Here is a 57,671-nt window from a genome sequence, read left to right as displayed (position 1 = left end):
GTGCGCGCGCATCCATTCGATGCCGATCGAGCCGCTGCCCGCGCCCACGTCCCATAGCAATTCGCCGGGCGTCGGCGCGAGGCGTGCCAGCGTGATCGCGCGGACGTCGCGCTTGGTCAACTGACCGTCGTGGCGAAAGGCGTCGTCGGGCAAGCCGACGGTCAGCGGCAAACGCGGGGCGCCTTCCGTTGCACGGCATTCAAGCGCGATCAGGTTCAACGCTGCCACTTCGCCCGCAGACCACTGGTCCGCACGGCCATCGATACACCGCTCCAGATCGCCGCCCAAATGTTCCAGCACGGTCATCCGGGTCGCGCCGAAACCGCGCGCATTCAGCAGTTCGGCCAGCGCGGCGGGCGTGCGCCCATCGGCACTCAGCACGAAGACGCGCGCGCCGTCGTGCAGATGAGCATTCAGCGTCGGCAATGGCCTTCCCACCAGCGAAACCGTGGCGACGTCCTGCAACGGCCAGCCAAGCCGCGCGGCCGCCAGCGACAACGACGACGGCGCCGGCAATACCCGCAACTCGCCTGCCGGCAACTGCCGCGCGAGGGTCGCGCCGACGCCGAACAGCATCGGATCCCCACTCGCCAGCACACACACCGACCCCGTACGCTCGGCCAGCAAAGGCGCGAGATCGAACGGCCTGGGCCATGCCTCACGGCGCGCGGCGAGGCGTGCGGGCAGCATCGCCAGATGACGTTCGCCGCCATAAACCACCGACGCTTCCAGCAAAGCACGCCGCGCGGGCCTCCCCAAGCCGGCGAAGCCGTCATCGCCTATGCCCACCACGGTCAGCCACGCCGGCATGCATCCATCCTCATTCTGTATCTTCAAATAATGCGCTGTGCCACGCCGATCAAAGCGTCCAGCCTCGTTGTGCTGTTCGAAAAAAGGCATAATACAGCCGCCGGTGCCCTTCGGGGCCGAAGAGGGAACACAGTGTTGCTGTGGCTGCCCCCGCAACTGTATGCAGCGAGTCCGCCTGCGCTCCGCGCCACTGGTTCGACCGGGAAGGCCGCGGCGGACCATGACCTGCCAGCCAGGAGACCTGCCGGCCAGACTGTTCGTGCCAGCCTACATCGGGCGGGGTGTACCGATGCCGCAGCAATCGCCGCTTTGCGGCTTGCTCGGGCCGTCGCGCGACGCTAAACCCGGTGTCCGTCTTGAATCAAGCTTCGCCCTCCACTGCTTTGCCCGATGCGGCCCTCGCGCTGCGGCCCTCGGCGTGCCCGGGGCTGCTGCGCATCGTCGCGGCGCGCGATGGGGGGATTTGCCGGATCAAATTGCCCGGCGGTGAGTTGAGCGCGGCGCAGGCCGCGGTGATCGCCGACGTCAGCGAGCGGCATGCGGCCGGTGTGGTCGAGCTGACCAATCGCGCGAATCTGCAGGTGCGTGGCGTGCGAAGCGGGCATGAAGCGGCGTTGATCGCGGCGCTGGTCGATGCGGGGCTTGGGCCGATTCGGGCGACCGGTGCGGTGGATGCTGACAGCTTGCTGCTAAAGACCTTGGCAAATACTTCAACCGCATCTCGGTTCGGCGCAGCGGATGCTTCGAATACGCGACCGACGACCGCACGACAAGCTCCTACCGCAATTTCGGCGTCCGCTGCGGACGATGTGCGCAATGTGATGGTGAGCCCAACTGCCGGGCGCGATCCATTTGCGCTGTTCGATACGAGGCCGCTTTGCGTCGAACTGCTCACGTTGCTGCAATCCGAAGCGCGTTTCGCGGCGCTATCGCCCAAATTCGCGCTACTGCTCGATGGTGGTGAGCGTCTTGCCAGACTCGATCATCCACATGATGTCTGGCTCGCGGCGACGCAAGCTGAAGACGGTGTGCGATTTGTGCTTGGATTGGCAGGTTGTCCGCCTGCTGTGGCGAACGCGGACGTTGACGTCAATGCCGATGCCGATGCCGATGCCGATGCCGATGCCTTCCAGCATATCGCGCGTACCGGCTCGCATAGCGCCGTTGACCATCCTCATCCGAATTACGCAGGCGCTCTCGCCGCAGTGCTGCCCGCGCAAGTCACAGACCTCGTCCGCGCGCTGCTGCATACGTTCCTCGATCTGGCCGCCCCAGATGCCACGCGCATGCGTCACCTGCTCGCCACGCATCCCGTCGACGCGCTATTGCAGCACACTCAAACGTACGTCGATTTCCCGCTGTCACGCGACACATCGCTTGCAAACTGGCTACGCCCCACGCCCGCCGATACCACGCTGCGACTCGGCGCGCACGCACAGCGAGTCGTGGGAATGCTGCACGTAGGCGGCCAACCGCCGCTCGGACGCCTCGACGCCACGACCTTGCGCGGCCTCGCCACGCTCTCGCAACAGCAAGGCAACGGCACGCTGCGCATGACGCCCTGGCAAAGCGTGTTACTACCCGATATCGCAGCCGATGCCGCACCCACCGTGCTCGCTGAAATGAACGCGCTAGGCCTCGCATGCGATCCAGCGCAGCCTATGACACGTCTGATCGCCTGCGCCGGTTCCACAGGCTGTGCAAAAAGCCTCGCCGACACCAAAGCCGATGCGTTACGGCTAGCAGATCGCTTGCCCGATGGCATCGACGTCCATCTGAGCGGCTGTCCGCGCTCATGCGCTGCCGCACATTGCGCGCCGTACACGCTGCTGGCTGCGGCGCCCGGCATCTACGACCTTTATCGACGCGACGGCCAGGCGGGTTTCGGCTCGCGCGTCGCGCACCAACTTACGATCGAACAAGCCGCCGACATGCTCGCCCCATTGGCACACCCGGCCCGGAGCCCCTCAGATGCTTGATTACATTCGCGACGGTCAGGAGATCTATCGCCAATCCTTCGCGACGATACGTGCGGAGGCCGACCTGTCGCGCATCCCCGCCGACCTCGAGAAACTCGCGGTGCGCGTGATCCACGCCTGCGGCATGGTCGACGTCGTTGAAGATCTTCAGTTTTCCGAAGGCGCAGGCACCGCGGGCCGTACGGCACTGGCGCAAGGCGCGCCGATTCTGTGCGATGCCGGCATGGTGGCGCAAGGCATCACGCGCGCACGCCTGCCCGCGAACAACGACGTGATTTGCACGCTGACGCATCAGGACGTGCCCGCACTCGCACGCGAACTCGGCAATACGCGCTCGGCGGCTGCGCTCGAATTGTGGCGGGCCCGGCTGGCCGGCAGCGTCGTCGTGATCGGCAATGCGCCGACCGCCCTCTTTCACTTGCTCGACATGCTCGATGCCGGCGCAGCAAAACCCGCACTGATCCTCGGCTTTCCGGTCGGTTTTGTCGGCGCGGCCGAATCGAAAGCGATGCTTGCCGAAGACAGTCGCGGCGTGCCCTACGTCGTGGTTCACGGTCGACGCGGCGGCAGCGCGATGGCCGCCGCTGCCGTGAACGCACTGGCGACGGAGGTCGAGTAAATGACGGTGCAAGGACGTTTATTCGGACTGGGCGTGGGCCCCGGCGACCCTGAGCTCATCACACTGAAAGCGCTGCGTTTGCTGAAAGCGGCGCCCGTGGTCGCGTATTTCGTCGCAAAGGGTAAGAAGGGCAACGCCTTCAGCATCATCGAGGCGCATCTGCATGACGCTCAACAGCATCTGCCGCTCGTTTATCCCGTCACGACCGAAGCGCTCGAACCGCCGCTTTCGTATGAAGTGATCATCGCCGACTTCTATGACACCGCTGCGGAGGTCGTCGCCGGCCATCTCGACGCGGGCCGCGACGTAGCGGTGATTTGCGAGGGCGATCCGTTTTTCTACGGCTCGTACATGTATTTGCACGACCGCCTCGCGGCGCGTTTCGAAGCCGAAGTCGTGCCCGGCGTGTGCTCGATGCTCGGCGGTGCAGCGGTACTCGGCTCGCCGCTGGTGTATCGCAATCAGAGTTTGTCGGTGCTCTCCGGCGTGTTGCCTGAAGACGAACTGCGGCGGCGTCTCGCCGATGCCGACGCTGCCGTCATCATGAAACTCGGCCGCAATTTCGATAAGGTGCGGCGCGTGCTCGGCGAACTTGGACTCGCGCATCGTGCGCTTTATGTCGAACGCGCGACCATGGGCAATCAGCGCATCGTGCCGCTTGACGAAGTCGACCCGATGGCCTCGCCGTATTTTTCGCTGCTCGTGGTGCCGGGGGAAAAATGGCAAGGTTGACGCCGCCCGCGATCGTGATTCTCGGTGCGGGCGCGCTGGAGACCGCACGGCGTATCCAGATGTTGTATGCCGGTTGCCAGGTGCATGCCTTGCAGGGCCGAGTCGAGGCTGACGTCTCATACACGGAACTCCGCGCGCATCTGTGTGATCTGTATGCGCGCGGTACGCCGATCATCGCGTTGTGCGCCGCCGGGATCGTGATTCGTTGCGTCGCGCCCTTGTTGTCGAATAAGGGCGTCGAGCCGCCGGTGCTGGCCGTTGCAGAAGATGGGAGTGCGGTCGTGCCCTTGCTCGGTGGGCTTGCCGGCGTCAACGTGATGGCTCGCGAGATTGCGGCTGCGTTGAACGTGTCGCCTGCGATTACAACGAGTGGCGAACTGCGCTTTGGAACGTGTATGCTCAATCCGCCTGAGGGCTATGCGCTTGCCGATATAGCGCAAGGCAAGCGCTTCGTGTCTGATCTGCTGGCGGGTGAAAGCACGCGCATCGAGGGTGAAGCGCCGTGGCTCGATGACGCGCAATTGCCTCGCTCTGAATCCGGACGTCTCGCGATCCGCGTGACGCCACGTGCGTGGGATGGGCGGGATGATGAGTTGGTGATTCATCCGCGGAGTGTGGTGGCGGCAGTGACCGTGCCGAGTGCCGCTGCGCATTCCAATACGGATACGGACCTCGGCGCAAATTCCGGTGCTGATTCGCAGACGGCTTCCGGCGCTCGAATCGCCGCGCTGGTACAAGAGGCATTGGACGCGCACGGTCTTGCACCACTCTCGCTCGCGGCATTGCTGGTTCCTTCCGAACACATGGCAAACCCGGCGCTCGCCGATGCCGCGGCGAGCCTGAACGTGCCGCTGCGTTTTGCCCAGGCGGGCCCGGAGGACGGCGAGCCGCCGAGCAATTTGCTGCATGCCGCGCTGCGCCTGCCTTATCAAACCTTGCATGACGACGCGGACGCAGGGGTTGCACTCGCGTTGGCCGCGTTGGCAATCGACCCGAGCACGATTGGCCGTACGCGCGGCCGCTTGACCGTGATCGGCCTCGGCCCCGGCAGCGCCGATCTGATGGTGCCCGCCGCACGAACGGCGCTGAACGAAGCCACCGATATTCTCGGCTACGAAACATACGTGAAAATGGCCGGCCCCTTGCGTGCCGACCAACGCGTACACGGCACGGACAATCGCGAAGAGATGCAGCGGGCGCGCCATGCGTTCGAACTCGCGAGCACTGGACGGTCAGTGGTGATGGTGTCGTCGGGCGATCCCGGCGTGTTTGCGATGGCGGCAGCGGTGCTTGAAGCGCTCGAAGAAGGCGCTTCGACGAACGCTGACTGGCGCTCGGTCCAACTCGCCATCGTGCCGGGAGTGTCCGCTGCCATGGCAACTGCGGCGCAAGCCGGCGCGCCGTTAGGCCATGACTTCTGCATGCTGTCGTTATCCGACAATCTGAAACCGTGGACCATCATCGAAAAGCGCCTTCGGCATGCGGCCGAAGCGGATCTGGTGATGGCTTTCTACAATCCGATCTCCCGCGCACGGCCGTGGCAGTTGGATAAAGCGCTGGACATCGTGCGGGAATATCGCGCTGCCGCGACGAAAGTCGTGCTCGGCCGCGATATCGGCAGACCGGGCAGCACACTGCGCACGATCACGCTAGGTGAACTGCGTTCGTCCGATGTGGATATGCGCACGATGGTGATCGTGGGGTCGTCGACGACACGCGCGTTTGCTAACGGTGTCGATGGCGGGGAATGGGTTTACACGCCGCGGTGGTATGAGTGAGCACAGTGGGTTATTTTCGCCCCATCCCCCTCACCATTGCCTCCATTTGCACCCCATCCGCCCGCGCGATGCCCTATGCCGCCACCTTCAAATCCTCAATCGCCCGCTGCCTGACGCCCAGATCATCCCAGAGTTCCGGATGGCACGTGAACACCAGAATCTGATGCCGCGTCGCCGCGTCGATCAGCGCGCGCTTGATCGCATCGCGTCGCGTCGCGTCGGTATGCACGGCTGCGTCGTCGAGCATGAGCAAGGTGGGTCGGCCCGACGCCTTCAATAGATCCGCGTACGCCAGCCGCGTCAGAATACCGAGTTGCTCCCGTGTACCGAAGCTCAACGCATCGAGCGTATCCGCGCGACCATAGCGATCCAGCGTCGCCGGACTCAGATCGTCGCCGAGCGCAATCGTCGACTGCGGGAAAATGCGCTTCAGATAGTGCCCGAGCCGCTCGGTCAACGGCGCGCGCAGTTGCGCCACCGCCGCATCACGTTCGTCGACAAGCACTTCGTCGAGCAGACTCAAAGCTCTCGCCCGCAAGCTGAGTTCTTCCTTGCGGCGCATGGCCTGTTCGACTGAAGCATTTACTGTAGCGAGACGCTCCCCGAGCCCAGAAGCGCCAACCGTCTCGAGCTGACTGCGCAACTGCGCGATCCGCAGTTGCCGTTCGTGCTGCTCGTTGCGCGCAAGTTCTGCCGACGCCCGATAGCGCTTCGCTTCAGCCGCCGGATCGTCGAGACGCGCAGCTTCCAACTCACGCTCACGTCCTTCAAGCTGTTTCTTCAGCGCCTCGACCTGCACGCGCTGCTCGACGATTTTCGTCTGCCACAGCGCGCGGTTGCGGCAGAACGCCTCGTCGCCCAGTTGCGCCTCCTTACGCTGGAGTTGCGCGGCGAGCGATTCCGTCGTGGCCGTAGCGGTCGATCGCTTCTCCGCCGCTTGTGCCAACACTTTTCGGGCGGCGTCCAGCGCATCACGTGCGATGTCGGCGTTGCGGAGAGCCTCGTCGAGCGGTGGCGCGGCGGAGACATCGGGCAAGGCCGCAAGCCGTCCGTTGGCCGATTGCATTCGCGCATCCGCCGAAGCCAACGCAGCCCGCAGCGCGTCGATACCCTGCGGCGCATGTACCTCAAGAATCTTCGCCTGGCTTTTCTGCTGCGCGACCAGCGTCTTCCACTGCTCGTGCCTGGCCTCGGCCTCGCCCAGCGACGCCACGCCCAGCGTCTGCAACAATTGCGCATGCTGGGCTTCGAGCGACGCCAACTCGGATAACCGCGCAGACAGATCGGAGACGCCCGGAATCACGCGCAATTCGCCGAGTTCGCCAAGACCGATCAGTTTTTCCTCGTCGAGCCGCAGCACGCCCTCGCCGTGTACCTCTGCATCGCCGACGGTGATCGCGCCATTCAACCGGTATTCGATGCGCGTCATCGCCGCTTCGGTCCGCGCGCGCAGCACGGTCAATTCCGCATCGAGCGACTGGAGCCGCTTCAATTGCGCCCCGTCGATCTCGAGCGCGGCCGCTGCGCGGGTCGCCTCCAGCACGGCCTCGTTCGCCTTGCCGGCGGCCGCGATCGAGGCTTCGAGCCGCTCGCTCTCGGTGCGGTGCAGAGCGATCTGACTGCGCAAATCGCCCGCGGTTACCGCGGCGTTCGCCAGTTCGTACGCGCGGTTGGCATCGGTAGCCGCCTGTTCAAATTTCGCCACGCTCGCCTGAGCCTGCGCATGTTCGTTCTGAACTGCCGAGACATTGGCTCGTGCGGCGTCGAGTTGCTGCCGCTCGCGTGCAACGGCTGCTTCGAGTTCAGTGGCCGCCTGTTCCTGCTGCAACGAAAGCGCCAACTCTGCGTCCTTCAATTGCAGCGACTGGGAGAGCCCCTGAAGACTGCGTTCGAGTTCGGCCGCGGCGTCGGCGCGCTGTTGTGCCTGCACGGCCTTCTGCTCATGAAGCTCCCAGGGGCGCTTGCGTTGCGCGTCGTCGAAGGCTTCCTGCTGCGTGGCAAGCCGTACGATGTTCTCATCGAACTGCTGACGCTGCTGCTCCAGATCGTCGCGCTCTTCGATCAGCGCCGCCAACGCCTGTTCGGCCTCGGCCAATGGGCCGGTGGACTTCTGCGTACGCGCCGTGAGCAGTTGCCGGAGTTCGCGCTGCACCGCCGCGATCAGCGCATCCTCACCCGCCGATTCATGACCGCCCGACAGTTGCGACAACGCATCGCGCAGATACTGCGCCGCATGTCCCGTGGAATCGCGCACCTCCTGCGTACCGCCTTGTTGCACCCACAACAAACCGGGGACACCGGCGTTTTCCGCCTTCAGCGGCCCACGCGCGGCCCGCGAAAAACCGAGCAGCGCGGCGAGCTTGTCTTCGGCTTCGTCTTCGCCGAACACCGCTTGACCGATCTTCAATTCGCAGCGCTGCCGGGTGACGAACTGCTTCGACAGCCTGCAGGCCGTGCCGTCCATGTCGAATGTCACTTCAACCGACGGCTGCCCGCTCGCCTTGCCCCACGGCAGCAGGTCTTTCAGATGCGAAGCCTTGTAGCGCTCGAGGAACACCGCCCGCACGGCTTCGGCGATCGTGCTCTTGCCAGCCTCGTTCGGGCCGGTGAACAGATTGAGTCCAGGCTGCAGATCGTCGATGACGAGCCGTCCGGTGAACTGCTTGAACTCCTGAATCGCGATGCTTTCCAGCTTCATGCGGACCTCGCTTCGCGCGGCAGTTCACGTTGAAAACGCGCCAGAAGCAATAACGCCTCCGCCGCGCGCTTGACCTGTTGCGGGTCGGACTGCGGGTCCTCCTGCAAGCCTCGCAGACGCGCCACCACTTTCGCGAGGTAGCCGCTTTGCGCGCCGAGTTCGGCGAGATCGTCGGCGGTGGGCAGCACCTGCAGGCCACTCAGATCGACGCGCAGCGCACGCACCCGCGCACGGGTCTCTTCCACCGCAAGGTGAATGGCTTCGGCCTCGGCCAGTGCGGTCGATCCGCTTACGGTCACCCGCAGCACGTCATGACTGCCCAACGTGCTGAGTCGCAGCTTGAGCGAATCGACGTCGGTCGGCACGGAGATCCCCTCTTCCCAGCGATGCCATTGATATTTACCGACCCGCACCGCTTCAACGGACGGCACGGCGCCAGGCTCGGTCAGCGTGACGTCGAGCATGAAGCCCGGATCGTTGGCGCGGAAACGGTCCTGCTCGTGCGTGCCGGCATACCAGGTGCGTTCGTCGACACGCAAATAACCGTGCCAGTCGCCGAGCGCGAGATAGTCCAGACGCGCGCTCGCTGCACGCGTCGGCGCGATCGGGTTCGACGAATCGATGCCCTCCTGCAGAATCCCGCTGACGCTGCCATGCGCGAGTCCGATACGGTGATAGCCGGGCGGCGTCTCTGTCGTGTCGAAGAAACCCGTCGTGTCGTCGTAAGTGATGCGTTGCGTGAGCGGCGCGCAAAGCAACGCGCACTGGCACGCGTCGAGCGTCACCACGCCGGGTTCGAGCACCAGTCGTACGTTCGGTGCGACGCAGTTCAGCCGCTGCGCACGGGTCCACACGCTCTCGACCAATGCGGCATCGTGATTGCCCGGCAGCATGATCCACGGCCCGGAAAACGCTTGCAGCGCGCCGAACAACCGGCGGATCACCGTGTCCGAAACGGTCTGCAGGTCGAATACGTCGCCGGCGACCAGCACGGCGTCAACCTTGCGCGCCGCCGCTTCCTCCGCGATCCGGCGCACTGTCTCGAAGCGCGCTTCCGCGAGGTGCGCGGCTTCGTCCGGCTCGAACTGGCCGAATTGCGTACCTATCTGCCAGTCCGCGGTGTGCAGAAACCTGATCACTGTGCCTCCATTCCGTTCAATTGCATCGTCACTCAATACTCATTCGGCGCTCATGTTACCGCGCCTGCGGGTCAAAGAATGTCCCAAGCCGGCGCCACACGGCCCGAACAGCGGCGCTACACTCGCGTTTCTGGACCAGCACGCCAATCGCACCGCACCATTCCAATCAACTAGAACTCCGCTGCCCTGCTGCCGATGAACAAAGAAACCGAACTGAAGAAGGCCAAGCGCACCCCATTGCTGTTGCTGGCGGCCGCCGCCTGCGTTTTCCTCGTGACCGCCTTCATGCCGCGCGGCCTCTGGGTGGACGGCATCAAAGCGATAGCCGAGGCCGCCATGGTCGGCGCGCTCGCCGACTGGTTCGCCGTCGTCGCACTGTTTCGCCGCGTACCGATCCCGATCGTCTCCGCGCACACAGCGATCATTCCAAAGAACAAGCACAAGATCGCCGACAACCTCGCGGTGTTCGTGCAGGACAAATTTCTGGACGTGCCGTCGCTGGTCGGGCTGATCCAGAAACACGACCCGGCGCAAAGCATTACCGGCTGGCTGACGAAGCCGGCCAATACCGCCCGACTGGGCGACTACGTGGTCAAACTGATGAGCGGCATCCTCGAACTGACCGACGACGTGCGCATCCAGGTCTTCATCAAGGACGCCTTGCGCGACGTACTGGCAAAGGTCGATCTGTCGCAATCCATGGGCTCGATTCTCGATACGCTCACCAAGGACGGCCGTCATCAGGAACTGCTCGACGCGGGCATCGAACAGGTCGTGGCGCTGTTGCGCGAACCGCAGGCGCGCGAGTTTATCGCTGAGCGCATTGTCGAATGGGTGAAGAGCGAATATCCGACGATGGAGATGATCCTGCCGTCGGCATGGCTCGGCGAAAAAGGCGCCGAAACGATCGCCAATGTGGTGAACCGGATGCTCGAGCAGATCAGCGAGAACCCCACTCATCAGCTGCGCCAGAAATTCGACGACGCGGTGCAGAAGCTGATCGTCAAACTCAAGACCGATCCGGCATTCCTGCAGAAAGGCGAGGAACTGAAGCGTTATCTGGTGGAAGGCGAAGCACTCAGCACGTATGTGAAGGACATGTGGGGCGAATTGCGCGCATGGCTCAAACGCGATCTGCAAAGCAACGATTCGGCCCTGCACGCCCGGGTGATGGCAATGGGCCAGTGGGTGGGCCGCGAGCTGGCGCATGACCCCGCGCTGCGTCAGTCGCTGAACGACCACCTGGAAGAAGCGGCGCGCGCCATGGCGCCGGATTTTGCCCAGTTCCTCACGCGCCACATCAGCGATACAGTGAAGAACTGGGACGCACACGACATGTCACGGCAAATCGAGCTGAACATCGGCAAGGATTTGCAGTACATCCGCATCAACGGGACGATTGTGGGCGGCTTTATCGGCTTGCTGCTGTATGCGAGCTCACAGCTATTCGAGCTGTTGCGTTTGCACATGGGCTAAGGGATACGGCCGCCGCACGCCAAAGCGCCTACAATCCGGGCATATGAATTGCTCGGGCGCTTTAACTGACCGCCGCCGTTCCATCCGCGCGCACCCTCAGCAAAAGCGACAGCGCCACAACATCGAGAAGTGTGTCCATGAAAATATCGTTACCGCCACCTGGGCGGCCGAACCGCGTATACCCGCCGGGCACGCCCAGTCTGCATGGGTTGGCCTCGGTCATCACCGGCGTCGTGGTGGTCAGCGCACTGTACTTCGCCCGCGAGGTGTTGATTCCGATCACGCTCTCGGTGCTGCTCAGCTTTCTGCTCGCACCGCTCGTGCAGGCGCTGCGGCGTTTGCACATGGGCCAGTTGCCATCGATCTTTATCGCGGTGCTCTTCGCACTCGCCACCTTGCTGGCCGTCGGCGGGCTGATCGGCGCGCAACTGGTGCAACTGGCGGGCGATCTGCCGCAGTATCAGGCGGCGATCGAGCAAAAGATCGAGACGGTGCAGGAGAAAACCGTCGGCCGGGCCGATTCGCTGATGAGCCGCGCCGCCGCCACGCTGCAACGCGTCGCGCCGACCAAGCCGAGCCCGCCGCGCCTCACCGGACGCGCGGCGCGCAACGCACCCGCTGTGCCGACGCCCGTCGAAGTACACGAGCCGTCGCTCACGCCGATGCAACTCGCTCAACGCGCACTATCACCGGCAATTGCGCCGATCGAGACCACCTTTATCGTACTGGTCGTCACGATCTTCATCTTGTTGCAACGCGAAGACCTGCGCGACCGTTTGATCAGTCTATTCGGTTCGCGCGATCTGCACCGCACCACCACCGCGATCAACGACGCCGCCGGGCGGCTCAGCCGCTATTTCGTCGCGCAACTGGGCGTGAATCTCAGCGCGGGCGGGATCATCGCCATTGGGCTCGCGATCATCGGCGTGCCGGGCGCGCTGCTGTTCGGCGTGATTGCTGCGTTGCTGCGCTTCGTGCCGTACATCGGCATCTGGATCGCCGCGATTCTTGCCGTGTTTCTCGCGGCCGCCATCCAGCCTCAATGGACGATGGCGGTCTATACGCTGATCCTGTTCATCGTCGTCGATGTGGTGGCCGGGCAGATTGCCGAGCCGCTGCTATACGGTCATCGCTCCGGGCTATCGCCGCTGGCCGTGGTCGTGGCGGCGATTTTCTGGAGCTGGCTGTGGGGGCCGATCGGCCTCGTGCTGTCCACGCCGCTCACGCTGTGCGTCGTCACGCTGGGCCGCTACGCGGATCGTTTGAACTTTCTCACGGTGCTGCTAGGCGACCAGCCTGCTCTCACCCCCGCGCAGAACTTCTATCAGCGGCTTCTGGCGGACGATCCGCATGAAGCCATCGTGCAGGCCGAGCGGTTGCTGCGCGAGATGTCGCTGATCGATTACTACGACAACGTCGCGCTGGAAGGCCTCAAGCTTGCGCGCAACGATGCGATGCGCGGGGTGTTGATGCCTGAGCAACTGGCGCGGATCAATGACGCACTGGTCGATATCGTCGAAAACCTGGAAATTGCCGACGGACTGCCGGATCGTCTGTCGCGCACGGAACCGGCCGACTCCGCTGGCGCAATGTCGGCATCGGCGACGGCCGATCTTTCGGATCGGCACGACAGCCACATTTCGGCCCATCCGCCGATGCACCATGAAACCGACAGGGCGTCGGTCCTGTGCGTGCCTGGGCGCGGCGCATTCGATGAGGTCACCGCCGCGATCGCCGTGCAATTGCTCGGCCGCCAGGGTCTCGCGCCGATGATCGCCACGCACTCGGGCTATCGCAGCGCGCATGCCGACGAACCGAGCTTCAAGGACGCGCCGATCATCTGCATCATCTCGCTCGACGCGCCGGAGTCGCCGCCGTATCTGCGCAACTTGCTGCGGCGCACGCGGGAATGGCGGCCGCGGGCGACCTTGGTTGTGGGCGTGGGTGGCGCACCGGAAGCCGGTCCGGAGATGGGTGCGACCGGCGCTTCACACGCGGCGCCGACGTTCCGCGCGATGATCGAGGAATGCCGGATGGGAGCGAGCGTGCAGCACTCGCGCCAGGCTTCGCATCTGGCCGGGGCGGATTAGGCAAGTCTGCGCGGACTGCATTGCGTGAATCAGAAAGGCCGCAGGGTGCGTAAGCGCCCTGCGGCCTTTTCTATCGCCGGAACGCAGGGGCCTTGTACCCAAAATGAGGACAGCCACGCGCCACCCCTCCTTCATACTTCACCTATCGATTCGCACCGCCTCCAGAGAGCACTCAAGCCACGGCGGGCAATCCATCGGCAGCGAAGATCCAGGAGACACGTATGAGCCGCAGTTTCAAACCCTATCCGTTCACGCCGCGTCACTATGCGGGCGAGGTGCCGCCGCTGGTCGACGGGCGCGACCCTGTGCGGCGCGCCGTCGCGATTGTCGGGGGCGGTCCGGTAGGCATGACGCTGGCACTCGCGCTGGCTCGCCAGGGCGTACGCTCGGTGCTGATCGAAGCCGACGACGGCGTCTGCACCGGCAGTCGCGCGATCTGCATCTCACGCCGCAGCCTGGAGATTTTCAAACGCCTTGGCGCAGTGCACGGTTTTCTGCAAAAGGGCTTGCCATGGACCGGCGGCCGCAGCTTCTATCGCGATGCCGAAGTGTTCCGCTTCGCCATGCATCAGGACGACGAGCAATCGCTGCCGCCGATGATCAACATCGCGCAATATCAGATCGAACAGTTGCTGCTCGACGAAGTGGAACACCATGCCGATCTGATCGACATCCGCTGGCAAACCCGCGTGACTGGTATCGAACAACATACCGGCAACGGCGCCACGCTCGACCTCAGCACCGGCGACACCGCGTGGAAAATGCGTGCAGATTGGGTCGTCGCGTGCGACGGCGGCCGCAGCACGATTCGCGAGGCACTCGGCCTCAAGCTCACCGGCACCACGTACGAAGGCCGCTACGTGATCGTCGATATCGAACTGGAGAGCGAGCGCGCCACCGAGCGTCTCGCCTATTTCGATCCGCCTTCCAATCCCGGCTCGACGGTGCTGGTGCACAAGCAGCCCGACAACGTCTGGCGCATCGACTACCAGCTTCGCGACGATGAAGATCCCGAGGCCGCGATCAAGCCTGAAAACGTCATGCCACGCGTGCAGAGCGTGCTCGACTCGATGGGCGAAACGGGCGAATGGTCGCCGATCTGGATTACGGTCTACAAGGCCAACGCGCTGACGCTCGAACGCTACCGGCACGGCTCGGTGCTGTTCGCGGGCGATGCCGCGCATCTCGTGCCGATTTTCGGCGTGCGTGGCGCGAATTCCGGCATCGACGACGCCGACAATCTCGGCTGGAAACTCGGTTGCGTCGTCAACGGCATTGCATCGGACCGCCTGCTCGACAGCTACAGCGACGAGCGCCTGTTTGCGGCGCGTGAAAACCTGAGCTACGGGATGAAGAGCACGGAATTCATGGCGCCGCCCTCGTTCGCGTTCGACCTGATGCGCCAGGCAGTCCTGGGACTTGCCGCGCATCATCCGGCCGTGCGGCCACTGATCAATCCGCGGCAGACGCATGCGATTGCGTATGCCGAGTCGCCGCTCAATCGGGTCGCCGCCATTGCATCAGGCGCGTTCGCCAGGGGTCCAGCGCCGGGCACGGTCCTGCCGGAGTGCCGACTTCAACGCATGTGCGACGGCGTAGCAGTCGATCTCCATCTCACCGATCTGCTCGGGCCATGCTTCACCGCACTTCGCTTCGGCGCGGACATGGCGCAAGACGAAGCATGGCAGCAATTGCATCATGCACTCGGCGAACATAGCATTCCGTTCAAAGCGATCACGCTGGTCACAGGCGACGCACCGCGCGCCACCGTCCCGCACGTGGTCGATCCGGCGGGACACTTGCATGAGATGCTCGATGCCACGCCGGGCACCGTCTATCTGATCAGGCCGGACGGTCATGTGCTCGCCCGCTGGCGCAACGGCAACGCGACGAACGTGCAAAGCGCCGTGACGGCCAGTCTGACGAATTGACGCAAGAGGAACCCACACCATGACCGATAGCGAACTCGACCTCGTCTACACGACGCTCTGCAAGACACTGACCGCTGAAGGCGAAGCGCAAGCACCCTTATATCTGGCCCGTCTTGCGCTGCTGTGCGTGACGGAACTCGGCGATACGCAGCAAGCGCTGTCGTTGATCGAAGCAGCAAAGCTGCCAGCCTCTTCCGCAGTGGCTGCGTGATGCGGAAAGCCCTGTGCTTAAGACGCGAAACGTAAGACGAAAAAAAACCGCCCCATTGATCATGCGGGGCGACTTCTTTTCGGAAGTCGGAACAACATTCACTGGCGGGGATACAACCCCAACGTACTCGCATGCAGGCGTGCGAGCCCGAGCAACGCGTCCGTGTATGGCGTCGGCACGCCGGTAAGCTGCCCCAGTTCACGCACCGCAGCCACCAGTGCGTCGAGTTCGACCGCCTTGCAGGCTTGTACATCCTGCAGCATCGAGGTTTTCATCGCGCCGAGTTTGAGCGTGACCTCGTGACGATCCGCCGGCGCCTGTTCGATCGGAATACCGAAACGTGCGCCGATCTCCTTCGCTTCCAGCATGATGCTCGTGACGAAGTTGCGCACCAGTTCGTCGCTGAGAATCCGGTCGGTGGTCGCGCCGGTGATGGCGCTGATCGGATTCATGGTCATGTTGCCCCACAGCTTGTACCAGACGTCGCGCTGAATCTGCTCCGACATCGACGCGTTGAAGCCCGCCGCGGCCAGCGTGGCGGTGAGCGTTTTGACGCGTTCGCTCGTTCGCCCCGACGCCTCGCCGACGATCAGCCCATTGCCCTGGTGATGCCTGATGACGCCCGGCGACTCGATCAGACAGCTCGCATGCACCACACAGCCCACTGTCTGCGCGGTCGGAATCGCGGCGGCGATCGCGCCGTCAGGATCGATCGACTTCAGCCGCTTGCCGGCGAAATCACGGCCGAGCCCGTCGCAGAACCACCATGGCACACCGTTCATTGCCGTAAGCACAATCGTCTGCGGACTCAGCAGCGGCGCAATATGCGCGGCCACCGACGCCATCGCCGGCCCCTTGACCGCCACCACAACGAGGTCCTGCACGCCGAGATCCGCCGGTTGTTCACTCGCCGTCACCTTCACCGCGTGCGTCACGCCGCCTTCGATCAGACGCAGGCCGTGCTGCTGCAACTCACTGAGTGTCGCGCCGCGCGCCACCACGCTCACGTCGTGGCCGGCCTGTGCGAGCTTCACCCCCATCCAGCCACCGATCGCGCCGGCACCGTAGATACCTACTTTCATTGCTTCAATCCTTGCTTTAATCGTCGGAGCAATCTTCGCCTCAAGTCTCGCGTTAATCCTTGCGCCGATTCTTGTGTTAATCCTCGCGTTAATCCTTGTAGCTCGTGTCGATGCGATCCACGCGCCGCACCAGCGCATCGAACACGTCCTGTCCCGCACCGTGACGTGGATCGAATTGCAAAGAGTCGCGCGAGCAACGGATCGCCACTTCTTCCGGCACCAGCCGCGCGCGGCCCATCGAGAACGTGGCCATCTGGATTTCGCACGCGCGGTTGAGCGTCCACAGAATAGCGAAAGTCTGCGGCAACGTGTGGCCCCATGCCAGCAGGCCATGATTGCGCAAGATCACCGCTTGCCTGCTGCCGATATGTTCGAGCAGACGCGGCCCTTCCTCCGCATGCACCGTGATGCCTTCGAAGTCGTGATACGCAATGCGGTCATACAACTGCGCGCTATAGAAGTTGGTTTGCTCCAGGCCGTTTTCGAGGCAGGCCACCGCGACGCCGGCCGTGGTGTGCGTGTGCATCACGCAGTGCGCATCGGCCAGGCCTTCGTGAATCGCCGCATGCACGACGAAACCCGCAGGGTTCACCGGATACGGCGAGTTGTCGAGCACGCGTCCTTGTGCGTCGATCTTCACGAGATTGCTCGCCGTCACTTCGCTGTAGTGCAGGCCGAACGGATTGATCAGGAAATGCCGCTCGCCGCCGCTCACGCTCGCCGGCACGCGCAATGTGATGTGGTTATAGATCATCTCGCTCCAGCCGAGCATGTCGAAGATGCGATAGCACGCGGCCAGTTGCACGCGCGCCTGCCATTCGTCGGGGTGCATCCCGGCGGCCTTTTTAGGGCTCGCAGTCGGCATTTCAAGAGTCGTCATCAGGGTCTCCGTTTTTATCGTTCGTTATAGGCAAGCCGTTGCGAGTAATAGCCGTTATGCGCCTGCCACCACCGCCGCGATCGACGACGCCACATAGCCGGCATTGCGCGCATTCAATCCGGCGACGCACATGCGTCCCGAACGCAGTACGTACACGGCGTATTCGCTGCGCAAGCGCTCGACCTGGGCTTCGCTCAATCCCGTGTACGTGAACATGCCGCGCTGCGCGACGTAACGTGCGCGCATCACTTCATCGACGCGGCCTGCGAGGCCTTCGTGAATCGTGCCGCGCATGGCGAGAATCCGTTCGCGCATGGTGGCGAGTTCCGCTTCCCAAGAGGCACGCAAGGACGCGTCGGACAGTACGTTGGCGACGAGGCGCGCACCATGCGTCGGCGGATTGCTGTAGTTGGCGCGCACCGTCGACATCAATTGACCGAGCACGCGAGCCGCCTCTTCCTTGCTCTTGCACACCACGCTCAGCGCACCGCAGCGCTCGCCGTACAGCGAGAAGTTCTTCGAAAACGAATTCGCGGCGATCAAGGGCACGCCCGCATCGGCGAGCAGGCGTACGCAGGCGGCATCCTCCTCAAGGCCTGCGCCGAAACCCTGATACGCCATGTCGACAAACGCAATCAGTTTGCGGCGCTGCAATACCGGCACCAGTTCCGCCCATTGCGCCGGGCTCAGATCGACGCCGGTCGGGTTGTGGCAGCACGCATGCAGCAGCACGATGCTCTGTTCCGGCAAGCGGTCGATCGTGTCGAGCATGTCAGCGAAACGCAAGCCACCGGTGTGTTCGTCGTAATACGGATACGTGTTGACCGTGAGGCCCGCGCCTTCGAACACCACGCGATGGTTTTCCCAGCTCGGATCGCTGATCCAGATCTGCGAGGCCGGGAAATAACGCTTCAGAAAATCCGCGCCGACTTTCAGCGCACCCGAACCGCCGATGGTCTGCAAGGTCGCGATCCGACCCGCGGCACGTGCTTCGTGGTCCGCGCCGAACACCAGAGCCTGTGCTGCGTCGCGGTAGAGCGGCAGGCCCGCCATCGGCAGGTAGGAGCGTGGGCCGATCGATTCGAGCAGCGCGGTTTCGGCGCGCCGCACGGCGTCCATCACCGGCAGCTTGCCGGCGTCGTCGAAATAGATGCCGATGCTCAGGTTGACCTTGTTGGGCCGCGGATCGAGTTGAAAATCCTCGTTCAGGCTCAGAATCGGGTCGCCCGGATAGGCGGGAATGTGGTCGAACATGGCAATTCCTTGAGTGGAGCCCTGCATGTGGCTTGATTGCGGCCTGCGTATACCCTGAGTGTGGACTGTTGCAGGCTGGTCGTAGCAGCGTGGGCGAGACGGAAGTCTAAGCGGGTTTCCAGCTTCGCGTCGATTGGGACAAGTGTCGGCCAATGGCTCTCTCCACACAATCAATCGATTTTTCACGATTCGTAAGTTTTTCTTTAGAATCGCCTCATGCCACTCACACGCGTCACCATCCGTCAGTTCGAAGCGTTTCTCGCCATCGTCGATTTGCACAGCATCGGCGCGGCGGCGGAACGGCTCGGGCTGACCTCGTCGGCGGTCAGTCAGTTGCTGGCCGAACTGGAAACGGAACTGGGCTTTCGCCTCTTCGACCGTACGACGCGGCGCGTCAATCTGTCGAGCGCGGGGCAGGATTTCCTGTCGTCGGCCGAATCGGTTTTGCGCCATGTGCGCGCCGCCGCCCAGTCCGCCGACGACATCCGCAATCGCGCGGCCGGGATCGTGCGAGTCGGCGCGCCGCTGGTGCTCGCGGCGACCGCGCTGCCGGCGGCCATCGCCGAATATGCGCGCGACAAACCGAAAGTGGTCGTGCGCATATGCGACACCGTGGTCGAACAGTTGGTGGAGCGTGTGGAAAGCGGCGACGTGGATCTCGCGATCGGCCCGGATCGCCAGAGCGGCACGCGGGTGCGTTGCGATCCGGCCTTCGCGAGCCCGTGGGTGATGTGGTGCGCGCCGACGCATCCGTTAAATGCACGACGCAGGGTGCAGTGGCAGCACTTGCGCGGTGTGCCGATTGTTGCCACCGGCCGCGACCACGAGCGTGCAGTCGAACAGATGCTGGCTAATCTGCCGGCGGAGGCGCGCATCATTCCGGTGGACGTGGTGGACAACGTAACCACAGCGTTCGGTCTGGCGTCACAGGGGCTTGCCGTGACACTCGCGCCGGCCTATGTCGCGCCGCTCGCGCGAACCTTCGGGCTGGTGATGAAGCGGATCGTCGATCCTGAAACGATCCGTGAAGTGTGCGTATATCGTTCGACCGAACGTGCGCTGTCACCACCCGCGGACGGATTCGCGGAATTCATCATGCCGTGGCTGAAGCGCTGGGATCGCGAGACGCAGGTCGATGCGCGGGCAAAGCGCGGATGATTTTGTCGACGCGAGCTCAATGGTGCTTCGGCGGCTCTTCTTCGACCGTCTCGCAGCTAATCTACGGCTGCAACAAATTCGGCGCGCCGGTTCAAGACCGCTCAGGCAGCAGACATAACGCGAACAACTGGCGCTGGCTCGAGATCCCCAGCCGCGCGTAAGCGCGCTTCTGATACGTAATCACGCTGGTGACCTTGACGCCCATTTGCTCCGCGATCTCGGCGGCGCTGGCCCCTTCGAGCGTGCCGCGCAGCACGTCGATCTCACGCGGCGTCAGCGCCGGGCAGGCACGTCTGACCCGTGCCAGCATCGCGGCTGCCGTGCCTTGCTGATGCTGCCCATTGAGCGCGTAATGGCTTTTTGCAGCGTGCGCGAACAGATGCGCCATGCTTTCCACATGCTCCAGTTCGCCTGGCTGAAACACGCCGTATGCGCTGTCACGATACAGATTGATCGACAGCCAGACGCTTTCCATGGGTTGCAAAAGCAGCGACAGCCGGTCGGATACGTTGGGCTGCGCGTAGCAGGCGGCGCGGTAGGCTTCGTTTTCGATTTCTTCGCTTTGCTGCTGATGCAGCACTAACGCCTCGCGCGCCTGCTTCGCTTGCGAGCCGCCGACGATGGCGCGGTTTCCGTCGAGCGCATAAAAGTGCGTGGCGTAGCGATCGGCGACATCACGAAGGAAGCGGCCGCCGCGATGGTCGGCGGCGGAGACGGTGCGCGGTCTCGCGTCGAACTCGTACGCGAAAACCGTGCACTGCGACACGGGAAGCGTGTCGCCAACCGTTTTCAGAATGCTTGCAGCAAGCGCGTCCGGGTCGTCATGTGAGATCGACATGACGAGGTCGGTAACACGCGAGGTGTTGATGTGCCCGCTGCGGGCCGGTGTGGATATGCGCCAGGAACGCATGATGATGGCGAGGTCACGCTACGTGGAGTTTGGTCCGGCAAGCGTAGCACAATGAAGCATTGCACCTGATGCTGCTCTGCCTGCACGGCGAAAACCGCTCACGCTGCCGAGCCCTCGCAAACCCTTCGGCGGGGGATATAGCTACAACGTCCCCAACTTGACAGCAAGGAAATCGACCAGCAGCCGGGTCCTCTGTGGCAGCCGCCGCGTCCTCGTCCACATTGCATGCAACGGCAAAGGTGTCAACTGAAAATCCGTGAGCAAAACCTCAGCCTTGCCTGCCTCGACCCATTCCTGAATCTGCCAGAAGGCAGCGACCCCAACCCCCATACCACCCAGCACGCCCGCATTCACCGCCGCAACCTGATTGCTGTCAAAGCGCCCCGCCACGTTCACCGCAATTTCGTTGCCGTCCGGCGACGTAAACACCCAACGCCCCGGATGCGGCACGCCCGTTCGAACGACACAATCATGTTTCGCCAGATCCCGCGGATGTGACGGTCTGCCGTGTTCGGCAAGATAATCCGGCGCTGCGAACACCACCCGCCGAAGCGTGCCGATCCGCCGCGCCACCAGCCGTGAATCAGGCATTTCGCCAATGCGGATCGTCACGTCCGCGCCGGTCTCTGCCGGATCGCGATACTCGTCGCTCAGATCGAGCGACAACGCCAATTGCGGATGACGCTGCAAAAATTCCGCGGCGAGCGGCGCGACGAATTTTGGTCCGAACAGTGTGGGCGCATTGATGCGCAAACGCCCGGTGAGCCTGTGCAATTCCTCCGCGAGTTCGGTGCGCGCCAGTTCGAGTTCGGTCAGCGCGCCTTTGACGCGTTCGTAAAAACGCATGCCGGCCTCGCTCGGCTGCGAAGTGCGGGTGGTTCGCACGATCAGGGTCGATCCGTGCGCGCGCTCGAGCACCTGAAGCGAGCGGCTGACAGCCTGCAACGACCGGCCAAGCCGGCGCGCGGCGTTCGTCAGACTGCCCTCCTCGACCACTGCCACCAAGGTTTCCAGATCGCGCAATGCATCCATCGGCGATTCTCCCGTTTATCGTGAGGATGTATCCAATTCCGTGCGAATTGTGTTTGTCTGATGGGAGAGTAGCATCGATTCACTTTGACTTTACGGGTAGCCCGGCGATGGACTCATCCACGATTCAATGCCCGACGGCAGCCCAAGCGGCTACGCCGCCGGCACAGAGCGTTCCGACCGCGCGCTTCGCCGCGATGGTCGCCGTTGCCGTGCTGCCCCTGTATGCGTCACAAACGTTGATTGGCCCGCTCGACGCCTCGCTGCATCTCGGCGCATGGACCACGCTCGTCACCGCATTGACGCTGTTCGGCTATGCGGTCGGCCTCGTCGGACTTGTACCGCTGATCGACCGCCTGCCCAATCGGCCTCTGATTGCGGCGACGTTGTTCGCGCAGATCGCGTGTCTTGCGCTGGCCGCCATCGCGCCGCTCGCGCCGGTGTTTCTGGCGGCGTCGTTCGCCGTCGGCGTGACGTCGAGTGTCGTGCAGATGCTGGTGCCCGCCGCCGCGTCGCTCGCGCCGCCGGCTTCGCGGGGCAAAGTCGTCGGCAATGTGATGAGCGGTTTGATGCTCGGCATTCTGTTATCACGGCCGCTTGCCAGTGTGATCGGCGGCGCACTCGGCTGGCGCGCGTTTTACGCAGCCGATGCTCTGCTGCTCGCTGCTGTCACGCTCGTCGTGGTTCCACGGGTGCCGGATAGCCGTCCCGTCGGCGCGCCGCCTTATGCCGCGTTATTGGCGTCAATGGTGCGACTGGTGGCGCATGAGCCCGTGCTGCGCCGCCGGGCGTTGTATCAGGGCCTGCTCATGGCCGGCTTCAATGCGTTCTGGAGCAGCGTTGCCATTGTCCTGACGCGCGCGCCACTCGGGCTGAACAGCACCTCCGTCGCGCTCTTCGCGTTAGCCGGCGGCGGCAGCGTGTTCATCGCACCAGTGGCAGGCCGTGCCGGCGACAGGGGCTGGTCGAAGCCCGCCAGTATGCTCGCTCACGCGGTCGCCATCGCAGCCGCACTGCTGGCGGCATTGGCGCTGACTTCGGGTGTGTCGCGCGTCGCATCGATCACCATGCTGGCTGTGGCCGCATTCTTCATCGACGGTGGCGTGATTGCCGATCAGGCGCTTGGTCGGCGCGCAATCAATCTGCTCGCGCCCGAATCGCGTGGCCGGGTGAATGGGCTCTATACGGGGCTCTTTTTCGTCGGCAGCGCGGTAGGCGCCACCAGCGCCGGGCCGGCGCTTGCGCGTTGGGGCTGGCCCGGTGTATGCGTCGCCGCGTTGGGGTTTTTCGCTGCGGCAGCGGGGCTGCATCTGCGCGACAGTTCGCGTGGGTGCGACACATGATCGATCTTGTGACCGACCGGAGGCGCGTGTTCATGACGTCCACACGCGATGCCATTCGGCGGCCTTGATACGGTCTTCAGCACCTGGAGCGACGCGCCAGAATCGCGCGCCTGCGTCCATACCCTCAAATAGAGAACCGCTGCATCAGAAGCGATAGTTAATGGAAATATCGGCCACACCGGTGGCCCTGCTGTGCGTAATCGGACTATTGCCCGCGCTGCCGACCAGTTCTTCAAATGCGCCGTCGGCAGTGGCAAACCAGTGCTTGTCGAACAGCCACACTGCGCTAATGCCGAAACCCACCGACTTGAAACCGGCACTCGCGTGATACTGCGAGTATTGCGAGTGCGCCGCCTGATTCTGATTCACACCGTACCAGCTGTTCATGTACTTGGAGTCCGCGAGTGTCACGTTCGGCCCGGCAAACCAGAAGAATTGTTTGGTGCTGCCCGGCATCGGCAAATAGGCGCCGAGATCGCCGATCCAGCCGTTCGAGCCGCCGAAATAGCGTCGGACGTCGGCGCGCAGCACGAGCGGGAAATCTTTCGACACAACATATTCCCCCGCGAGTTTGACGCCCGGCGCCTGATTGATGTTGCCGAGACCGTTCAACTCCTCCGGATCGTCATGGCCGCGACGCCCGAGATCGTAGACGACCCCGAGACTCGCGCGCCAGTTCTGCCCTTGCGCGAAATTGACCCCAAGGCCTTCGCCGCTCGAAAAGTAGAACAGATCCTTGTAGCGCACGTCGATGCTCGGACCGGCCATTACGTGATACCGGTCGGAACCCTCATAACGCGGCTGGAACGACGTTGCCGCGCCGATACGCACCTGCCATTCGGGAATATCCGGCTGCCACATCTTCTGCAGCGGAATGCCCACCGAATACTGCCATTCGCCCAGCGGCGAAGGAGTTTGGGCCAAGGCCGAAGCCGGCAAAACGCCGATACCGCCGAGGGTCACGGCGACCAGCGATGTTGCCGCGATGCTTGTTTCTTTTTTGCGAATCTTGCCGATCCGCTTTCTACGGCTGTTCGACACCGGAAGCCTCCGTTCCTCGCGTATCGCGACGGGGTTTAGGTTCTCACCCGAGGTCCGCAATGGATTGCAAACTTCCAGGTGACCGCTGCAATGCTACGCGCGGCACGTAATTCTTTCAGCGAACGACACGCACTGCCGGCGAAACGCGCTGTCCGAACCTGGTGCCGCCCAGCGTAAATTGGGCATCTGCACGAACAGAGACGTGCGAAAGAATTGCCGACGTACGCTCCTTTGCAAAATGCGGGCCTGGTCGCCGGAAAGCCGGCTTGGATCGGCTTCGGTTGGATCGGGTTGGCTCGATGAGGTCGGACAGGAGAATCGCAAGGCAGCCCGGCGGTCGCTGCCAGGCGTGCCGTGGCGATGTTGAGAGGCAGAATACAGTCGCAAAAAAAATCCGGCGCCGCGCGATGCGGCGCAGGAACAGGGCGATTAGCGCCGGTGCGGCGTTCACCTCTTTGCAGCGCTGCCTTGTTATTTTGCTCTATTGCGCTGCTGGACTGCGCCGATTTGTAGCGCCGGCTTACTGTGCCGCTTCGACCAGCACGGGCTTGTCGCGATAGAGATTCGGAAACAGACGCTTCAGGTTGGCGACCTTCGGCATGTCGTTGATGGCGATATACGCGGAGTTCGGATGCAGCGTCAGGTAGTTCTGGTGGTAGGACTCGGCAGGATAGAAGCCCTTGAACGGCTCCGTTTTCGTGACGATCGGCGCCGGGAAGGCATGCGCCTTCTCGAGTTGAGCGATATAGCTTTGCGCGACGTGCCGCTGCATGTCATTCAACGGGAACACTGCCGAGCGGTATTGCGTGCCGCTGTCCGGCCCCTGGCGGTTCAACTCGGTCGGGTCCTGAATCACAGAAAAGTAGACCTGTAACAACTGCCCATAGGTGACCTTGGTGGGGTCGAACGTGACCTGCACGGATTCCGCGTGGCCGGTTTCGCCGCCACTGACGGTCTCATACTGTGCAGTGTCGCGCTGGCCGCCCGAATAACCCGACACCGCCTTCGTGACGCCCCGCACGTGCTGGAACACGCCCTGCACGCCCCAGAAGCAGCCGCCCGCGAACACGGCGGTTTCTTCGTGCGCGGTTGTGGCGGAGATCGGTTCGTCGACAGCGGGCGGCGCAATGACAACCCCAGCTTCCGACGAGAATGCCATGCGCTGCGCCAGCAGCAGCGCCAGCGCGCCGAGCCCGACCGAAAGCGCGATGGCCGCCCCGCGCGAGCGGGCCGGTTTGCCGATGATGCGTTTCTCGATGTTCATGATGTCCGTCCTGATTCGATCAACTCGTGCCGCGCGCGGCAGGCGTGAAAGTCAACGCGAGGCCGTTCATGCAATAGCGCAGGCCGGTCGGTTTGGGGCCGTCGTCGAATACGTGACCCAGATGGCTGCCGCAGCGCCGGCACAGTACTTCGTCGCGCGTCATGCCGAACGACTTGTCGGTATGCGTGATGACTGCGTGATCCATCGGCTGCCAGAAACTGGGCCAGCCGGTGCCGCTATCGAACTTCGTCTTCGACGAAAACAGCGGCAGCGCGCAACCGGCGCACCCGAATGTGCCGGCGCGGTGCTCGTCGTTCAGTGGGCTGCTGAATGGGCGCTCCGTGCCCGCTTCGCGCAACACGCGGAATTGCGCGTCCGTGAGCAGCTTGTGCCATTCGGCGTCGCTGTGCGCGACCTCGTAGGCCGCCGCTGTGCCTAGCTCCGCTGCGCCTGCCGTGCGCCAAGCCGCGGTGCCGCCGGCGAGCGACGCCGCGCCGATTAACCTGAAGAATGTCCGTCTGTTGCAAGCCATGATGATCGCCCCGGAAAGTCCGTACCGTTCACCCGTTCAGGCGCTAAGCGCGCCGCCCGCGAGTGGTCCCGACACTTAGTCGTCCAGCAAGGGGATTTATGACAGCATGCGCGTCTTTTTGCGTGACGGCAGCGGCTACAGCGGAAATTTGGTGGTCGACAGGATTTCCTTGAGCACCATGAACGAGCGGATTTGACGGACGCCAGGCAAGTAGAGCAACTGTTCCGCATGCAGCCGATTGAAGCTGTCGCTATCGCGCGTGCGGATCGTCATGAAATAGTCGAACTCGCCGGTCACGACGTGGCATTCCATGCACCCTGCCACCTTCTGGGCCGCCTTCTCGAACTCGGCAAACGACTCCGGCGTAGACCGATCCAGCACCACGCCGATGATGACCAGCATCCCCGCCCCGGCCGCCTTCGGGTCGATCAACGCGACGACACCGCGAATCAGCCCCGACTCCTTCAGCCGCTCGACGCGCCGCAGACACGCCGGTGCACTCAGTTTGACTTTGGCCGCGAGCGCGACGTTCGAGATCGACGCGTCGGTTTGCAGTTGACGCAGGATCGCCCGGTCGATGCGGTCGAGCGTGTGAAGCGGATCGGCTTCCGCGGATGAGGGTGCGGCGGCAGTCATCGATACACCACGAACTTTTGTTGCGCTCATTGGTTCCTGTCCGGATTTTTATTAGGTCATTTTTGAATGAATAGTTTTAAAAGTATGTCAAATGGAATTTATTTGCAAGCTCATTTCTAGCGCTTTTCCCTACCATTTGTTGTAACGCGACTGCTTGCTGCTCGCGTCAAACCTACAATTTCGGAGCTGCCATGAACCTGCAACGATTCCCTCGCTACCCGCTGACTTTTGGGCCCACGCCGATCCAGCCGCTGAAGCGTTTGAGCGACCACCTGGGCGGCAAGGTGCATCTCTATGCGAAGCGCGAGGACTGCAACAGCGGCTTTGCCTTCGGCGGCAACAAGACGCGCAAGCTGGAGTATCTGATTCCGGAGGCGTTGGCGCAGGGTTGTGACACGCTGGTGTCGATTGGCGGCATCCAGTCGAACCAGACCCGCCAGGTGGCTGCAGTTGCGGCACATCTGGGGATGAAGTGCGTGCTGGTGCAGGAGAACTGGGTCAATTATTCGGACGCCGTATACGACCGCGTCGGCAACATCCAGATGTCGCGCATTCTGGGCGCGGACGTCCGCCTGGTTGCCGACGGTTTCGACATTGGTTTTCGCAAGAGCTGGGAGGATGCACTGGAGAGCGTACGCGCCGCGGGCGGCAAGCCCTACCCGATCCCGGCCGGCTGTTCCGACCATCCGCTGGGCGGCCTCGGCTTCGTCGGCTTTGCTGAAGAAGTCCGCCAGCAGGAAGCCGAACTGGGCTTCAAATTCGACTACATCGTGGTGTGTTCCGTCACCGGCAGCACCCAGGCCGGCATGGTAGTGGGTTTCGCCGCCGACGGCCGCGCCGAGCGCGTGATTGGCATTGATGCATCCGCGAAACCGGCACAGACGCGCGAGCAGATCACCCGAATCGCGAAGCAGACGGCAGAAAAAGTCGGCCTGGACCGCGACATCACGAGCGAGGACGTGGTACTGGACGAGCGCTACGCCGGCCCCGAATACGGCTTGCCGAACGAAGGTACGCTGGAGGCGATCCGTTTGTGCGCGCGACTCGAGGGCGTGCTGACCGACCCTGTGTACGAGGGCAAATCGATGCACGGCATGATCGACATGGTGCGAAACGGCGAATTCCCGGAAGGCTCACGGGTGTTGTATGCGCACTTGGGCGGCGTGCCGGCGCTGAACGGCTACAGCTTCATTTTCCGGAACGGGTAAGCGGCGGTAGGTCTGGGAGCGGCGAGTGGCGGACGGTGATTAGTTTGCCGCGGCAAGGTCCGCCGCTGCTCCGCGAAGTGTCGCTGATCAGCGGCGAAGCCGAAGCCTGAAACGCAGCGGGCGGTTTTTGAAGTACTCTTCGGTGCGCGCGGCGCCGCCGGAAGAATGACTCCCTTGTCACTAGCGCATGCAGGTGCACGAACACAGATTCCAGATGCACCACTGCCCGTTGCAAACTACGGGACCCACTTAGCAGGAGTGGTTTGAGCTGCTTTCTCTTGCCTACTTCTCTTTGCAGCCGGCAAAGAGAAGTAGGTGCCGCCCCGCACAGGGGCAACGCTAATAGACCACAAACAAAACAAGGAAAGGCCAAAGCCCCAGGCACACAGACAAACAAGCGCCGCGTAGGCAAAAAAAATCAAACCACTAACCTCTTCCTCAACTCCCCCCGCAAAAACTCAACAAAAACCCGAATAGTGACAGAGCTCTGCCGATGCTGCGGATAAACAGCATAAACAGTCGCCGCCGAAGGCAAAAACTCCTCAAGAACAGTCACCAGCAACCCACTCCCAACCGCATCAGCAACAATAAAATCAGGAAGCCGAACAATCCCCAACCCAGCCACAGCTGCATCGCGAATCAACTCCCCATTATTAGCCCGAAGCGGCCCATTCACCTCAACTCCCTTCGAGACCCCATCAACAACAAAATCCCAACTCACAACCCCACCATGCCCATACAACAGACATGAGTGCCGAGCAAGGTCAGCAGGCACAACCGGCGCCCCCCGCCGCCGCACATACCCCGGACTACAACACACCACCATCCTCACATCGACGAGCTTCTGCGCAATCAACGTGGAATCCGGCAACGTACCAATCCGAATCGCCATATCGAACCCCTCGCCCACCACGTCGACGGTGCGATCGCTCAACTCCATATCGAAGCGCACGTCGCTATGCTCGCGCAGAAAGTTCGCCACCAATGGCGACAGATGCATCATCCCAAACGACATCGGCGCACTAACCCGCAAGAGCCCGCGCGGCCCAGCGCGCCGCAACGACATCGCCTGCTCAGCGTCTTCCACCTCACCGAGAATGCGCCGCGCACGCTCATAGAACTCCTGACCGAGCTCGGTCACGGCCAGCTTGCGCGTGTTGCGGATCAGCAATTGCACGCCAAGCGCCTCTTCCAGCGCCATGACTCGCCGGCTGACGAACTGCTTGGACAGCGCCAGCCGCTTTGCCGCAGCGGTGAAGTTATGGGCGTCGACCGTGGCGACAAAGATCCGCATATCATCGAGTTGCATCGTATTGTCCACCTCATAGAGACAGTGTTTCCAGTTTTAGACAGATTATAACCATCCTGATTGACCTACACTGTCTTTCATGGATCGCGGCCAAACATCTGGCCGGATCGCACAACAGAACCAAGGAGAAATACGATGATCGAAATCAGACACGCCAATCAACGCGGCCGCGCGGAGCACGGCTGGCTTAGCTCGCGTCATACGTTTTCCTTCGCGAACTATCACGATCCGAAGCAGAACGGCTTTTCCGACCTGCTCGTGATCAACGACGACCGTGTCGCACCAGCGCAAGGTTTCGGCAAGCACCCGCACCGCGACATGGAGATCTTTTCGTACGTGCTGGAAGGCGCGCTGGAACATAAGGACACGATGGGCACCGGCTCGGTGATCGTGCCGGGCGACATCCAGTTGATGAGCGCGGGAACCGGCGTCGCGCATAGCGAATACAACCATTCGAAGACCGACCCGGTGCACTTCATGCAAATCTGGATTGCGCCGGCGCAGAAAGGCACGACGCCCCGCTATCAGCAACGGCGCTTTGGCGCGGACGAGAAGCGCGGTGTGTTGCGCCTCGTGATGTCGCCGGACGGTGCGAACGACTCGCTAGTGCTGCAACAGGACGCGCGGATCTATGCCGGTCTCTTCGACGGCGACGAAACTGCGCACCTCGAACTGGCCAGTAATCGCTATGCTTATATTCACGTGGCGCGCGGCAGCGTCACGGTGAATGGCGTCGAGCTCGGCGAAGGCGACGGCGCGCGGATCCGCGGCGAAGAAGCCCTGACCTTCACGCAAGGTCACGACGCGGAGGTGTTGGTGTTCGATCTGCGTAACATTGAAGTATCGGAGTTGTGGGCTTAAGCGGCTCAATCCTGTCGATAGATCTGGCCGGCTTAAGCGTGGCTCGCCGCGAAGTTTGCGGCGAACCGCACCCTTCCTTACCTACAGAGAAAAATCATGCGCTATACGCTATTTGAAAACCAGAAAGATGCATTCATTCTCGTTGCCCGCATCCTGTTGATGGTGCTGTTCGTGATGTTCGGCTGGTCGAAGCTGACCGGCTTTTCCGGCACCGTCGCTTATATGACGTCGACCGGCGCGCCTGCGCCTGAGTTGTCCGCAGTTATCGCCGTCGTGATGGAATTAGTGGTGGGCATCGCGCTGGTGGTGGGCTTCTATACGCGGCCGCTTGCGTTGCTGCTTGCGATCTATACGCTGGGCGCGGCAATCATCGGCCATCACTATTGGAATATGACGGGCGCGATGCAGTACGACAACATGATCCACTTCTACAAGAACATCAGCATCATGGGTGCACTGCTGTTGTTATGCGTGACCGGGGCCGGTAAGTATTCAATCGACCGACATTAAGGCTGCGCTGCCGGCCTTCGATAGGCTCGGTAAAAAAAAAGCCGCCCGGCATTGCCCGGGCGGCTTTCTCTTTGCAAGAAACAACCCACGTTAGCCGGCAAACTGCGTCAGCACGCGTTCACGAATGGCCGGCCGGATATTCGACTGTGCCATGTTGCCTTGATAATGCGCGACCACGCGCGGGTTCATCACGCGGAACCACAGTGGCGGCACGTACGCGAGCATGATCATCGTCGCGTAACCGGAGGGCAATTGCGGCGCGCCGTCGAAATGACGCAGTGCCTGGTAAGAGCGCGTCGGATTCGCATGATGATCGGCGTGACGCTGCAGCTGATACAGAAACAGATTCGTCACGATACGATTGCTGTTCCATGAGTGCTGCGGCTGGCAGCGCTCGTAACGGCCACTTGCGAGTTGCTTTCGGCCGAGCCCGTAGTGCTCCAGATAGTTGACCACTTCGAGCAGCGAGGCTCCGTACGCTGCCTGAATCAGCAGAAACGGAATCACCGTTTTACCGAACAGCGCGATCATCGCGCCCCACAGCACGACGGTCATCGCCCACGAGTGCAGGACTTCATTGCGCCATGTCCAGGGCGATTTGCCGAGGCGTTCGAGCCGATGCTTCTCGATGCGCCACGCCGACGCGATGCTGCCGAATACCGTGCGCGGCAGAAACCGCCAGAATGATTCGCCATAGCGCGCGCTCGCCGGATCGGGCGGCGTAGCGACACGCACGTGGTGTCCACGATTGTGTTCGACGAAGAAATGGCCGTAGGCGACCGGCGCCAGCGTGATCTTGGCGAGCCATCGTTCGAAACCATCCGTCTTGTGACCTAGCTCGTGCGCGGTATTGATCGATACGCCAGTCGCTGCGCCGAGCGAGAGAGCAAAACCCAGATAGTCGTACCACGTCAGAGCGTGCGTGCCGACGATCCATAGCGCGCCGAAGAACGACACGTATTCGATGAAGGTGGCCAGATAGACCACGCGGCGGTAATAACGCTCCCGTTCGAGCGTGGGGACGACCTCCTCGGGCGGATTGCTCGGATCGTCACCGATCAGATAGTCGAGCACCGGGATAATGCCGAACACGAAAATCGGCCCGAACCACCAGAAAATATGCCAGCCAGTCTGCAACGCCAGATTGGCCGCATGCAGCGGCAAGGTGATGGTGAGTGCACCCAGCAGCCACAGATAGCGCTTGCTGTCGACCCACCGAGCGGGGGCCGCTTGCGATGTTGCCATTGTCTCCCTCCTTGTTTTATGTCGCCTGGTATCGGCAAGCTGTGCGCTTGCGAGCCAGTACGCATGTCGGCGGGACCGTGCCCGACTCCCAGATTTATATGGCCTGCCGGGTGGGATAGCCAAGGAATTGGCCTAGATGGGAGGCTCCAAACGAAGGGGCCGTTGATGGGGCATTCGGGGTGGGCGTCGAGCGGGTGAATGAAACGGGTGTTTGGGGTGCGGCAAACGCCGCCTGCGAGTTGCAGCCCCGCCAGGGGTTCCACCTGCTGCAGTAAGTCGCGCGTCGGCCGCTTGACCGCGGTTGGTCAAATTCATATAATCAACGCTCAAAACTACGTACGAGCGGGTGTGAAAAACGTAGCGCCGCCCGGGTCACCGGGTTCCACCTGGAGTGGAAATTTCGCCGCAAGGTGAATAGAGAGTCCCGCATGCGACGGCTGCCGAAAGGCAGCCGTTGGTTTTTGTGCCTCGCCATCGCGGCTAGGGGCGAATCTTGCGCCCCTCATACGTTGCCCGCAGCAGGGTTCTGAACGCAACCTTTTTCGCTTGCCGCTGACGCTTCGTCAGTTCTTTCTCGAGAAGATAGGCAGACTGAACTCGTAGAATCAGACGCTGCTTTCTTGTCCTATCCTTCTCCACTTCAAAGAACACGGCGTATAGCGACGAGGTGCCATCCGCATTCGTTTTTTGCAGCGTCATGAAGTTCGGCTGCTTTTCGTCGGCGACGACAATTGGGCGCTCACCCATCGTCATAACCAAATCCCGCAGCAGGTTCTTCGACAACTCATAGCGGACCGGATCAAGAACTCGCTGCTCACGACCGTCGTCATAAATCTCGACGCTCGGAATTTCAGCGCGCACTCGTCCATCCCGAGCAAAGCTGCGGGAAAAACAATGACACGAGAACATGACGAGCACAGTCATCGCGCAACCCAGACCAAGGTCGCATTTAAAGGCAAAAGAATCGAGATGACTCAGGTCCCACGTCGTCCCAAGGTGAACAACGGGTTGAAAGCAGTGAGTTGCATATTCGGGTGATTCAAAGACTTGTACTTCAAACTTCGGCATAGACAATCGACGGCTTTGGATCGGTCAATATTTTACGTCTGCCGAAGTCGTTCGTTTTCCGAAATAACACTGTCAAATGGCATAGGAATCTGAGCTTTTTCTCAAAACACACTCAAGAACTCTGAGAAAAGCGATTCCTCCGCCGGGCGGGGGGCAGATTATCCTGACAGACCGCTGCCCCAGGCCTCGCCCAACCAAAACAAAGCCCGCTCAAAAGCGGTCCTAGTCTCACCACAAACAAAAACGGCGGCCCGCAGGCCGCCGTCCACTACTCACACAACACCGTCAAACTGTCGCTTCGGTTTCAGCTTCGCTCACCACTTCGTCCACATCGCTGCTGCGGATCAAATGATCGAACGCGGAGAGCGATGCCTTCGCACCCTCGCCCACAGCAATCACGATCTGCTTGAACGGCACCGTGGTCACGTCGCCGGCGGCAAATACGCCCGGCACCGAAGTCGCGCCGCGTGCATCAACAACGATCTCGCCGTGCTTCGACAACTCGACCGTGCCCTTCAGCCATTCGGTATTCGGCACAAGACCGATCTGCACGAAAACGCCTTCGAGTTCGATGTTCTTCGTTTCGCCTGAACGCAGGTCCTTGTAGACCAGACCGTTGACCTTCTTGCCGTCGCCGGTGATTTCCGTGGTCTGTGCCTGCGTGACGATCGTCACGTTGGCAAGGCTGCGCAGCTTGCGTTGCAGCACTTCGTCGGCACGCAATTGCGCGCCGAATTCGAACAACGTTACTTCACGGACGATACCCGCGAGATCGATCGCCGCTTCGACGCCCGAATTACCGCCGCCGATCACCGCAACGCGCTTGCCCTTGAACAGCGGACCATCGCAATGCGGGCAGTACGCCACGCCGTGGTTACGGTACTCGCGCTCGCCCGGCACGTTGATTTCGCGCCAACGGGCACCCGTCGCCAGAATGATCGTCTTCGCCTTCAGCACCGCCCCGTTCGCCAGACGCACTTCGCTGATGCGGCCCGGGATCAGCGCTTCAGCGCGCTGCACGTCCATGATGTCGACTTCGTAGCTCTTTACGTGCTGTTCGAGCGCCGTGGCGAACTTCGGTCCTTCGGTTTCCGTTACGGAGACGAAGTTCTCGATCGCCAGCGTATCGAGCACCTGGCCGCCGAAGCGTTCCGCCACGACACCCGTCGCAATACCCTTGCGCGCCGAGTAAATCGCCGCAGCTGCACCCGCCGGGCCACCGCCGACGATCAGCGTATCGAACACCGGCTTCTTTTCCAGTTCCTTCGCCGCACGCGCACCGGCATTGGTGTCGAGCTTCGCGAGGATTTCCTTCACACCGCTGCGGCCCTGGCCGAACACTTCGCCGTTCATGAACATGGTCGGTACCGCCATGATCTGGCGCGCTTCGACTTCGTTCTGGAACAACGCGCCGTCGATCGCGACGTGGCGGATGCGCGGGTTGATCAGCGCCATCACGTTCAGTGCCTGAACAACTTCCGGGCAGTTCTGGCATGACAGCGAAAAATACGTTTCGAATTGATAGTCGCCGTCGAGACTGCGGATCTGTTCGATCACCGCGTCGTCGAGTTTGACCGGATGGCCGCCGACCTGCAAAAGCGCAAGGACGAGCGACGTGAATTCATGCCCCATCGGAATGCCGGCGAAACGAATACCGGTTTCCTTGCCCGGCTCGCCGATCGAAAACGACGGCTTGCGTTCGCTGTCGCCGCGACGTTCGACCACCGTGACGCGTTCCGACAACGTCGCGATATCGTTCAGCAATGCCAGCAGCTCTTGCGATTTCGCGCTGTCGTCGAGCGAGGCGACGATCTCGATAGGCCTGCTAACCTTTTCGAGGTAGGATTTCAACTGAGTCTTAAGATTGGCGTCCAGCATGGCTATTCGATTCCGTGACGAGGGGTGTTGGGTCCCGGGCGCCGCACGCATCCGGGTAGGAGGCGCACAGTCCGGGGACGTGCGAACCGCTGTATCAAGCGGTCCGCACGGCAATGCGCCGTGAGGCGCTTACTGCGAAAGGCTTTTAGACCTTAGATCTTGCCGATCAGGTCGAGCGACGGGGTCAGCGTTTCTGCGCCCGGCGTCCACTTGGCGGGGCAAACCTCACCCGGGTGAGCCGCGATGTATTGTGCAGCTTGCACCTTGCGCAGCAGTTCGCCGGCGTCACGGCCAATGCCGTTGTCGTGAATTTCGGCCAGCTTGATCTCGCCTTCCGGGTTGATCACGAACGTGCCACGCAGTGCCAGGCCTTCTTCTTCGATCAGCACGTCGAAGTTGCGCGAGATTGCCAGGGTCGGGTCAGCGATCATCGGGTACTTGATCTTCTGGATCGTGTCCGACGTGTCGTGCCATGCCTTGTGCGTGAAGTGCGTATCGGTCGAAACGCTGTAGATTTCGACGCCGAGCTTCTTGAATTCGGCGTAACGGTCTGCCAGGTCGCCCAGTTCGGTCGGGCAAACAAACGTGAAGTCAGCCGGGTAGAAAACGAAAACCGACCACTTGCCCTTCAGGCTCTCTTCAGTGACGGTCTGGAAGTCGCCATTGTGATAAGCCTGTGCCTTGAACGGTTTAACTTGACTGTTGATGATCGGCATTTACTGAGTCCTCTTTCGGAGTGGTTGGAAAGTGGAGTCAGTATGTCAGACGTCACTTAATAGGTAAAGCGGTGTGTTTAAATTATTTCGATAGTTTATTACTATTTGACTGGCTACCGGCGACTATTGCGTCGCACCAATTCTGGGATCAGTCTCTCATGAGCCGCCAGAGGGTCGTGCGGCCGATGCCCAATGCCCGGCTTGCTGCAGCGCGATTGCCGCCAGCCTGTTCGAGAGCGCGTATGACATCCTCGCGGGTGGGTGAACGACGGCCCGAGGCGTCGCCGGTGGCGTGGGCGGGAGCCATGGCGCCATGCACGTCCGCGGCTGTCTGCCGCATCCGCCCGAACTCCGGAAACACTGCCTGCAGGTCCTGCCAGCCCTCACCGGCCGAGTCGCTCAGATAAATCGCGGCGCGCGCCAGCAGATTTTCCAGTTCCCGCACATTGCCGGGCCACGCATAGTGCTCGAACAAAGGCGCGAGGAACGCCAGCACCCGCTCGAGCGCGGCTCCCGACAGCCCATATTGGAGCGCACTGCGATTCAACAAATGCCGCGCCAGTTGCGCGACATCGTCGCGTCTTTCGCGCAGCGGCGGCAATTCTATCTGAAGCAGATTCAGCCGAAAATACAGGTCCGCGCGAAACGCACCCTGCTCGACCAGCGCGTGTAGATCGCGATGGGTGGCGGCAATCACCCGCACGTCGACGGGGGTTGCGCGCCCGGAGCCGAGCTTCATGACCTCGCGCTCCTGCAACACCCGCAGCAACCTGCTTTGCAGCGCCGCCGGCATCTCGCCGATTTCGTCGAGGAAGATCGTCCCGGTGTGGGCGATTTCGAAGAGCCCCGGCTTGCCTCCCCGGCGCGCGCCGGTGAACGCGCCTTCCTCGTGACCGAACAGTTCGCTCTCGATCAGCCCTTCAGGGAGCGCCGCGCAATTGAAGGCGACAAACGGATTGCCGCGCCGCCGGCTGGCATTGTGGATGCCCTGCGCGACCAGTTCCTTGCCGGTGCCGCTTTCGCCGCTCAGCAGCACGGTGGCATCGTGAGCCGCGCCAGCCCGCGCCAACCGCCGCACCCGCTCGAGCGCCGCCGAACTGCCGATCAGATCGTCCAGATGGTGCCGCGCGACCAGATGCTTGGGCCGCTGGCTGGTGCGTAGCGAGCGGTCGATCCGCTGCGCGACCAAGGCGTCCTGCACCGTGACCACTGAGCCCGAACGCAAGCCCTGCTCGAGGATCGGCACACAGTTGACGATCAACGCGCGGCCGCCGATCTGTTCGATACGCTCCTCGACCGGCATGTCATGCTCGAGCGTCTCGCGCAGTAACGGGCCGACAGCGCGCGTCAATTGCGCCGGGACGTCCTGGTCGCGGTCGAGGCCGAGCAGATCGAGCATCGCCGGATTGACTGCTTCGAGCTGACCGGCGTCGTCGAAGGCGGCCACGCCGTCGCGCAGATGGGCGACGATCGTGTTCAGGCGCACCCGCTTCGATTCCTTCTGACGACTCACGCGCGCCAGTTCGACGGAGCGCTCGAACGCTTCTTCGACCGCGCCCAGCGAGTACAGGAAGACGCTCTCCAAGCCGGCTTGCTGGGCAAAATCGCACGCCATACCGGGGCCGATGATGACGCTGCAGCCCTCTGCTGCAAGGCCCGCGACCGCGAGCCGCACTTCATCGATCGAACGGTAGGCGCGCTGTTTCAGGCCGACATTCAGCCACGCGCTCAGGTCGGCGAGTTCGTGCGAGATGGTTTCGTGCAGGACAAGGCCAATCTTTGCGCCGGGCCAGGTCGTCGTGGCGCGGGTGATCGCACTCAACACGTCGAAGCCGTTTACCTTGACCATCACCACCGGCACGCTCAAGTTGTCGCGCAGGTAAGCGCCGTTCGATCCGGCTGCCAGCACGACATCAACCGAGCCAGCATCCACATAGGCCTGCAAGGCCGTGACGGCGGCGCCATAGCCTTCCCGGACCGAAAAAAATCTAGCCCGCTCGGTATAACGCGGCGCGACCGTCTCGCAAAGCGATTGCAACCGGCTGATACTGACCAGGGCGACGCCTGGGCGGCCGGGATTGGAATTGGCAAGGGACGACGTGAAAGTGGACACTGCGACGCTCCGCTCGTAGCTGGAACGTTCCATGAAACGTTTCATGGAACATATCGGCTATTCTGCCATGAACGGCGGCACGGCCCCTTTCCGCCTAAGCTTTTGATTGTCCGGCACAAATCGTGAAACGCGGCAAATGGCATGCTTCCTGCAAATTCAGCTCAGCGTTCTATCACTCACTTCCCATCTGGAGACACGCCGTCATGAGCACTTCTGCTAATCGCCGCGCCGCGTTCCGCGCCAAAGTCAACCAACGCCAGGGCCTGCTCGTGCCGGGCGCCTTCAACGCGATGAGTGCGCGCGTGATTGAAGACGCGGGTTTCGAAGCGATCTACATCACGGGCGCGGGCGTCACTAACATGTCGCTCGGCCTGCCCGACCTCGGCTTCATCGGTCTGGCCGAAGTCGCCGAACATTGCGCGCGGATTCGCGACGCGGTTGCGCTGCCGCTGATCGTCGACGCCGACACCGGCTTCGGCAACGCACTGAACGTGCGCCAGACCGTGCGCGTGCTCGAGCGCAGCGGCGCCGACGTGATCCAGTTCGAAGACCAGATCATGCCGAAGAAATGCGGCCACTTCTCCGGCAAGGAAGTCGTCAGCACGAGCGAGATGGTCGGCAAGATCCGCGCCGCCGTCGACGCTCGCGAAGACGGCAACCTGCAGATCATGGCGCGCACCGATTCGGCCGCTGTCCACGGCATCGAAGACGCGATCGAGCGCGGCCATCGTTTCATCGAGGCCGGCGCGGACATTCTGTTTATCGAAGCGACTGAATCGCTCGCCGACATTGAGCGGTTGCCGGGGCTTTTCGACACGCCGCAATTGATCAACATCGTGATCGGCGGCAAGACGCCGGTGCAATCGCGTGAAGCGCTGGCCAAACTCGGCTATGGCATCGTCCTGTACGCAAACGCGGCGCTGCAAGGCGCGGTGCTCGGCATGCAACGCGCGCTCGGCACGTTGAAGAGCAATGGCCGTCTCGATGAAGACGCATCTCTCGTCGCGCCGTTCAGTGAACGCCAGCGCCTTGTGAACAAACCGCTGTACGACAAGCTCGATCGCCAATACGCGGCGAAGGACTGAGCGGCAAGAAAGCCGTGTTTCCGGCGAGGTCTTCGCCGCGTTGGCGTGGACCGCCGCTGTCTGCAGCGGATTGTTGCGTTACGATGCTGGGCTGGCTGACGCCAAACAGGCCGCAACCTCGTTGCCCATCCATCGAGGGATGCCGGAAACACGCTTTCGAAAGGTTGTCGCAAGAACATGAAGTCAACACAATCGCGCGGGACATGCCGGCACGCTAAAGACGCCAAAGGCGTCATCGAATCCACACGCAACGGCAAGGTGTCGAGGACGGCGCCATGACCGGCGGCGCACGCAATTCACATGTCGGCTGGCTGCCGTATATCGTCGCGGCCACCTTCTTCATGGAGTATCTCGACACCACGGTGATCGCCACTGCCTTGCCGCAGATGGCGCACTCGTTCGGCGTTGGGCCGAACAGCCTGAGCCTTGGCATGACGGCCTACATGCTGGCGCTGGCGATTTTCATCCCGGTGAGCGGCTGGGTCGCCGACCGCTGCGGCTCGCGCACGGTATTCTTCAGCGCGATCGGCGTATTCACGGTGGCTTCGGTGTTGTGCGGCTTGTCGCAGAACGTGACCGAATTTACCGCCGCGCGGCTGCTGCAAGGCATGGGTGGCGCCATGATGGTGCCGGTGGGCCGTTTGATCGTGGTCCGCAGCACGGAAAAGAGCCGGATGATGCAGGCGATCTCGACCATCACCTGGCCGGCCATTGCCGCACCGGTGGTCGGACCGCCAGTGGGTGGCTTCATCACCACCTATGCGTCATGGCGCTGGATCTTTCTGCTGAACGTGCCGTTCGGTCTCGCAGCGATGGCCGTCGCGCTCGCGCTTGTCCCGAACCTGCGCGGCACCGAACGCAAGCCGCTCGACGTCGTCGGCCTTCTGCTGAGCGCCACGACGCTCACGGCGATTCTGTATGGCGCTGAACTGGCGAGCCAGCCCGGCGAAAATCCCTGGGTGGCTGGCGCGTTCATCGTCGGCGGATTGCTGATGGGCGTGGTGGCGTTCCAGCATGCGAAGCGTCACCCGCATCCGCTGATCGACGTCTCCACGCTGAAAATCCCGACCTTCTCCGTGACCGTGGTAACCGGCTCGTTCACCCGGATCGGCATTGGCGCGGTGCCGTATCTTATGCCGCTGCTGTTCCAGGTCGGTTTCGGGTTGTCGGCGTTCAAGTCGGGTCTGTTGTTGCTCGCGAGCGCGCTCGGCAATCTCGGCATGAAGGCGCTGACCACGCGCATCCTGCAACGCTACGGTTTCCGCATGGTGTCGATTATCGACGTGGCGGTGGCCGGCATTTTCATCATTGCCTGCGGGCTGTTGACGCCGAACGTGCCGCTCGTGCTGGTGCTGTTCGTCGTATTCATCTACGGAGTAGCGCGGTCGATGCAATTCTCGACGCTTGCCACCCTCGCCTACGCCGACGTCGCACAGCCGCAGATGAGCGCGGCAAGCACGCTATGGAGCGCCGCCGCCCAGATGACGATCGGACTGGGCATTGCCTTCGGCGCCGTCTCGCTGCGCGCAGCAGCGTTCTTCAACGGCGAGACGACCGGCCGTGTCTTCACCCTGGACGATTTCCGCCTCGCGTTTCTGTTTGCCGGCGTGCTGACGCTGGTGTCCGTGACCGGCTACCTGGGTCTCGCGCGCGACGCCGGACAGAGCATTGGCGGCGGCTCGCGCGGCACTGAAGATCCGGCGAAGGGTTGAGCCCGCAGCGGGCTGGAAGGATGGAAAGGTTTGAAGCGGAGTTGAAGCAGCGGCGCAGCGCCCAAGCGGCGCCGCATCCTTTGATTGCTGGATCAGAACAAGCAGGAACGCGCAGTGCAAGCAAACGATTTGACGATTTCGAGCAACAAGGCCGACCTCGACATAGAGATGGTCTACGCGTTTCTGTCGCAGGAAACGGCGTGGGCGAAGGGCATGCCGCGCGAGACGTTCGACCGGGCGATAGCGGGGTCGCTATGTTTCGGCGCGTATATCGAAGGCAGGCAGATCGCGTTTGCCCGCCTGATCACGGACCAGGCGACATTCGCGTACCTGTGCGATGTATTCGTGTTGCCGGCGTACCGTGGCAAGGGATACGCGTCGGCGTTGATGAAGCATATATTCGGCAGCGCATCGCTGACCGGTTTGCGCAGAATCGTGCTGGTGACGACAGACGCCCACCACGTCTACGAACCGCACGGCTTCAAGGGACTGGCGACGCCGGAGCGTTATATGGAAGTCCACAACCCGGACGTTTACAAAACGGCTTAAGCAAAGACCCCTTCCCTAACCCACTTGGTCATAATCCATTTCTCGCCTTCCAGAACAGGCGCTCCCCCATGCAAGCTCAAGGGATCGAGCTGCCGCTCCCCGTTCATATAGCGGAAATAGACAGCGCCACCGCGCCTGGGGGCGACAGAGACGCCGGCATCGGGGAAAAAAGTCTCCCCTCCAGCCGCCACGTCGTTGAGATACACAACCAGTGTGGCAACCCGCTGACCACCGCGCTCCATATGCACGGCGCTCCCCGTCTGTGACGGCGGAAAATAATCGAAGTGCGCCCGATACTCAGCACCAACGCCATACCTCAGCACCTGCAAGCCTTCGCCATTCTCGACCGGCCAGTTCATCAGACTGGCAAAGCGCATTTCGAGCCGCTCGAGGAAAGGGTCCGCGCCTCGGTGATACCAGGCGCCTTCGCTGGTGCGATTGGGAATCACGTCATTCGAGCCGTTCTCCGGATTGACGGTGGTGGACCGCTTGAGCAACGGACGCGACCGTTCGATCATCTCATCGCACTCCTCGTCTGACATCATGTCGGCAAACGCGACGATCTGCGGGCGCTCGCAGCGCATCAGCACCTTGACGTCGCGGTCATAGGCGCGAATCACATTGCCGGCCGCGACCGGCGCCGGATCGTAGCGGTATTCGCCCGCAGCCGCCTCGATACCGGACGGCGCGGCAGCAACGGCCGCGCGAGCCGCCTCGGCGGCATCGAACGATGCGTTCACCGTGGCTTGCGCGAGTTCCGACTCGAAGCCGACGCCTACCATGGCATCCACCAACGCCGCCGGGCTAAAGCCGCGCTCGACATGACTGTTCAACCAGGTTTTCACGGCATCATTTACGACAGGCATACGTCTCATCCCACATCCAGAGTTCGCTCGCTCAGCACGCTCGGACCGGGCGTGCTGCCGATCGGGCGATGCTGACTAAAGCGAAGGATGATAGGTGGCCGTCCCGCCGCATTTCACGCGACGATTCGGAAACGGGCCCTAGCTGAAACGCATCGAGCGTCGGATTCAACGCATCGCGAGCTACGAAATGTCCTACTCACCGACGCCCGGGCGGACGAGGTGGTCCTGATCGCCAGCAGCCGTTGCAACACTGTCATTTGCGCGCCACGTTCGACGGGTACTTTCCTGCGACAACCTAACCCGTCCCGACCCGATGCCACAGCCTTCCGTGCGCGACAGCGACTGCCACAGCCACAGCCGCACCACACAAGGCGGCCGCTTTGCTTAAAGCCGCCTCCACCAGTGCACTGCTCAACGCCTTTCTCATGGCGCTGCAGATTGCCATCGGCCTGACAGCGCATTCGGACGGGCTGGTCGCGGACGGTGTCCACACCTTGAGCGATCTGGCCGCCGACGGCGTCGTGCTCATCGTGCTGGTTCTCAGCTCGAAACACCTGAACGCAAGGCCGCGTGAAGGGGATGGCAACACCGTGCAAGCCCTGGCATCCCTCTTCATCGCCGCCCTGCTGATTGTCACGGCAGCCGAAATGCTCTGGCGCAGCATCGGCCAAACCGTCACGTTGAGCGGCAACACGAAGATGCAAGTCGGCGCGCTCGCCGTCAGCGGTTTCGTCACGATCGCCAAGGAAGCGTTGTTCCGCTACATGCGCGCCGAAGGCCAGCGCACCGGCTCGGCGATTCTGCTGGCAAGTGCATGGCATGCGCGAATGGATGCGGTGTCGGCGCTGGTCGCGACCCTGGGGGTGGCCGGCAGCATCGCGGGCATACCGATGCTCGACCACGTGGCAGGCTCGGCAATCGGCCTGATGATCATGCGCATGGGCTGCGTCGGCGCGCGCAGCGCATTGAAGCAACTGTCAGCCGGTGCTCCGGGAAAAACCGCCGCACCGCACGCGGCCGAATAGCGCGCGCCTCAGCCGTAGGCGCGCTCGCGCATCCACTTCGTCATGATCCATTTATCGCCGCCCAGCACCGGCGCGCCGCCGTGCAAGGTCAATGGATCGAGTTGATGCTGGCCGTTCATATAGCGGAAATACACCGCGCCACCCTTGACCGCCGCGACTGACATGCCCGCTTCCGGGAAGATCGTCTCGCCGCCGTCGGGCACGTCGTTCAGATAGATCACCAGAGTCGACACGCGCTGGCCGCCCTGGGCGGTATGCACCGCGCTGCCGGGCTGATCGGGCGGGAAATAATCGAAGTGCGGGCGATATTCGCCGGTCGTGCCGTAATGCAGAATCTGCAGCCCCTCGCCGTTTTCAACCGGCCAGTTCATCAGACTCGAGATGCGGCGGTCCATCTTTTCGATGAACGCGTCTTCCCCGCGCTGGTACCAGATGCCTTCGCTGGTACGGTTGCGGATCACGTCTTCCTTACCGGTGGCGGGATTGACCGTGGTGGAGCGTTTCAATCGATGACGTGAGCGCTCGATCATCTCGTCGCATTCGTCAGGCGAAAGCACATCCCCGAACACGATCACCTGGGGCCGCTCGCAGCGCATCAACACGCGGACGTCACGATCGTGCGCACGGATCACATTGCCGCGCGCAACGGGCGACTCGTCGTATTGGTAGGTCTGTGACGCGGTTTTGACCAGGGCGGCCTCGGTCGCTACGGCCGCCGAGGCCGCTTCCGCGTCCGCCGGGTTCATGCCGAACGCTTTTCGCACTTCCGCGCGCGCGGCTTCCGTAGCGAAACCGGCTTGCACCATCGCATCGATCATCGAGTCGATGCTGCAACCGCGCGCTACGTTGCTGCTTAGCCACGCTTCCCATGACGCATCCACTACCGGCATAAAACTCCCCGCTTGTCGATATCACGAAATACTGCATCAACTGGCCGGTTCATAGCAAGACTGGGGGAATGCGCCGGGCTGCCCCTGGCTGACCCCGGGCTGCCCCTGGCTGCCCCGTTACGCGCGGCGCTGCCGGCGCCGATAGAGGTCGAGGCCTTTTCTCGCCTGCGCCCTGATCGCGCCCTGCACGAAAGGTGTCCAGCCGAGCAGCAGGCCCTTGATCCCCAAAGCCTGACGGGCCCAACGCCAAAGGTCGAAGGTATCGCGGTGTTCGACGATGCGCCCCTCGCGAAACACGAAGCGGGCGTCGATGCTGTTCACCACCGTGCGGCCCGTCTGACTGAATGTGTAACGGGCTACCCAGTGGGCGCGGCCGTTGAGCTCGTCCGCTTCGACGCCGTCGAACGTCAGCGAGAAATCCTGCGCGCGCGACACCAGCATGCGCCACATGTCGCGGGCCTCTTCGCCGCGCAGCTCGCCAAAGGCCGGATCGCTGAAGACCACATCGTCGGCATAGCAGGCAGCCATCGTTTCCGCGTCGCGTTGCTGGAACGCGGTGTAAAAACGCTCGATCAGTTCGGTGTTGGGATGGCTCATTTTCTTGTGCTTATGCTTTACCCGGTCAGCCGGTCGTAGAAACGGCCCGGAAAGGAGCGCGCGCCAGGATTTGAGTTTGAGCGCGCACGAGCAGCACACGATATCGGAAAATGCATCGGCCGTGGTCGAGCCGGCTGCTTCGAAGGCAGAGCGTTAGCCGGTGAACGTCAGCGCGTCGGCGCAGCGATGCTCAATTTCTGCAGCGAAGAATCGATTAAGCGCACGGCACGATTGCTCCGCTAACCGTTGGCCGCAATCCCACGGACCCGTGCAGTTTCACCTCTGCGACCCAGCAGCCAGATTCCCGCTGCAATTGACGCCGCCGCCGCAGCAGCCAGATAGAGCGCCGCGGCAAAGCCACTGGCAAAGCTGGCATGCGCGGCCGACACCACCGTGGCCCTGAGAGCCGGCGGCAGATGCGCGGTGGCCTGCGCCATATCTCCCGCCAGCAGGCGCGACATGAAACCCGCGTCGAGCGCAGCGCTGATATCCGGCGTCATGGGCGTGCCCGCCACGAACACAGCGTGCGTGCGGGCCGCGAGTACCGCGCCCAGCACACCCACCGACGTGACGATGGCCGTGAAGCGCGTTGTCGTGCTGATACCGGACGCCATGCCGGTTCGATCCGGCGGCACGCACGCCATGATGGCCTTCTGCGTATCGCCATTCATGATCCCCGCGCCCAGCCCGGTTACGACCATGCCGAGCGCCACCAGCGCATAGCGTGCGTCGCCGGCGACCAGCGCCGTCAGCAGATTGCCGGCCGCGATCAGCAACAGCCCGCTCGACAGCAGGGCCATGCCCGACAAGCGCTTTGCGAGCGCCGCGCCGATGTACGGCCCGAGCACCATCGCCAGCGCGAACGGCAACATGCCGACGCCTGCCCTCACCGCTGACAGGCCGAATGCGTTCTGCAGATACAAGGGCAAAAACGTCATCATCACCTGAGCGCAGGCAGCGTAGCCGAACATCGCGAGCACGGCGGCGACAAAGCGCGGCTGGCGAAACAGCGCAAGATCGACCATCGCATGCGTCCGCGAGCGTTGCACCTGAACGAATGCGCCAAACAGCAGCACGCATGTCACGAGCCTGGCGCCGGTTGTCCAGCTCGCAAGCCCGTCGGCCGGCACCTCGATCAACGCCCAGATACCGAGCGCAAGCGCAAGGCCGAACAGGATGCTGCCGGCGGCGTCGAGCGGACCAGGCTCGGGATTGCGCGACTCGCGAATCGAGCGCAACGCGCACCACGCGAGGACGGCGCATACGGGCAGATTGAGCAGGAAGATCCAGCGCCAGCCGAGCCATTGGGTAATCACGCCGCCGACGAGCGGCGCCACCGTCGTCGCAAGGCCCATGCAGGTGCCCCACACGGCCCATGCCCGCACGCGCGCGGGTCCTTCGTGGAAGGTGTTCGCGATCACGGCGAGCGCCGCGGTGAGCAGCATCGCGGCGCCGACGCCCTTGACCGCGCGCGCCACGTTCAGCATGGCCGCCGACGGCGCCACCCCGCAACCGAGCGACGCCAGAAAGAACAGCGCGAGCCCGAGCAGCAGCATCCGCTTACGGCCGACGCGGTCGGCCAGAGCACCCGCGGGCAGCAGACATGACGCGAAAGCGACCATATACGCGCTGACCACCCACTCCACATCGGCAAAACTCGCGTGAAACGAGCGTGCAATCGACGGCAACGAGACGGCCACGACGTTGGTATCGAGCACGATCAACGCACAGGTCGCCGACGCGGTGGCCAGCACGAACGCGGGGTTGACGGGTTTTGAGTCTTTGGAGTCTGACAACTGCACCGGCTGTGCGGGACGGGGGGACGTGAATGACATACAGGCAGGTGGCGTCGAATCGAAGTCATACGATGGTAGCGACGCATCTATTGCCTGTCATTGGCATAGAATCACAAAATAATTAGCTCCGGCGGAAATACTGAAAATCATGCGAAAGCTCGAACTCCGCCATATTCACGCATTCGTTTGTGTCGCGAAGCATCTTCACTTCTCCCGCGCCGCGGATGAATTAGGCATCGCCGCCCCAACGCTAACCAAACTGATCCAGGAAGCGGAACGGTTGCTCGGCGTGCGGCTCTTTCATCGCACCAAGCGGTCGGTGACATTGAGCGCGGCCGGCAGCGCCTACCTCGCCGAAGCGCTCAGCGCGCTTGACCACCTCACGCGCGGCGAAGAGCGCGCGATTCTCGCCGAGCGCGGCGAGTTGGGCAGGATCGAAGTCGGCTACGTCGCATCGGCCGCCTATGCGGGCGTATTGCAACGGGCGGTCGGCGGCTTCCGCTCCAGGTATCCGGGCGTCGATGTCTCCATTCGCGAGGTGCCGATGGACGGCGCGGCCGAGATGCTGCGCGATGGCCTGCTCGACGCAGCCTACGTCCGCCCGCCGATGCCACTCGTCGACGGTATTCAGGCAAGCACCGTGCACCGCGATACGTTCGTCCTCGCGCTGCCGGAAAATTGCGCACTCGCCCGTTTACCCGACATTAAACCCGCGCAACTGCACGATCAGTGTTTCGTGCTGCCGGAACAGGAAGCCGGTACCTTCGAAGTCGCACGGCGCGGGCGTTTTTCGCCGCGGCTCGGGTCACGTCCCGGCACGCTCGCGGCGGTGTTGGCCTGCGTATCGCTAGGCGGTAATGTGGCGGTCGTACCGCATACCCTCGCTGATTGCATCGCGTTGCCGGGCGTCGTCTACCGAGGCATCGCCGGCAAACCTATCGCCTCGGAAATTGCCATTGCCTATCGAAAGTTCGAACGGGCGGCGGCTGTGCGCGCATTTCTCGAGTTCGCACAGGGCAGCTAAAACCGCCCGCGCTACCCTCGCGCCACCTTTCGTTATATCCTCTCGAATATCACGGTATGCTTTTGTGCAGCGCGGCAACTCGCCCGCCGATCGCGTACGACGAAGCGAAACAAGCAAGCAGGAGCCAGCAGCAGTGCCTAGTCGACCCACATTGCGACCCACCTCGTCCGACCCGGCGGGGCGCCGCCCGAAAGAACTTCCGTCGACCATCGTCGCGGTGAAGTCGGCGTCCGAACGTGGCCGCGCCGAACTGATCCGCGACGTCGTCGATGCTTACCGGCGCCTTAACGGCAGCGTGCAGCGCTTCGTACTGATGCTGACGGGCGACCAGTTGAACTTCGCGTCGGTGGGCACGTCGGGCTCGCACTCATTGAACCAGTTGCTGTCGATCCTGGCCGAACAGGCCAAGGCGGCGGCTTTTGCCCGTCTGCGCGATCTGAAAGCTTCGATCGAAGAAGCGCGCTCGGCCGAGCAACTTCGCGACGCGATCTTCTCGGATGCGTTCAGCAACGACCTGGCCGCGTTACGCAAGGTGGTGGCGGAACTCGAGCGGCTCGATACCGCGTTTATCGGCCTGTGCGTTGGGCATGTTCTGGATCAGCATGCACGGGCAGTCGGCGGCGCAGAGCCAGCCGTCGTCCGTCGTGCCGCCGGCCGCACCACCGCCGCAGCTCCCGCCACCGGTGCTGCCGCTGCTTCTGCCGCTGCTTCTGCCACGATCACTCAGCGCAAATCACGCGCTGAGCGGACGCTCGTCCACCCGAACGACTAATTCGTCATTGCCGCATATGAACGTTTTCTTTTGCCGATCGCTATATCTTTTCGAATATATCGCCAGCAGCGCCGGCATGGCGCGGATGTCCAGCAAGCACGTTCAGTCAGCCTGACGCCAGATCCGGATTCGAGGTCCTCATGCACACACCGCCGTTTCGTCTCGCCCAGCCTTCGCGCCTCAAACTGTCCGGCGACGAGCTTGCCGGTACCGGCTTGCGCGTGACCGATCCGTGCTGCACGCCCGCCAAGGTGTCGTTCTCGAACACCAAACGGCGCGCGCGCCTCGCCGAGCTCGATGGCCAACTGCATTGCTCGATCATCGGCACCTGTCTCAGCACGCACGAACTGCGCAAGCTGGTGCCTAAATTCACTGGCCTCGATCGCCGGGACGCGAGCGATCTGGAGATTCATCACTCGGCCGTCGAACTCGCGATCGATGGCGGCGCGGGCGCCAAAGCCCTGCACAAGTTGCTCGACGAGCACTATGCGGCGGCGATCCGCCGCTTCGACAAAGCCGCCGACGACGTCGAACTGCTGAAGCTCTGGGACGAAGCGCTGAAAAGCGGCGAGATCCCGCCTGCTTACTGGGCTTTGATGACGCATCCGTGCGCGACCCTGCATGTGCGCCAGAAAGCGTTCGGCGAATTGCACATGCTGTCGCATCTGGTCGGCGCGGCGAATCGCGCGGACATCCGCAGGCTGGTTGCGCTCGAAGCGGAAAACGCCGAGTTGAGAGAGAAAGTCGAGCGGCAGCAAAGCCGCTTGCAGGAAATCAGCACGCAGCGCGACGCAGCGATTGCCGCGCTCAGCGAGCAGATCGCGCAACTCACCGCCGCGGCCACGCGCCAGACGCCGGCGGATCCTTGCGATCTGGAAGCGGAGATATCGAAGCTGCGCGACAAGCTCGCCGATAGCGATCAGCGGGTGGCGTTGCATACGAGCCGCCGTGAGGCCGCCGAGCAGCGCGCGCTGCAGGAGCAAGGCGCGGCACTCGCATTGCGCAAGAGCCGAGATCAGGCGTTGGCGCAGCTCCTGTTGGTGCAGAACGAATGCGACGCGCTGGAACGCGCGACGGTGGATGCTGGGGACAACATCAATGGCGCGCAGACGCGGCAAGCCAGCCTCGACAGCGTGCGCGGCAAACGGATTGTCTACGTGGGCGGCCGCCCCGGCTCGAATGCCGCGCTCAAGCAGCTGGTGGAGGCCGCCGGTGGCGATTTCGTGGTGCACGACGGCGGCGTGGAAGATCGCAAGGGTCTGCTCGCCGCCGCGTTGCCGGGCGCGGATATCGTCGTGTTTCCGGTCGACTGCGTCGATCATGATTCGATGAATACGCTCAAGCGGGTGTGCGAGCGCCATCAGATCGACTATCACCCGTTGCGCACGGCAAGCGTGGCGAGCTTTGTCGAATTGGTGGACCGGCTGCGTCCCGAGCATCTTGCCCAGTTGGGCAATCCGCCGCCCTCGGCGTTTTGTCTGCGCCACGGCTGAGCTGTGAGTAAGGCCGTGCTCAGGAACGAATCAGCCTGGTCAACTCAGCGATCTGTTTCGCGCAGCTTCGTTGAGCCTCGACTTCGACATCGCGGTACAGATGAATGATGCGTTCGCCGACCGGCGTCAGCGTACAACCGCCGCCGCTTTGACCGCCCTGCTCCGAGTGCGTGGCCGGAGTTTTCAGCGAGCGGTTCAGCTCGTCGATCAGCAGCCATGCACGCCGGTACGACATGCCGAGGCTACGCGCCGCAGCCGAGATCGAGCCGTATTCGCGCACGGCCTCCAGCAGTTCGACTTTGCCCGGCCCGAGCGCAACAGCGTCGCCGCTGCGGATGCGCATTCTGAAGCGCACTTCGGGGCGCGGTTTCGCGGATTTTGTCGCGGGGCTTGGTTTGGTTTTCACGGTATCAGCCATGCGCGAAAGCATACACGAACCGCTTCGCGCTGCCATCCTGGCTGAATGGCCTTCAGGGGTGGCCGGGAAAGCAATGCCCATAGTCTTCGCAGCCCGGACAACCGGGCGCCGGGCCAGGCTGAAGCCCTAAGGAAAGCGCGCGTTGCTGAGCAAGGAATTTCTTCCAGCGCAGATTATCGACATTCAGCACCACGAGCGCGGGGAAATAGCGCGTCAGCATCCATGTGACTTCTTCCCGGCCCGCAAGACCGAGATCGCGCCACAGGTGATCCGGCCGCAAGCACGCATGAGCGATGATTGAGGCGAGGCAGCGCACTTCGTTCGTGTCGACGGCGGCGCTGGCATACGTGAGCAGCAGCGCATGCAGCGTTTCGACGAATGTCGCGTGTTCGCTGGTGTCGACGGGTGGCAATCCAGGCAAGGATGCAAACACGGGCGCAGGTGCGTGCACAAAGTGCCGCTCCAGTAGCGCGCGCCACGCGGGCTGAGGCAACCCAAGCAGGGTGAGTTCGTCCCGGACGTCGCGCGCGGCAATCAGCCTGGCGAACAATTGCGTATCGGGTGAGACGGCGTCCGTGGCTGCGGCGAGCCACTTCGCCGTGCGCTCGGCAACCCGCGCATCGAGCGACGCAAACAGCGGTTCGCGGCTGGGCGCGGCAGGTTCCGCAACAGGCGAAAGCGGTTCGTCAGACATGGCGGCGGCACGATGAAGAAAATCGAACCATATTACGCCCGTCATTCGAATCACCTACGCCAAAGGCTTCAAAACATGCGCCTCGATACGCGCGAGCCGTTTGACGTGGCGTGGCGCGGGCAGAATGTCCGAACCGGAAAACAGAATCGGCGCACCGTCTTCAGCATTTAGCGCGCGGCCATTGCATTCGTAAGCAACCAGCACGTTCTCGCCGACCGGCGTGTTGAACAGTTCATGCCACGAGAATGTCACGACGTAGCCATCGTGCCCCACGGCCACGAACACCGTACGCTTGAACTCGCCCGGCACCTCGTTCGGCAAACCCGCTTCCGAGATCAAGGTCGTCAGACGCACACCGCGGTACGGCTCAACGCTGCGGATGAACCGATTCGTCGTGTAGCAACGCAGATCGAATGGCCTGGCTAGCACGCTTTCGTAACCCTTTAGCCGCTCGAGGTCGAAAGACAGCGTCCGCTGGAACCGTCCGCTCAGGACGAGCGCACTTTCGACGGCAGGCGCGGCAATCACATTCACACTATCCATACGCGGTTATCTCCAGCATTGAAGCCTGAGCAGCTTGTTCACTCGTTATTTCCGTGTGTATATTACGCTGCGATGGCCGCCTCGGTGCAAAACCGCATCGATACGCAATATATCGCCAGGCATATCGGCCACTCCGCCGGCGTCGTCCACATCTATTGACCACACGGAGCGCGCAGCGACCCACAACGCAATGCGATGACGTCGTAATATAGCGCTCTTAATAACGTACCGGGGTTAATCGCATGATTCGCAAGCTGCTTGCATCTTTCGTGGTCGTCGCCGGCGTGGTGACAGCCGTGCCCGCCTTCGCGCAGGACGACACGGTCAACGTGCTGTACGCCGGTTCGCTCGTCAATCTGATGGAGCGCAGCGTGGGGCCGGCCTTCGAAAAGGCCACTGGCCAGCACTTCCGCGGCTATGCGGCGGGCTCGAACAAGATCGCCAACGAGATCAAGGGCAAGCTGCGCCGCGGCGACGTGTTCATCAGCGCGAGCCCGAAGGTGAACACCAGCCTGATGGGTCAGGCGAATGGCGACCACGTCACGTGGCACGTGAACTTCGCCGAATCGCCGTTGATGATCGGCTATAACCCGCAAAGCAAGTTTGCTGCGGACTTCAAGAACAAGCGCTGGGATCAGGTGTTGCAGGAGCCGGGCATCCGTATCGGCCGTACCGATCCGAAGCTCGATCCGAAAGGTGCATTCACCGTCGAGATGATGACGAAGGCCGCGGAGCTCTACCATCAGCCGGACCTCGTCGAGAAGACGCTGGGCGACGCGGAAAATCCCGAGCAGGTTTTGCCTGAAGAAACGCTGGTGGGCCGCCTGCAATCCGGCCAGCTCGATGCCGGTTTCTTCTATTCGACCGAAACGTCCGACCTCAAAATTCCGGCGCTCCGTCCGGCGCCCGAATTGCAAGCCAAAGCGAGCTACACGCTGACGATCCTCAGCGATGCACCGAACCATGCGGGTGCGAGCAGCTTCGTCGACTTCCTGCTGAGCGCGCAAGGCCGCGCGTTGCTCAAGCAACACGGCGTGGACGTCATCAAACCGACCGTTACCGGCAATGTGCAAGCCATGCCGCCTTCGGTGCAAGCCGTGATCGACGCCGCGCAATAAAGCGGTGGAACAGGCGGTGAAACAGGCGGTGAAGCGCTCCGCCGCGCGACCCCTGCTGTGGCTGGCCGCGCTGCTTGCCGTCTATTTGTGCGCGCCGTTTATCGCGAGCGTGCCGCAACTCGGCGCGGCCGATTGGCCGAATGTCGATTGGCGCGCGGTGTGGTCGGCGGTCGGCATATCGGCGGCGAGCGCCAGCGTGGCCTCGTTCGTGATTCTGCTCGGCGGCGTGCCGCTCGGCTATTTTCTGGCGCGCTCGAACTCGCGCAAGATGGCGCTGCTCGGCTTCGTCGTGCAGTTACCACTCGCCTTGCCGCCACTCACGAGCGGCGTGCTGCTGCTGTTTCTGCTTGGGCCCTATAGCTGGGTCGGCCGCTTCACCAGCGGGGCGCTGACGGATTCGTTTGCCGGCATCGTGCTCGCGGAAATTTTCGTGGCTGCGCCCTTCCTGATCATCGCCGCGAAATCGGCGTTCACCGCCGTGGACCCCGTGCTCGACGACGTGGCCGCGACGCTCGGCCATCATGCAAGCAGCCGCTTCTTCCGCGTAATGTTGCCGGTTGCGTGGCCGGCGATTCGCGCGGGACTCGCGCTGGCGTGGTTGCGTGCGTTCGGCGAATTCGGCGCGACGGTGATGGTGGCCTATCACCCCTATTCGCTGCCGGTGTACACGTACGTCGTATTCGGTGGCCAAGGCCTGCCGGCGATGATGCCCCTGCTGCTGCCGACGCTCGCGATTGCGATTGTCTGCGCGGCGTTGTCGATTTATAGCCTTCGGCAGAAAACCTCGCTTGAACAAACCGAAAACGGCGACGACGCGCTGGAACCCGGCACGGATCTGACGGCAAGCCGGGGCGAGACTTCCGATCGTCGTCTAGCCTTTCATTTGCAGCGCCGCTTGGGCGCGTTCGAGCTCGACATAGCGTGGACGCCGGCGACACGGCGGCTTGCGATCATCGGGCCGTCGGGCTCCGGCAAATCACTGGCATTACGTCTGATTGCAGGGCTCGAATCCAACGCATCCTGTTCCGTTCGGCTCGGCACAACTGACTTGAGCGCGCTGCCGCCCGAGCGCCGCCAGATCGGTTATATGCCGCAAGATTACGGTTTGTTCCCGCATATGACGGTGGCGCAGCAACTCGCGTTTCCCGTCGACGCCGATGCAGCCAGCGCACGTTACTGGCGCGATCATCTCGGCCTCGCGCAACTGGTTGCGCGCTTGCCGCATCAATTGTCGTTCGGTCAGCGGCAACGTGTGGCGCTGGCGCGGGCGCTCACGCGTCATAGCGAATTGCTGCTGTTCGATGAGCCGTTCGCTGCACTCGATACGCCGCGGCGGCGTCGCTTGCAACAGTCGCTGCGGGCGTTGCAGCGCGAGATTGCGGCGGTGACCATCATCGTCACGCACGATCCCGACGAAGCGGCTTTACTTGCCGACGAGGTTCTGGTTGTCGAACAGGGGCGCGTGCTGCAGGCGGGTTCCATCGATGGGGTGTTCGAACGGCCGGCTTCGATGCGGGTTGCCGAATTGCTCGGTTTGCACAACGTCGGCGAAGGTTTGATGACTCTGCCTGGGCGAGTCGAGATTGGCAATGAGTTGGCGATCGCGACCGGTGATAGCGGTTTTGCCATTCCTGCCGGGCAACGGGTGATGTGGCGCATCTCTTCCCACGCCGTGGCTATTTCGGCCGATGGCGCCTATGCCGGCATGGTCGACGCGGTCGAGTTACGGCGCGGCGAGCGGTATGTCCGCCTGAATATCGCGGGGGTGCGCTTCGATATCGCGAACGAAGATGCCCGGTTGCGGGAAGGCAGCCCTTGCCGGATTGATATTGACGGTTCCGGCGTGTCGGTCTGGATTGTGAGCTGACGCGTCGTTTGGTTTGGCTCTGGCAGCGGCATGACGGCCCGGCCTCCGCCGTTGCCGGAAACAGACATCCGTCTAAGCCTCACCCGCGTGAGCCCTCTTCCGGACTTCGGAAAACGCCGCATCGACGAGCAATTTTCCAGAATCGAAAACCGTGACGAGCGCCTCGTCCCAATCCCCTTCAACAGTGCGGTCATCCCACACCACCGGCAACGTCACCGTCCGATACTCGCCTGTGTGACGGTTCACCAGCAACGTAAGCCGCCCTTTCATCGACCGCTTGCCTGCATCCGTGACCGGGTCCTTGTGTACGTCATGCCATTCATCTCCAAGCCGGATGGCCGAACATTTCATGGCGAACCGCTGTGTATCGCGATTAATCTGCTGCAACAACGCGCCTCCCATGCCGAAGACGATGTTGTCGGCCGCAAAGCCGGCCTCATCCATGCCCGCCAGGATCGCCTCGATCGAATCCGGATTCACGCCGTCGCCCTGAATCACGCGCACGTTGTTGAGCACGCGCCGCCCCTTGCCGTTCACCGTCGATCCGAACGACGCCTCGAGCGCCCGCATGGTCTGCAGGACAATCGTCAGCGGATCGCCGGAATCAGGCCGGATCACAAGCGTGCCGCCGGAGTCGAGCACCGCCTGCTTCAACGTCGTGCCCCATGCCTCGAGCGCGGCGAACAGGTCGTAGGAATCGGACACCACCGAAACGATCGCTCCCGGCTTGCCGAACTTCTCGATCATGTTGCGGAATGCGTCGGTTTCACGCTCACGCCCCCACGACGTGATCGTGCTGTGCTCCGCTGCCGGCACCGAAAACGCCGCCATCGGTTCGTTGTAGTAGTGGTTCGCCGCAACCACACCGAGCACCGTATCCGAGCCCATGAAACTGACGAGATGCGCCGAGCCACCGATCGCCGCCGACTCCGCACTCGACACGCCCCGCGCACCGAAATCGTGCAGCTTGAACGGCAATTGCGTGAGGTCGTCGCTACTCTTCTCCAGATAGGCGCGGATCGTGTTGCGCAGATGCCAGCTTTGCGTCGCAACCGTAATCGGGTACCACACGCGCATCAGCATCGTTTCCAGATACGAGGCCAGCCAGAACACCTGTGGATCCTCGCATTCGACCGTAACCAGAACGTTGTGCGTGGGCACGACCGAGCCTTCCGGCACCGCGCGAATCCGCACCGGCAGATAGCCGTCGTAGTGTTCGACGATGTAACGCCAGCCGGCTTCGTTGAACGGTTCGCCATGCGCCGTGAAAAACGCCTTCGCCTGCTCGATCATCCCGGCGGTAATGGGGCGGCACAGATACTCCTTGATCAGCATCTGAAGGCCAAAGAACAGCGTGCGGTCATAACGTCCGCCGCGCGACTCGATGTATGAAAACATCGCCGACGCTTCCGGCGGATATTGCAGGTAGTGCGACGCCTTGTACGAATCCGTGTTGAGGATCGGATTGGACAGTATCGACGCCATGTCGATGAACGGATTTATATCGTTTTGCATGGATGATGTTGCGCTCGTGCGGATCGTTCAAAGGTAATCAGGCGGGTTGGGGTTTTGCCGTTGATCGCCGCTCATTGCGGCTTGCACCGTAAGAATAACTACACGATACACCGTCAAAACACGCCCGGAATCACCCTGAACCGCACCTTACCTCTGTACGTCCGATACCGCTCGTCATCGGACAGGAGCCGCTCCTCCCGCACAATGCGTCCAACCTGCAGCGCAAACTGGCATCCGTAGACGATCACGTTCTGAATCCCGAAGTTCGCCAGCAAAAAACCAATGTCCGTCACGAAATACCCCAGGTACATGGGATGACGCACGAACCGGTAAGCCCCGCGGGAAACAACCCCGCGATTGGCGGGCAAAATGCCGAACGACCTGCGCAACGAGACCTTCGCAAACAGTTGCCAGAAAATCCCCAGCAATTGCAACGACGCGCCGGCCGCCTCCGGAATAAGTTGGGTGCCGGGCGAAAGCCGCACAGCAAGAAAATAGAACGTGCCGCCCACCGAGCAGATGAAAGCGAAAGGCGTCCAGTCACGGTGGATGGGCACCCGCGCAAATAGCGACAACCCCAAGGTCATGAACGCACTTACCACGAGCAGCAGCAAGGTGATCCGTGTGGGCGCCGCGAGCCATTGCTTGACCGCCGCGTAAGTGAAGATGCTCAACATGAGCGCCGCGGCAGCGCGTGCGAGGATTTCGGTCAACGCTTCGCGCATGCCGCCGGCCGGCGTCACGTCGCCCAGATCATCTACGCGAGGTACTGCTCCCGCTGGCTCGCCGTTCGCGGCATCCTGCAGACGGCCCTCACTATCGAATACCCGCGAGGATGTGGTCTTTGTCATGGCATACTCATTTCGATATGCGAATTATTTTTCAAGCCCGCTGCATAAAGGCTTCCGGTCCGTCAGTGTCGCAGCGTAGCAGCCACACCAGCCGAATGTCCATATCATGCCACGCTCGCCGGGATTCAATTCCGGCGCGCGACTCCCGGTGGTCGGATTGGCTCAGTGCCCCGGCTTCAGTTGCGGCGGCACGGTCGGCCGCGCAGCAAACAGGCGGCCGAGCATCCCTTTGCGGGGCTCGGCGATGGGCGGCCACAGCATATCGCCGAGCAGGCGGATGCCTTGCGCCAGCGCGCTGTCGTGGGCGGAAGTGACGAGCGGCACACTGCGGTTGAGCGCCTCGTCGACCTGCTTTTCGTCACGCGGAAGCTGGTGCGCGACCGTCGCGCCGAGCGTCCGTTCGAGCGTCGGCAGGTTGATGCACGCGTTCTTGTCGTATTGATTCACCACAACCCGCACCTTGCCGGGCGGATAGCCCAATTCCTTGAAAATATCGAGCATCCGGCGGCCGCCGTGCAGGTAAAGCAGGTTTTGCCGCACCACCATGCAGATTGCATCGCTGTGATCGAGTGCATGGATCGTCACCGAATTGAGGCTTTGGCCGATGTCGATCAGCACCGCGTCGTACCGCTCGCGCGCCAGCGTGAGAATCTGCTTCAGTTGCTCGGGCCGCAGTTCGGCGGCCTTCAGCGGGTCGCCGGCCCCCGCCAGCACGTCGAGGTTCGCGTGGACGTGCATCACGCAGGCGTCCAGCAAAGCGGCGTCGAGCTGGTCGATCCGCGAGCACAGATCGGAGAGCGTCGCGGGTGGCGGTTTGTTGGCCATCAGCAGGCTGGCGTCGGCGAATTGCTGGCTGAGATCGATCAGCAACACGCGCCTGTCGCGCAGTGCGGCGAGCGACCACGCGAGATTTACAGCGATCAGCGTGGTGCCGCTGCCGCCCTTGCACGATGCGAACGAGACGACCCGCCCGGCACGGCGCATGCCCGCACTTTTTTTCGCGGCGATATGCGTGAGCACGGTGGCGACCTTGTATGCATCCAACGGCCATGACAGCACCTGCCGCACGCCGACGCGCATCGCCGCGGTCAGCAAAGCAGCGGACGGCGCCTGCGTAACCAGCATGCAATGCAAAGCAGGCGAGCAGGCCAGCGCCTCCTCGACGCCGTCCAGCTCGTGCGCGCTCAGATCGACGTCGTCGACGATCAGCAGGTCGGCGCTCCTGATTGCGCGGGCGTGCGTGCGCAGTTGCCGTGCCGTGCAGTAAGCGGTGCGCAGGCAATGCGCCACGCCGCTTTCTTCGAGGCGCGCGACGATATGCGGCGCGCGCTCCGCGCTGGACGAAATCAGGAAGAT

Annotated in this window: 50 protein-coding genes and 1 riboswitch (2 of these 51 running past the window's edge); of the genes, 22 read left to right on the top strand and 28 right to left on the bottom strand. The window is 62.6% G+C overall.

What is annotated here, in order from left to right; translation table 11 throughout:
• On the bottom strand, positions 1-810 hold the 5' portion of the coding sequence (gene cbiE / locus P3T25_RS05255) for a precorrin-6y C5,15-methyltransferase (decarboxylating) subunit CbiE (protein ID WP_429357655.1). 537 nt of this gene lie to the left of the window's left edge; the window shows 810 of its 1,347 coding nt (coding positions 1-810); it begins with the start codon at positions 808-810; its stop codon lies off the left edge, out of view.
• A gap of 84 nt (positions 811-894) precedes the next feature.
• Positions 895-1,073: riboswitch (cobalamin riboswitch) on the top strand.
• 84 nt (positions 1,074-1,157) lie between these two features.
• Here cbiE and P3T25_RS05250 point away from each other — a divergent pair.
• Genes P3T25_RS05250 through cobJ form a run of 4 tightly spaced genes read left to right on the top strand, consistent with a single transcriptional unit; the run spans position 1,158 to position 5,918 of the window.
• A complete protein-coding gene (locus tag P3T25_RS05250) occupies positions 1,158-2,789 on the top strand; it encodes a precorrin-3B synthase (protein WP_429357654.1) in 1,632 nt (543 codons plus the stop codon).
• Positions 2,782-3,408, top strand: a complete 627-nt coding sequence (locus P3T25_RS05245; RefSeq protein WP_266239250.1) for a precorrin-8X methylmutase — start codon at positions 2,782-2,784, stop codon at positions 3,406-3,408. The genes P3T25_RS05250 and P3T25_RS05245 overlap by 8 nt, the downstream gene beginning before the upstream one ends.
• Complete coding sequence (locus tag P3T25_RS05240; RefSeq protein WP_154560496.1) at positions 3,409-4,140, top strand: precorrin-2 C(20)-methyltransferase; 732 nt, start codon at positions 3,409-3,411, stop codon at positions 4,138-4,140. It abuts the gene before it with no gap.
• Positions 4,128-5,918 carry a precorrin-3B C(17)-methyltransferase gene (gene cobJ, locus P3T25_RS05235; protein ID WP_429357653.1) on the top strand — a complete coding sequence of 597 codons (1,791 nt, stop codon included), beginning with the start codon at positions 4,128-4,130 and terminating at the stop codon, positions 5,916-5,918. Before P3T25_RS05240 ends, cobJ begins: the two co-directional genes overlap by 13 nt.
• 73 nt (positions 5,919-5,991) lie before the next feature.
• Here cobJ and P3T25_RS05230 read toward each other — a convergent pair whose 3' ends face one another.
• Positions 5,992-8,616 (bottom strand): AAA family ATPase, encoded by a 2,625-nt coding sequence (locus P3T25_RS05230; RefSeq protein WP_429357652.1) that lies wholly within the window; start codon positions 8,614-8,616, stop codon positions 5,992-5,994.
• Positions 8,613-9,755 (bottom strand): metallophosphoesterase family protein, encoded by a 1,143-nt coding sequence (locus P3T25_RS05225; RefSeq protein WP_429357651.1) that lies wholly within the window; start codon positions 9,753-9,755, stop codon positions 8,613-8,615. The genes P3T25_RS05230 and P3T25_RS05225 overlap by 4 nt, the downstream gene beginning before the upstream one ends.
• 195 nt (positions 9,756-9,950) lie before the next feature.
• Between P3T25_RS05225 and P3T25_RS05220 the strand changes: the two genes are divergently transcribed.
• The 4 genes from P3T25_RS05220 to P3T25_RS05205 all read left to right on the top strand — a co-directional run bounded on the left by P3T25_RS05220 (position 9,951) and on the right by P3T25_RS05205 (position 15,463).
• A complete protein-coding gene (locus P3T25_RS05220) occupies positions 9,951-11,231 on the top strand; it encodes a DUF445 domain-containing protein (protein ID WP_429357650.1) in 1,281 nt (426 codons plus the stop codon).
• Between the two features lie 137 nt (positions 11,232-11,368).
• A complete protein-coding gene (locus P3T25_RS05215) occupies positions 11,369-13,321 on the top strand; it encodes an AI-2E family transporter (RefSeq protein WP_429357649.1) in 1,953 nt (650 codons plus the stop codon).
• Between the two features lie 221 nt (positions 13,322-13,542).
• Complete coding sequence (locus tag P3T25_RS05210) at positions 13,543-15,252, top strand: FAD-dependent oxidoreductase (protein WP_429357648.1); 1,710 nt, start codon at positions 13,543-13,545, stop codon at positions 15,250-15,252.
• Positions 15,253-15,271: 19 nt separating this feature from the next.
• Positions 15,272-15,463 carry a hypothetical protein gene (locus tag P3T25_RS05205; protein WP_154567018.1) on the top strand — a complete coding sequence of 64 codons (192 nt, stop codon included), beginning with the start codon at positions 15,272-15,274 and terminating at the stop codon, positions 15,461-15,463.
• A gap of 98 nt (positions 15,464-15,561) precedes the next feature.
• On the opposite strand, the gene P3T25_RS05200 is transcribed toward P3T25_RS05205, so the two are convergent.
• The 3 genes from P3T25_RS05200 to P3T25_RS05190 all read right to left on the bottom strand — a co-directional run bounded on the left by P3T25_RS05200 (position 15,562) and on the right by P3T25_RS05190 (position 18,679).
• A complete protein-coding gene (locus tag P3T25_RS05200; protein ID WP_429357647.1) occupies positions 15,562-16,545 on the bottom strand; it encodes a 2-dehydropantoate 2-reductase in 984 nt (327 codons plus the stop codon).
• Positions 16,546-16,633: 88 nt separating this feature from the next.
• Entirely contained in the window at positions 16,634-17,425 is a 792-nt protein-coding gene (locus P3T25_RS05195; protein WP_266239244.1) for a class II aldolase/adducin family protein, read from the bottom strand.
• Between the two features lie 54 nt (positions 17,426-17,479).
• Entirely contained in the window at positions 17,480-18,679 is a 1,200-nt protein-coding gene (locus P3T25_RS05190) for an aromatic amino acid transaminase (protein ID WP_408518217.1), read from the bottom strand.
• A gap of 216 nt (positions 18,680-18,895) precedes the next feature.
• On the opposite strand from P3T25_RS05190, the gene P3T25_RS05185 reads away from it, so the two are divergent.
• Positions 18,896-19,837 carry a LysR family transcriptional regulator gene (locus tag P3T25_RS05185; protein WP_266258555.1) on the top strand — a complete coding sequence of 314 codons (942 nt, stop codon included), beginning with the start codon at positions 18,896-18,898 and terminating at the stop codon, positions 19,835-19,837.
• Positions 19,838-19,928: 91 nt separating this feature from the next.
• Here P3T25_RS05185 and P3T25_RS05180 read toward each other — a convergent pair whose 3' ends face one another.
• Together P3T25_RS05180 and P3T25_RS05175 are read right to left on the bottom strand one after the other, a co-directional pair.
• Entirely contained in the window at positions 19,929-20,747 is an 819-nt protein-coding gene (locus P3T25_RS05180) for a helix-turn-helix transcriptional regulator (RefSeq protein ID WP_266258556.1), read from the bottom strand.
• A gap of 141 nt (positions 20,748-20,888) precedes the next feature.
• Positions 20,889-21,779 (bottom strand): LysR family transcriptional regulator, encoded by an 891-nt coding sequence (locus tag P3T25_RS05175; RefSeq protein WP_266258557.1) that lies wholly within the window; start codon positions 21,777-21,779, stop codon positions 20,889-20,891.
• A gap of 107 nt (positions 21,780-21,886) precedes the next feature.
• On the opposite strand from P3T25_RS05175, the gene P3T25_RS05170 reads away from it, so the two are divergent.
• Entirely contained in the window at positions 21,887-23,119 is a 1,233-nt protein-coding gene (locus P3T25_RS05170) for an MFS transporter (RefSeq protein ID WP_429357646.1), read from the top strand.
• Between the two features lie 144 nt (positions 23,120-23,263).
• On the opposite strand, the gene P3T25_RS05165 is transcribed toward P3T25_RS05170, so the two are convergent.
• The 4 genes from P3T25_RS05165 to P3T25_RS05150 all read right to left on the bottom strand — a co-directional run bounded on the left by P3T25_RS05165 (position 23,264) and on the right by P3T25_RS05150 (position 26,622).
• Entirely contained in the window at positions 23,264-24,160 is an 897-nt protein-coding gene (locus tag P3T25_RS05165) for a MipA/OmpV family protein (protein ID WP_168435996.1), read from the bottom strand.
• Positions 24,161-24,680: 520 nt separating this feature from the next.
• On the bottom strand, positions 24,681-25,424 hold the full coding sequence (gene msrA, locus P3T25_RS05160) for a peptide-methionine (S)-S-oxide reductase MsrA (protein ID WP_266239241.1): 744 nt from the start codon (positions 25,422-25,424) through the stop codon (positions 24,681-24,683).
• A 19-nt stretch (positions 25,425-25,443) separates the two neighbouring features.
• Positions 25,444-25,956, bottom strand: a complete 513-nt coding sequence (gene msrB, locus P3T25_RS05155; RefSeq protein WP_154567028.1) for a peptide-methionine (R)-S-oxide reductase MsrB — start codon at positions 25,954-25,956, stop codon at positions 25,444-25,446.
• A 135-nt stretch (positions 25,957-26,091) separates the two neighbouring features.
• Entirely contained in the window at positions 26,092-26,622 is a 531-nt protein-coding gene (locus P3T25_RS05150; protein WP_154567029.1) for an Lrp/AsnC family transcriptional regulator, read from the bottom strand.
• A 161-nt stretch (positions 26,623-26,783) separates the two neighbouring features.
• Here P3T25_RS05150 and P3T25_RS05145 point away from each other — a divergent pair, with 161 nt between their 5' ends.
• Positions 26,784-27,800, top strand: coding sequence for a 1-aminocyclopropane-1-carboxylate deaminase (locus tag P3T25_RS05145; RefSeq protein ID WP_154567030.1), 1,017 nt, complete (start codon positions 26,784-26,786; stop codon positions 27,798-27,800).
• A gap of 418 nt (positions 27,801-28,218) precedes the next feature.
• Here the strand turns inward: P3T25_RS05145 and P3T25_RS05140 are convergent, their stop codons facing one another.
• Complete coding sequence (locus P3T25_RS05140; protein ID WP_429357645.1) at positions 28,219-29,109, bottom strand: LysR family transcriptional regulator; 891 nt, start codon at positions 29,107-29,109, stop codon at positions 28,219-28,221.
• 135 nt (positions 29,110-29,244) lie between these two features.
• On the opposite strand from P3T25_RS05140, the gene P3T25_RS05135 reads away from it, so the two are divergent.
• On the top strand, positions 29,245-29,970 hold the full coding sequence (locus tag P3T25_RS05135) for a pirin family protein (protein ID WP_154567032.1): 726 nt from the start codon (positions 29,245-29,247) through the stop codon (positions 29,968-29,970).
• Between the two features lie 96 nt (positions 29,971-30,066).
• Positions 30,067-30,480, top strand: a complete 414-nt coding sequence (locus tag P3T25_RS05130) for a DoxX family protein (protein ID WP_429357644.1) — start codon at positions 30,067-30,069, stop codon at positions 30,478-30,480.
• 90 nt (positions 30,481-30,570) lie between these two features.
• Here P3T25_RS05130 and P3T25_RS05125 read toward each other — a convergent pair whose 3' ends face one another.
• The 5 genes from P3T25_RS05125 to prpR form a co-directional block, all read right to left on the bottom strand.
• The gene (locus tag P3T25_RS05125; RefSeq protein WP_429357643.1) at positions 30,571-31,725 is read right to left on the bottom strand and encodes an alkane 1-monooxygenase; all 1,155 of its coding nucleotides are present in this window, start codon (positions 31,723-31,725) and stop codon (positions 30,571-30,573) included.
• A gap of 480 nt (positions 31,726-32,205) precedes the next feature.
• Positions 32,206-32,793, bottom strand: coding sequence for a hypothetical protein (locus P3T25_RS05120; RefSeq protein WP_429357642.1), 588 nt, complete (start codon positions 32,791-32,793; stop codon positions 32,206-32,208).
• A 285-nt stretch (positions 32,794-33,078) separates the two neighbouring features.
• On the bottom strand, positions 33,079-34,671 hold the full coding sequence (gene ahpF, locus P3T25_RS05115) for an alkyl hydroperoxide reductase subunit F (RefSeq protein ID WP_171927882.1): 1,593 nt from the start codon (positions 34,669-34,671) through the stop codon (positions 33,079-33,081).
• Between the two features lie 152 nt (positions 34,672-34,823).
• Positions 34,824-35,387 (bottom strand): alkyl hydroperoxide reductase subunit C, encoded by a 564-nt coding sequence (ahpC, locus tag P3T25_RS05110; RefSeq protein WP_054035375.1) that lies wholly within the window; start codon positions 35,385-35,387, stop codon positions 34,824-34,826.
• A gap of 148 nt (positions 35,388-35,535) precedes the next feature.
• Positions 35,536-37,533, bottom strand: a complete 1,998-nt coding sequence (prpR, locus tag P3T25_RS05105; protein WP_429357641.1) for a propionate catabolism operon regulatory protein PrpR — start codon at positions 37,531-37,533, stop codon at positions 35,536-35,538.
• Positions 37,534-37,703: 170 nt separating this feature from the next.
• On the opposite strand from prpR, the gene P3T25_RS05100 reads away from it, so the two are divergent.
• The 3 genes from P3T25_RS05100 (at position 37,704) to P3T25_RS05090 (ending at position 40,846) form a co-directional block, all read left to right on the top strand.
• The gene (locus tag P3T25_RS05100) at positions 37,704-38,585 is read left to right on the top strand and encodes an isocitrate lyase/PEP mutase family protein (protein ID WP_266239236.1); all 882 of its coding nucleotides are present in this window, start codon (positions 37,704-37,706) and stop codon (positions 38,583-38,585) included.
• Positions 38,586-38,860: 275 nt separating this feature from the next.
• Positions 38,861-40,297, top strand: a complete 1,437-nt coding sequence (locus P3T25_RS05095; RefSeq protein WP_154561859.1) for an MFS transporter — start codon at positions 38,861-38,863, stop codon at positions 40,295-40,297.
• A gap of 114 nt (positions 40,298-40,411) precedes the next feature.
• Complete coding sequence (locus P3T25_RS05090) at positions 40,412-40,846, top strand: GNAT family N-acetyltransferase (protein ID WP_408518205.1); 435 nt, start codon at positions 40,412-40,414, stop codon at positions 40,844-40,846.
• On the opposite strand, the gene P3T25_RS05085 is transcribed toward P3T25_RS05090, so the two are convergent.
• The gene (locus tag P3T25_RS05085) at positions 40,843-41,712 is read right to left on the bottom strand and encodes a 2OG-Fe(II) oxygenase (protein WP_429357640.1); all 870 of its coding nucleotides are present in this window, start codon (positions 41,710-41,712) and stop codon (positions 40,843-40,845) included. The genes P3T25_RS05090 and P3T25_RS05085 overlap by 4 nt on opposite strands.
• Before the next feature lie 380 nt (positions 41,713-42,092).
• On the opposite strand from P3T25_RS05085, the gene P3T25_RS05080 reads away from it, so the two are divergent.
• Positions 42,093-42,737, top strand: a complete 645-nt coding sequence (locus P3T25_RS05080) for a cation diffusion facilitator family transporter (protein WP_429357639.1) — start codon at positions 42,093-42,095, stop codon at positions 42,735-42,737.
• An 8-nt stretch (positions 42,738-42,745) separates the two neighbouring features.
• On the opposite strand, the gene P3T25_RS05075 is transcribed toward P3T25_RS05080, so the two are convergent.
• From P3T25_RS05075 to P3T25_RS05065, 3 genes are all read right to left on the bottom strand, one after another.
• Positions 42,746-43,627 carry a 2OG-Fe(II) oxygenase gene (locus tag P3T25_RS05075; RefSeq protein WP_429357638.1) on the bottom strand — a complete coding sequence of 294 codons (882 nt, stop codon included), beginning with the start codon at positions 43,625-43,627 and terminating at the stop codon, positions 42,746-42,748.
• A gap of 117 nt (positions 43,628-43,744) precedes the next feature.
• The gene (locus tag P3T25_RS05070; protein ID WP_429357637.1) at positions 43,745-44,224 is read right to left on the bottom strand and encodes a nuclear transport factor 2 family protein; all 480 of its coding nucleotides are present in this window, start codon (positions 44,222-44,224) and stop codon (positions 43,745-43,747) included.
• A 239-nt stretch (positions 44,225-44,463) separates the two neighbouring features.
• Positions 44,464-46,059 carry an MFS transporter gene (locus P3T25_RS05065; protein ID WP_429357636.1) on the bottom strand — a complete coding sequence of 532 codons (1,596 nt, stop codon included), beginning with the start codon at positions 46,057-46,059 and terminating at the stop codon, positions 44,464-44,466.
• 109 nt (positions 46,060-46,168) lie between these two features.
• Here P3T25_RS05065 and P3T25_RS05060 point away from each other — a divergent pair, with 109 nt between their 5' ends.
• From P3T25_RS05060 to P3T25_RS05050, 3 genes are all read left to right on the top strand, one after another.
• On the top strand, positions 46,169-47,044 hold the full coding sequence (locus P3T25_RS05060; RefSeq protein ID WP_266239230.1) for a LysR family transcriptional regulator: 876 nt from the start codon (positions 46,169-46,171) through the stop codon (positions 47,042-47,044).
• Between the two features lie 133 nt (positions 47,045-47,177).
• Positions 47,178-47,816 carry a hypothetical protein gene (locus P3T25_RS05055; RefSeq protein WP_429357635.1) on the top strand — a complete coding sequence of 213 codons (639 nt, stop codon included), beginning with the start codon at positions 47,178-47,180 and terminating at the stop codon, positions 47,814-47,816.
• 140 nt (positions 47,817-47,956) lie between these two features.
• Complete coding sequence (locus P3T25_RS05050; RefSeq protein WP_429357634.1) at positions 47,957-49,309, top strand: DUF2325 domain-containing protein; 1,353 nt, start codon at positions 47,957-47,959, stop codon at positions 49,307-49,309.
• 19 nt (positions 49,310-49,328) lie between these two features.
• Here the strand turns inward: P3T25_RS05050 and P3T25_RS05045 are convergent, their stop codons facing one another.
• From P3T25_RS05045 to P3T25_RS05035, 3 genes are read right to left on the bottom strand one after another with little or no spacing between them, the layout of a single operon-like run.
• Positions 49,329-49,727 (bottom strand): winged helix-turn-helix domain-containing protein, encoded by a 399-nt coding sequence (locus P3T25_RS05045; RefSeq protein WP_266258578.1) that lies wholly within the window; start codon positions 49,725-49,727, stop codon positions 49,329-49,331.
• Between the two features lie 52 nt (positions 49,728-49,779).
• Positions 49,780-50,421: a nitrogen fixation protein NifQ gene (locus P3T25_RS05040; protein WP_429357698.1), complete on the bottom strand. Its 642-nt coding sequence runs from the start codon at positions 50,419-50,421 to the stop codon at positions 49,780-49,782.
• 54 nt (positions 50,422-50,475) lie between these two features.
• Positions 50,476-50,964, bottom strand: coding sequence for a molybdopterin-dependent oxidoreductase (locus P3T25_RS05035; RefSeq protein WP_429357633.1), 489 nt, complete (start codon positions 50,962-50,964; stop codon positions 50,476-50,478).
• Positions 50,965-51,206: 242 nt separating this feature from the next.
• Between P3T25_RS05035 and P3T25_RS05030 the strand changes: the two genes are divergently transcribed.
• Both P3T25_RS05030 and P3T25_RS05025 read left to right on the top strand, forming a co-directional pair.
• Entirely contained in the window at positions 51,207-52,082 is an 876-nt protein-coding gene (locus P3T25_RS05030) for an extracellular solute-binding protein (RefSeq protein WP_429357632.1), read from the top strand.
• A gap of 28 nt (positions 52,083-52,110) precedes the next feature.
• Entirely contained in the window at positions 52,111-53,949 is a 1,839-nt protein-coding gene (locus P3T25_RS05025; protein WP_429357697.1) for an ATP-binding cassette domain-containing protein, read from the top strand.
• Between the two features lie 72 nt (positions 53,950-54,021).
• Here the strand turns inward: P3T25_RS05025 and P3T25_RS05020 are convergent, their stop codons facing one another.
• From P3T25_RS05020 to P3T25_RS05010, 3 genes are all read right to left on the bottom strand, one after another.
• Entirely contained in the window at positions 54,022-55,464 is a 1,443-nt protein-coding gene (locus tag P3T25_RS05020; RefSeq protein ID WP_429357631.1) for a nicotinate phosphoribosyltransferase, read from the bottom strand.
• Positions 55,465-55,577: 113 nt separating this feature from the next.
• Positions 55,578-56,189 carry a methyltransferase family protein gene (locus tag P3T25_RS05015; RefSeq protein ID WP_429357696.1) on the bottom strand — a complete coding sequence of 204 codons (612 nt, stop codon included), beginning with the start codon at positions 56,187-56,189 and terminating at the stop codon, positions 55,578-55,580.
• 288 nt (positions 56,190-56,477) lie between these two features.
• On the bottom strand, positions 56,478-57,671 hold the 3' portion of the coding sequence (locus tag P3T25_RS05010; protein WP_429357630.1) for an AAA family ATPase. The gene runs 9 nt beyond the window's last position; the window shows 1,194 of its 1,203 coding nt (coding positions 10-1,203); its start codon lies off the right edge, out of view; it ends in the stop codon at positions 56,478-56,480.

Source organism: Paraburkholderia sp. GAS32, assembly GCF_050434225.1.
GTDB classification, from domain to species: domain Bacteria; phylum Pseudomonadota; class Gammaproteobacteria; order Burkholderiales; family Burkholderiaceae; genus Paraburkholderia; species Paraburkholderia madseniana.
This window is presented reverse-complemented; position numbering and strand designations above follow the sequence as displayed.

Excerpts from the sequence above, each read along its gene's own strand:
- P3T25_RS05035 (WP_429357633.1), bottom strand. The coding sequence starts at position 50,964 with ATGGATAGTGTGAATGTGATTGCCGCGCCTGCCGTCGAAAGTGCGCTC.
- P3T25_RS05060 (WP_266239230.1), top strand. The coding sequence starts at position 46,169 with ATGCGAAAGCTCGAACTCCGCCATATTCACGCATTCGTTTGTGTCGCG.
- P3T25_RS05205 (WP_154567018.1), top strand. The coding sequence starts at position 15,272 with ATGACCGATAGCGAACTCGACCTCGTCTACACGACGCTCTGCAAGACA.
- P3T25_RS05230 (WP_429357652.1), bottom strand. The coding sequence starts at position 8,616 with ATGAAGCTGGAAAGCATCGCGATTCAGGAGTTCAAGCAGTTCACCGGA.
- P3T25_RS05175 (WP_266258557.1), bottom strand. The coding sequence starts at position 21,779 with ATGGATGCATTGCGCGATCTGGAAACCTTGGTGGCAGTGGTCGAGGAG.
- cobJ (WP_429357653.1), top strand. The coding sequence starts at position 4,128 with ATGGCAAGGTTGACGCCGCCCGCGATCGTGATTCTCGGTGCGGGCGCG.
- P3T25_RS05140 (WP_429357645.1), bottom strand. The coding sequence starts at position 29,109 with ATGCAACTCGATGATATGCGGATCTTTGTCGCCACGGTCGACGCCCAT.
- P3T25_RS05215 (WP_429357649.1), top strand. The coding sequence starts at position 11,369 with ATGAAAATATCGTTACCGCCACCTGGGCGGCCGAACCGCGTATACCCG.
- P3T25_RS05050 (WP_429357634.1), top strand. The coding sequence starts at position 47,957 with ATGCACACACCGCCGTTTCGTCTCGCCCAGCCTTCGCGCCTCAAACTG.
- P3T25_RS05020 (WP_429357631.1), bottom strand. The coding sequence starts at position 55,464 with ATGCAAAACGATATAAATCCGTTCATCGACATGGCGTCGATACTGTCC.
- P3T25_RS05185 (WP_266258555.1), top strand. The coding sequence starts at position 18,896 with ATGCCACTCACACGCGTCACCATCCGTCAGTTCGAAGCGTTTCTCGCC.
- P3T25_RS05240 (WP_154560496.1), top strand. The coding sequence starts at position 3,409 with ATGACGGTGCAAGGACGTTTATTCGGACTGGGCGTGGGCCCCGGCGAC.
- P3T25_RS05170 (WP_429357646.1), top strand. The coding sequence starts at position 21,887 with ATGGACTCATCCACGATTCAATGCCCGACGGCAGCCCAAGCGGCTACG.
- P3T25_RS05045 (WP_266258578.1), bottom strand. The coding sequence starts at position 49,727 with ATGGCTGATACCGTGAAAACCAAACCAAGCCCCGCGACAAAATCCGCG.
- P3T25_RS05190 (WP_408518217.1), bottom strand. The coding sequence starts at position 18,679 with ATGTTCGACCACATTCCCGCCTATCCGGGCGACCCGATTCTGAGCCTG.
- P3T25_RS05065 (WP_429357636.1), bottom strand. The coding sequence starts at position 46,059 with ATGTCATTCACGTCCCCCCGTCCCGCACAGCCGGTGCAGTTGTCAGAC.
- P3T25_RS05150 (WP_154567029.1), bottom strand. The coding sequence starts at position 26,622 with ATGAGCGCAACAAAAGTTCGTGGTGTATCGATGACTGCCGCCGCACCC.
- P3T25_RS05040 (WP_429357698.1), bottom strand. The coding sequence starts at position 50,421 with ATGTCTGACGAACCGCTTTCGCCTGTTGCGGAACCTGCCGCGCCCAGC.
- msrA (WP_266239241.1), bottom strand. The coding sequence starts at position 25,424 with ATGAACATCGAGAAACGCATCATCGGCAAACCGGCCCGCTCGCGCGGG.
- P3T25_RS05245 (WP_266239250.1), top strand. The coding sequence starts at position 2,782 with ATGCTTGATTACATTCGCGACGGTCAGGAGATCTATCGCCAATCCTTC.
- P3T25_RS05120 (WP_429357642.1), bottom strand. The coding sequence starts at position 32,793 with ATGCCGAAGTTTGAAGTACAAGTCTTTGAATCACCCGAATATGCAACT.
- P3T25_RS05200 (WP_429357647.1), bottom strand. The coding sequence starts at position 16,545 with ATGAAAGTAGGTATCTACGGTGCCGGCGCGATCGGTGGCTGGATGGGG.
- P3T25_RS05210 (WP_429357648.1), top strand. The coding sequence starts at position 13,543 with ATGAGCCGCAGTTTCAAACCCTATCCGTTCACGCCGCGTCACTATGCG.
- prpR (WP_429357641.1), bottom strand. The coding sequence starts at position 37,533 with ATGGAACGTTCCAGCTACGAGCGGAGCGTCGCAGTGTCCACTTTCACG.
- ahpF (WP_171927882.1), bottom strand. The coding sequence starts at position 34,671 with ATGCTGGACGCCAATCTTAAGACTCAGTTGAAATCCTACCTCGAAAAG.
- P3T25_RS05030 (WP_429357632.1), top strand. The coding sequence starts at position 51,207 with ATGATTCGCAAGCTGCTTGCATCTTTCGTGGTCGTCGCCGGCGTGGTG.
- P3T25_RS05085 (WP_429357640.1), bottom strand. The coding sequence starts at position 41,712 with ATGCCTGTCGTAAATGATGCCGTGAAAACCTGGTTGAACAGTCATGTC.
- P3T25_RS05070 (WP_429357637.1), bottom strand. The coding sequence starts at position 44,224 with ATGAGCCATCCCAACACCGAACTGATCGAGCGTTTTTACACCGCGTTC.
- P3T25_RS05015 (WP_429357696.1), bottom strand. The coding sequence starts at position 56,189 with ATGCGCGAAGCGTTGACCGAAATCCTCGCACGCGCTGCCGCGGCGCTC.
- P3T25_RS05145 (WP_154567030.1), top strand. The coding sequence starts at position 26,784 with ATGAACCTGCAACGATTCCCTCGCTACCCGCTGACTTTTGGGCCCACG.
- msrB (WP_154567028.1), bottom strand. The coding sequence starts at position 25,956 with ATGGCTTGCAACAGACGGACATTCTTCAGGTTAATCGGCGCGGCGTCG.
- P3T25_RS05100 (WP_266239236.1), top strand. The coding sequence starts at position 37,704 with ATGAGCACTTCTGCTAATCGCCGCGCCGCGTTCCGCGCCAAAGTCAAC.
- P3T25_RS05130 (WP_429357644.1), top strand. The coding sequence starts at position 30,067 with ATGCGCTATACGCTATTTGAAAACCAGAAAGATGCATTCATTCTCGTT.
- P3T25_RS05095 (WP_154561859.1), top strand. The coding sequence starts at position 38,861 with ATGACCGGCGGCGCACGCAATTCACATGTCGGCTGGCTGCCGTATATC.
- P3T25_RS05195 (WP_266239244.1), bottom strand. The coding sequence starts at position 17,425 with ATGACGACTCTTGAAATGCCGACTGCGAGCCCTAAAAAGGCCGCCGGG.
- P3T25_RS05125 (WP_429357643.1), bottom strand. The coding sequence starts at position 31,725 with ATGGCAACATCGCAAGCGGCCCCCGCTCGGTGGGTCGACAGCAAGCGC.
- P3T25_RS05075 (WP_429357638.1), bottom strand. The coding sequence starts at position 43,627 with ATGCCGGTAGTGGATGCGTCATGGGAAGCGTGGCTAAGCAGCAACGTA.
- P3T25_RS05220 (WP_429357650.1), top strand. The coding sequence starts at position 9,951 with ATGAACAAAGAAACCGAACTGAAGAAGGCCAAGCGCACCCCATTGCTG.
- ahpC (WP_054035375.1), bottom strand. The coding sequence starts at position 35,387 with ATGCCGATCATCAACAGTCAAGTTAAACCGTTCAAGGCACAGGCTTAT.
- P3T25_RS05135 (WP_154567032.1), top strand. The coding sequence starts at position 29,245 with ATGATCGAAATCAGACACGCCAATCAACGCGGCCGCGCGGAGCACGGC.
- P3T25_RS05180 (WP_266258556.1), bottom strand. The coding sequence starts at position 20,747 with ATGCGTTCCTGGCGCATATCCACACCGGCCCGCAGCGGGCACATCAAC.